Below are 54,306 nucleotides of genomic sequence, written 5' to 3' on the forward strand. Positions count from 1 at the left end.
CCCGAGAGCCGCGCCCCGGAACCGGCCAGGGCCGACTGAGCCATGCCCCTGCCCCGGCACGAGGCCGCGCCCGCCAAGCTGAACCTGTGCCTGCATGTGACCGGCCGCCGCCCGGACGGCTATCACCTGCTCGATTCGCTGGTGGTGTTCCTGGACCTGGGCGACCGGGTCACGGTGGCGCCCGGTCCCCTGTCGCTCAGCCTGACCGGCCCCTTCGCGCAGGGTCTCGCGGCCGAGCCGGACAACCTTTGCCTGCGCGCAGCGCGGCTGGCCGGGCGCGAGGCGCGGATCACCCTGGAAAAGAACCTGCCGCTGGCCTCGGGCATCGGCGGCGGCTCGGCCGATGCGGCGGCAGTGCTGCGCGCGCTCGACGCCCGCCCCGAGCGGCCGGAGGTGCTGGGCGCCGACCTGCCCGCCTGCCTCGCCAGCCTGCCGGTGCGGATGCAGGGGCTGGGCGAGATCCTGACGCCGCTGCCGCCCCTGCCGGATCTGCATGTGCTGCTGGTCAATCCCGGCCGCGGCCTGGCCACGCCCGCGGTATTCAAGGCCCTGGCGCAGCGCGAGAACCCGCCCCTGCCCGAGCCGCTGCCGGATTTTCCCGACGCCGGCACCCTGATCGCCTTCCTGCACGGCTGCCGCAACGACCTCGAGACGCCGGCCATCGCCCTGATGCCCGAGATCGCCCATTGCCTCGCCGCGATCCGTGCCGAGGGCGCGGCACTTGCCCGCATGTCGGGCTCGGGCGCGACCTGCTTCGGACTTTTCGCCAGCGCCGCCGCGGCCCAGGCCGCCCGCGCCCGCATCGCCGGCGCCAATCCCGGCTGGTGGGTGGCGGCATCTGGACTTGCGCCGGCAAAACTCTAACCTGCCTCAAAATCCACAAGGGGAAAACCATGCTGCGCCTCGGCGTCAACATCGACCACGTCGCCACCATCCGCAACGCCCGCGGCACGCCCTGGCCCGACCCGGTACGCGCGGCAAAACTGGCCGAGGAGGCCGGCGCCGACGGCATCACCGCCCATCTGCGCGAGGATCGCCGCCATATCTCGGACGCGGATATCGACCGGCTGATGGCGGCGCTGAAATCGCCGCTGAACCTGGAAATGGCCGCGACGGCGGAAATGCAGGCCATCGCGCTGCGCCACCGCCCGCATGCCGTCTGCATCGTCCCCGAAAAGCGCGAGGAGCGCACGACCGAGGGCGGGCTCGACGTGGCCGGCAACGAGGCTTTCCTCGCCGATTTCATCGCGCCCCTGCGCGAGGCGGGCTGCCGGATCTCGCTCTTCATCGGCCACGAACAGAAACAGATCGAGGCCGCCGCCCGCATCGGCGCCGCGGTGGTGGAACTGCATACCGGCGCCTATTGCGACCTCGACACCGAAAGACGGCTGTCCGAACGCGACCTGGAACTGGAAGCCCTGCGCAAGGCGGCGGCCCAGGCGCATCTGCTGGGGCTCGAAGTCCATGCCGGCCATGGCCTGACCTTCGACACCGTCGGCCCCATCGCCGCCATCCCGGAACTGCGCGAGTTGAACATCGGCCATTTCCTGATCGCCGAATCGGTCTTTCTCGGCCTTGGCCCGGCGATCCGCGAGATGCGCCGGCGCATGGACGCGGCCCGCGGCTGATTTCACCGTTTTCCAAATACCCATGTCACTACAGGACCAACCAGGCGCATGATTCTCGGCATAGGCTCGGACCTTTGCAACATCGACCGCATCGCCGGGGTGCTGGAGCGCCACGGCGACCGCTTCCGCCGGCGGGTCTTTACCGAACGCGAACTGGCGCTCGCCGCGCGGCGCCGGCAGGAGGCGGCGACGCTGGCCAAGCGTTGGGCGGCCAAGGAGGCCTGCTCCAAGGCGCTGGGGACCGGGCTCGCCATGGGCATCAGCTGGAAGGACATGGCGGTCAGGAACCTGGCGACCGGCCAGCCGGCCATGGAACTGACCGGCTGGGCGGCCGAAAGGCTGGCGGCGATGACGCCGCCCGGCCACCGCGCGCAGGTGCATGTGACGCTGACCGACGATCATCCCTGGGCCCAGGCCTTCGTGGTGATCGAGGCGCTTCCAGATGGCGGCGGAGCCGGCACGGCTTGACTTTGCCGCCCGCCGCGTCCCATGAACGCGCGACTTGCCGATGAAGGGAATGGCATCAATGGCCGAAAGCGAAGCCCGCAAGGATGGCGGCATCTGGGAAACCGTCAAGACCATCTTCTGGGCGCTGGTGATCGCGGGCGTGTTCCGCACCCTGTTCTTCCAGCCGTTCTGGATTCCCTCGGGCAGCATGAAGGACACGCTGCTGATCGGCGATTTCCTGTTCGTGAACAAGATGGCCTATGGCTATTCGCAGGTCTCCTGCCCCTTCGCGCTCTGCCCGATCTCGGGCCGTATCCTCGGCTCGGAACCCGAGCGCGGCGATGTCGTGGTCTTCCGCCACCCGACGCGGGGCGACGATTTCATCAAGCGGGTGATCGGTCTGCCCGGCGACCGCATCCAGATGAGGGATGGCGTGCTGTGGATCAACGGGCAGGAGGTGCCGCAAGAGCCCGCCGGCACCTTCACCGAACCCTATGCCCCGCAGGGCCCGCAGCAAAGCCTGCCGAAATGCCGCAACGAGCCGGTGCCCGAGGGCGGCGCCTGCGAAAAGGACCGCCATACCGAGACGCTGCCGAACGGCGTCACCCATGATGTGCTGAACATCTTCGACAACGGGCCGGGCGACAATACGGCCGAGTTCACCGTGCCCGAGGGGAACTACTTCTTCCTGGGCGACAACCGCGACAATTCCGGCGACTCGCGCTGGCCGGCGGCGGTGGGCGGCGTCGGCATGGTGCCGGCGGAATACCTGATCGGGCGCGCCGACCGGATCATGTTCTCCTCGGCCGGCAAGTCGCTGCTGTATTTCTGGACCTGGCGGCCGGACCGGTTCCTGAAGGCCGTGGACTAAGGGAAGAATTGCCGCGGCGCCCCGCGCCGTGGCAGGATCGCGACATGAAGATTTCCGCAGACCTGCGCGCATTCTCGGAACGGCTGGGGCACGAATTCTCGCGCCCCGACCTGCTGCGCCGCGCCCTGACCCACGGCTCGATCGCCAGCGCCACCCGGCCCGACAACCAGCGGCTGGAATTCCTGGGCGACCGCGTGCTGGGCCTGACCATCGCCGAGGCGCTGTTCGCCGCCGACCACGCCGCGACCGAGGGCCAGCTTGCCCCGCGCTACAACGCGCTCGTCAAGGGCGAGACCTGCGCCGCGGTCGCCCGCGAGATCGGGCTGGGCGAGGTGCTGAAGCTCGGCCGCTCCGAGATGCTGTCGGGCGGACGGCGCAAGGAGGCGCTGCTAGCCGATGCGATGGAGGCGGTGATCGCCGCCGTCTATCTCGACGCCGGCTTCGAGGCGGCGCGCGGGGTCGTCCTGGCCCTTTGGGCCGGGCGGCTGGCCAATGTCCAGACCGACGCCCGCGACGCCAAGACCGCGCTTCAGGAATGGGCACAGGCGCAGGGCATGAGCCCGCCGCGCTATGTCCAGACCGCGCGCAGCGGCCCCGACCATGCGCCGGAATTCCAGATCACCGTCCGGCTGGACGACGGCCGCGAGGCCGCTGCCAGCGGCAGGGGCACCAAGCGCAGCATCGAACAGGCCGCCGCCGCGGCAATGCTGGAACAGATCGAAAGAACGCCATGACCCAGACACGCGCGGGCTTCGTCGCCCTGATCGGCGAGCCGAATGCCGGCAAATCCACCCTGCTGAACCGCATGGTCGGGGCCAAGGTCTCGATCGTGACCCACAAGGTGCAGACCACCCGCGCCCGCATCCGCGGCATCGCCATGCAGGGCGACAGCCAGATCGTGTTCGTCGATACGCCCGGCATCTTTCGCCCGCGCCGGCGGCTGGATCGCAGCATGGTCAAGGCAGCCTGGGGGGGCGCGGCCGATGCCGATGTGATCCTGCTCTTGATCGAGGCGCATCGCGGGCTGACCGACGGCGCGCAGGCGATCATCGACAACCTGCGCCAGCATGCCGGCCAGACCCCGGTGGCGCTGGTCATCAACAAGATCGACCGGGTGAAATCCGAAGCGCTGCTGGCGCTGTCGCAACAGCTGAATGCGGGTTTCGACTTTACCCGCACCTTCATGATCTCGGCCGAAAAAGGCCATGGCTGCGACGACCTGCTGGAATGGCTGGCCGGGCAGGTGCCCGAGGGCCCCTGGCTTTACCCCGAGGACCAGGTGGCCGACCTGCCGATGCGCATGATCGCCGCCGAGATCACCCGCGAAAAGCTGACCCTGCGCCTGCACGAGGAAATTCCCTATCAGCTGACGGTCGAGACCGAGAAATGGGAGGAGCGCAAGGACGGTTCTGCCCGCGTCGACCAGATCGTCTATGTCGCCCGCCCCGGCCACAAGGGCATCGTGCTGGGCAAGGGCGGCGAGACGATCAAGGCCGTCGGCCAGGCGGCACGGGCCGAGCTGGCCGAGTTCATGGGCCGCCCCGTCCACCTGTTCCTGCAGGTGAAGGTGCGCGAGAACTGGCTGGACGAGGCCGAGCGCTACAACGAGATGGGCCTCGACTTCCGCGACGGCGATGCCTGAGCCGCGGCTGGCCGCCGGCATCTGGGTCGCGGCCTATCTGCGCCGGCTGGGTCTGGCCGGCATCCCGGCCTATGTCACCCGGCATGGCGACGACACCGCCGGCAGCGTCATGGTGAAATGCGCCACGCTGGACCGCCGCGCCAGCCTCTGGGTCCGGGAATGGGATTTCGAGACCGACCGGCGGCTCTGGCTGCGGCTGAACGAGGCCGGGGAGCCCGAGATCGACGCCGAGATCGCCCGCAACATCGCCCGCGACCCCGACCTGTGGGTGATCGAGATCGAGAGCCCCGACACCCGCACCCTGCTGGACGAGGACGGGCTGGCTTGAGCCGCCGGCATGAGTACCTGGAAAACGGCGAAAGCCGGGAGAGATCGGCCCGGCATGGGCCTGGCCGCGCCGCCGGCATGGGTATTTGGGGAACGAAGAAGCCGGGGGTTTCCCGCGGGACGGCCGGGCGTGCGGCGTGGCGGGCATGGCGGGGCGCCGGCAGGTGGGAAGCCGCTAAATCTTGTGGCTTTCCCGTGACATTCCCTGCCGCGCACACTATAAGATGCGGGTCCAAGGCAGGATAAGAAGACAATGACCGAACCCGCCCCCCAGACCTCCGATTACGGCGCCGATTCCATCAAGGTTCTCAAGGGCCTGGAAGCGGTGCGCAAGCGTCCCGGCATGTATATCGGCGATACCGACGACGGCTCGGGCCTGCATCACATGGTCTATGAGGTCGTGGACAACGGCATCGACGAGGCGCTGGCCGGTCATGCCGATTTCGTGCGGGTCAAGATCCACGCCGACAGCAGCGTCTCGGTGCGCGACAACGGCCGCGGCATTCCGGTGGACATGCACCCGACCGAGGGCGTCTCGGCGGCCGAGGTCATCATGACCCAGCTGCATGCCGGCGGCAAGTTCGACCAGAACAGCTACAAGGTCTCGGGCGGGTTGCACGGGGTCGGCGTCTCGGTCGTCAATGCGTTGTCGGACTGGCTGGAGCTGCGCATCTGGCGCAACGGCAAAGAACATTACGCCCGCTTCGAGAACGGCGACACCGTCGAGCACCTGCGCGTGGTCGGCGATGCCGAGCCGGGCGAAAAGGGCACCGAGGTGCGCTTCCTGGCCTCGTCGAGGGAGGACCGGGCGGACGGCACCTTCTCGAATCGCGACTTCAGCTACAAGGTACTGGAGAACCGGCTGCGGGAACTGGCCTTCCTGAACTCGGGCGTGCGCATCATCCTGGAGGATGAGCGCCATGCCGAACCGCTGCGGACCGAGCTTTACTACGAAGGCGGCGTGCGGGAATTCGTGAAGTTCATCGACCGCTCGAAGACCCCGGTCATGCCCGAGCCGATCTTCATCACCGGCGAGCGCGGCGGCATCGGCATCGAGGTGGCGATGTGGTGGAACGACAGCTATCACGAGACCGTGCTGCCATTCACCAACAACATCCCGCAGCGCGACGGCGGCACGCATCTGGCCGGCTTCCGCGGCGCGCTGACCCGCGTCATCAACAATTACGCGCAGACCAATGCCCAGGCGCGCAAGGAAAAGGTCGATTTCACCGGCGACGACGCGCGCGAGGGGCTGACCTGCGTGTTGTCGGTCAAGGTGCCGGACCCGAAATTCTCCAGCCAGACCAAGGACAAGCTGGTCTCATCCGAGGTGCGTCCGGCGGTCGAGGGGCTGGTGGGCGAGAAGCTGGCCGAATGGTTCGAGGAAAACCCCGCCGAGGCCAAGTCGATCCTGGGCAAGATCATCGAAGCCGCGCTGGCCCGCGAGGCGGCGCGCAAGGCGCGCGAGCTGACCCGGCGCAAGACGGCGATGGACGTGGCCAGCCTGCCCGGCAAGCTGGCGGATTGCCAGGAAAAGGATCCGGCGCTGTCCGAGTTGTTCATCGTCGAGGGCGACTCGGCCGGCGGCTCGGCCAAGCAGGGCCGCTCGCGCCAGAACCAGGCGGTGCTGCCCCTGCGCGGCAAGATCCTGAACGTGGAACGGGCGCGCTTCGACCGGATGCTCAGCAGCGACCAGATCGGCACGCTGATCACCGCGCTGGGGACCGGAATCGGGCGCGACGAGTTCAACCTGGACAAGCTGCGCTATCACAAGATCGTCATCATGACCGATGCCGACGTGGACGGCGCGCATATTCGCACGCTTCTGCTGACCTTCTTCTTCCGGCAGATGCCGGATCTGATCGAGGCCGGGCATCTCTATATCGCCCAGCCGCCGCTCTACAAGGTCAGCCGCGGCCGCTCCGAGGTCTATCTGAAGGACGAGGCGGCGCTTGAGGATTACCTGATCGAACAGGGCATCGACGGCGCCAGCCTGCGGCTTGGCCATGGCGAGACCCTGACCGGCGCCGACCTGGCCCGCGTGGTCGAGGAGGCGCGCACCGTGCGCCGCATCCTGCGCGCCTATCCGACGCATTACCCGCCCCATATCACCGAGCAGGCCGCCATCGCCGGCGCGCTGGTGCAGGGCCGGGTCGATGCCGATGCGCAGGGCGTGGCCAATGCCGTGGCCCAGCGGCTGGACCTGATCGCCGAGGAATACGAGCGCGGCTGGACCGGCCGCCCGACCCAGGATGCCGGCATCCGCCTGACCCGGCTGCTACGGGGCGTCGAGGAAAGCCGCACCCTGGACGGCCCGATGCTGCGCAGCGCCGAAAGCCGGCGGCTGGGCGCCATGACCGATGCGCTGCACGAGGTCTATGGCCAGACCGCGCAGCTGATCCGCAAGGATCGCGGCATCCCGATCCACGGCCCGATGAGCCTGCTGCAGGCCATCTTCCTGGAGGGCGAAAAGGGCCTGTCGCTGCAACGCTACAAGGGCCTGGGCGAGATGAACCCCGAGCAGCTGTGGGAAACCACGCTGGACCCGGCGGCGCGGACCATGCTGCAGGTGCGTATCGAGGATCTGTCCGAGGCCGACGACATCTTCACCAAGCTGATGGGCGATGTGGTCGAACCGCGCCGCGATTTCATCCAGCAGAACGCCCTGAGCGTGGAGAACCTGGACATATGAGGCTTAACGACATTCCATGATGTCGCAGAATCACCAGATTTGACACGATCTTTGGTTTTATTGTTGCTATCATGTCGCGAGCTGCGCCATAAAGCGGCGGCGCTTTCAGGCGCCGCTTGCGGCCCTCCGACCGCAAGCCTAGTTGTTGAACGATTTTGATGCCGGGGATTTTGGACTTCCCGGGCGTCACGCATAGGAGATTTGGACATGTGCGCTGTTTCTGTAAAAGCTCCCCTCACCGTTGCGGTCGCGGCGTCGCTGACCCTTGGCACAACCTTGGCCGCGAATGCGGGAGGTTTTACACCGCCGATCGTTGACAGCGACGTCACTGCCCCGGTCGTCGAAGCCCCCGCCGGTGAATGGGCGGGCGGCTATGCCGGCCTGACGCTGGGCTATGCTTTCGCAGGCGACGATGCTGTCGGCGTCAACGGCACCACCGTCGACAAGCTGGAGCTGGGCGGCGCCAATGCCGGCGTCCGCCTGGGCTATCGCTGGCAGCGCGACCGCTGGGTCATCGGCCCGGAACTGGGCTTCGAAGCCGGCAACGTGAAGGACAGCTTCTCGACCGCCGGCTATGACGCCGAATCCAAGGTCAAGAACCTGCTCGCCCTGCGGCTGAAGACCGGCTATGTGCTGAACAGCGACGTCCTGCTTTACGGGATCGCCGGCGTGGCCCGCGCCAAGGTCGAGTATTCGATCACCGGCAATGGCGCCGCCATCCGCGACGATTACTCGAAAACCGGCTATGTCGTCGGCCTGGGTGCCGAAAAGAAGCTTACCGACCGCATGTCGCTGACCGGCGAATACGAATATGCAAATTTCGGCACGGAAAACCTATCGGACGGCACTTTCGACACCAATGCCACTCCCGACTATCACAACCTGAAGCTGGGTCTGAACTTCAAGTTCTGACCCGGACGCTTGATCCGGCTCCGCGGACGGGAAAGGGTCGCCCTGGGGCGGCTCTTTTTCGTTTCTCACGACCGCCGGCGGCCCAGCGGCAGCGGGATGGCGCGGGCGCCGCAGGCTATGGCCAGCCCCTGCGGCACCAGCGCCGCCAGCGCCGGATCGTCCTGTAAAAGCCCGCCGGTATAGGCGCCGAAGGCCGGCAGCAACAGGTGATCACCGCCCAGCAGGAAGGCGCGCCGCCGCTCTCCGGCCAGCCGCACGGCGGGGTGGAAATGGCCCGATATGTCCGGCCCCTGCCCCGCCTGGTGCCGCAACGCGACCCGGCCCAGCCGCAGGCTGTCCGCCGCCCGGCCCGGCAGGCCCGCCGGCGCGCCGGGGTCATGGTTGCCGCCGATCCAGACCCAGTCCCGCCCCTGCGCCAGCCGCGACAGGGCGGCCGCGACCAGCGGGTCCAGCGCCTCGGCCGCCGCCAGGTCGTCGAAACCGTCGCCCAGGCTGATCACCGCCCGCGGGTCCAGCGCCGCAACCTCATCCGCCAGCCGCTCCAGCGTCGCCAACCCCTCATAGGGCGGCAACAGCGGGCCGCCGCGCCGGGCCATGCGCTCGGACTTGCCCAGGTGCAGGTCGGCCACGACCAGCACCGCGCCTTCCGGCCACCACAGCGCGCCAGAGGCCCGCGCCTCCAGACGCAGCCCATGGAAATCAAAGGCGTATCCGCTCATGCGATCCCTTCCAGCCCGGCCTCGGCCATCAGCGCCTCGGCCTCGATCTGCGCCAGCCGCTCGCGGCCCTCGCCGCGGATCGGCACCCGGCCGACCTCCAGCAGCAAGGGCGCGGCCATGGGCGAGACGCGGTCCAGCATCCGATGCTCGCGCCGGGGCGAGCGGTCCAGCATCTCCTCGATCCGGCCGAAATCGACAAGGCCCCGCCCCGCCTCCTCGGCGGTGATGCGCAGCATCAGGTGGCCGGGGTCGTATTTGCGCAAGGTGTCGTAAAGGATGTCGCTGGAGAATGTCGCCTGCCGCCCGCTCTTGCGTTGGCCGGGCATGTTGCGCTGGATCAGCCCGGCGACGGTGGCGACATTGCGAAAGCTGCGCTTCATCACCGCATTCCCGCCCAGCCAGTCGCCCAGGCCCGCCCGCAACCGCGCCCGGTCCAAGAGCGGCGCGGGATCGCGCACCGCGTCCAGCGACCAGACCAGCAGCGCGTAATCGGTGGACAGGAAGCCCAAGGGGCCCAGCCCCTCCTCCTCCATCTCGCGGGTCAGCAAGAGGCCCAGCGTCTGCAGGGCATTGCGCCCGGCAAAGCCGTAAAGCGCGAAATGCCACAGCCCGGCATGGGGAAAGCTTTCCGACAGCAGCAGCCCCGGCTCCGGCAGGGCCGAGACCGCGGCCTGCAAGCCCAGCCATTCCCGCGTCTGCGCCGGCAAGGCACCGTACCGCGCCGGATCGCCGATCAGCGCCAGCACGCGATGCGAAAGCTGCGTGGACATGGCCAGCTTGACGCCGGAATAGACCGCGATCTTGGGCTGCCGGGTGGGGTCTGGCGTGACCTCGATCACCATCTCGCGCATGGCGTCCATGCGCACCACCCGGCCGCCGATCAAGAAGCTGTCGCCTGGGGTCAGGCTGGCGGCGAAACCCTCCTCGACCTCGCCCAGCGGCACGCCGCCGCGGCCGCGCAGCCGGACCTTCACCATCTCGGCCTCGACGATGGTGCCGACATTCATGCGCAAGAGCTTCGCGGCCCGCGGATCGCGCAGCTGCCACAGCCCGCCCCGCAGCACCAACCGCTGCCAGCGGTCATAGGCACGCAAGGCATAGCCCCCGGTCGCGGCGAAATCCAGGCAGGCGTCGAAATCCGGCCGCGTCAGGCCGCGATAGGGGCCGGCCGTCACCACCTCGGCATAAAGCGTATCGGCGTCGAAGGGCGCAGCGCAGGCGGTAAGCCCGATATGCTGGCACAGCACGTCCAAGGGCCCCGGCCCGCGCGGATCGCCGTCCAGGTCGCGTTCGCGCACCGCCTCCAGCGCCGCGACGCATTCGATCTGCTCGAAGCGGTTCGCCGGCACGATCCGCGCCTTCGAGGGCGCATTGTAGCGATGGTTCGCTCTCCCGATGCGCTGCACCAGCCGCTTGACGTTCTTGGGCGCACCGACCTGGATCACCAGATCGACAGCGCCCCAGTCGATGCCCAGGTCCAGGCTGCCGGTCGCGACCACGGCGCGCAATGCGCCCGCCGCCATCGCCGCCTCGACCCGGGCCCGCTGCTCGCGCGCCAGGCTGCCATGGTGCAAGCCGATGGGCAGGTTCTCGTCATTCGCGGCCCAGAGCGCCTGGAAGAACAGCTCGGCCTGGGCGCGGGTGTTGATGAAGATGATGGTGGTGCGGGCCTCGCGGATCGCCGCCAGCACCTCGGGGATGGCATGATGCCCGCCGCCGCCCGACCAGGGCGCGGGCCGGGCGGTGGGCAGCATGGCGATGTCGGGATCGGGGCCGGGATCGGCCTCGACCACCGTCACCGGCGCGGCCCCGGCCATGAACCCCGCCAAAGCCTGCGGATCCTCGACCGTCGCCGACAGCCCCGTCACCCGCAACCCGGGCGCAAGCTGCCGCAGCCGGGCCAGCCCCAGCATCAGCTGGTCGCCGCGCTTGCTTTCCGCCAAGGCATGCAATTCGTCCAGCACCACCCGGCGCAAGCCGCCGAAGATCGCCGGCGCCTCGGGATAGCTCAGCATCAGCGCCAGGCTCTCGGGCGTGGTCAGCAGGATCTCGGGCGGATCGACGCGCTGGCGGCGGCGCTGGCTCTGCCCGGTATCGCCCGTCCGGTCCTCGACCCGCACCCCCAGCCCCAGCTCCGCCACCGGCCGCGCCAGGTTGCGGCCGATATCGGCGGTCAGCGCCTTCAGCGGCGAGACATAGAGCGTATGCAGACCCTTTCGGCCTTCTCTGTTTTCCAAATACCCATCCGGCCGCGCCGCCTGCGCCAGCTCCACCAGCGAGGGCAGAAACCCCGCCAGCGTCTTGCCGCCGCCGGTCGGCGCGATCAGCAGGCTGTCGCCGGTCGCCGCCAGCAGCGCCAGCTGATGCGGATGCGGCTGCCAGCCCTGGCGGGCGAACCAGTCCTGGAACTCGGGCGGCAGGATCACAGCATCGCCTCGAGCGTTTCCAAGTGGTCCGCCTCGGCCGCCGGCTTGTCCCAGCGGATGCGGCTGATGCGGGGAAAGCGCATCGCCACGCCCGAACGGTGCCGGGTCGAGCGGTTCAGCCCCTCGAAGGCCACCTCGACCACCAGTTTCGGCGCCAGCGCCCGGACGGGCCCGTAACGCTCGACGGTGTTCTGGCGCACGAAACGGTCCAGCTCGCGCAGCTCGGCATCGGTAAAGCCGAAATAGGCCTTGCCGACCGGCACCAGCTCGCCGCCATCCCACAGGCCGAAGGTGAAGTCGGAATGAAAGCCCGAGCGCTTGCCATGACCCCGCTGCGCGTAGATCAGCACCGCATCGACCACCATCGGGTCGCGCTTCCACTTGAACCAGGGTCCGCGCGGCCGGCCGGCGACATAGGCGCTGTCACGGCGCTTGATCATCACCCCCTCGATGACGGCGGCGGGCGGGTCGGCGCGCAGCGCGGCCAGATCCTCCCACGAGGCGAAATCCAGCAGCGGCGAAATGTCGATGCGGGTGCCGAAATCCACCGCCTCCAGCACCGCGCGGCGCATCTCCAGCGGCTCGGCGCGCAGGTCGCGGCCCTCCCACAGCAGCAGGTCGTAAAGCCGCAAGCCCGCCGGATGGCTGGCCAGCAACCCCTTGCCGACGGTCTTGCGGTTCAGCCGCTTCTGCAGCTCGCCGAAGGGCGCGACCGCGCCCTCGCGGCGCACGATCAGCTCGCCATCCGCGCTGCCCTCGAACTCCATCGCCTCGATGACGTCGGGAAAGGCATGCGAGATATCCTCGCCGGTGCGGGAATACAGCCGCCGCATGCCGCCTTCGCTGACCGCCTGCACGCGGATGCCGTCCCATTTCCATTCCGCGAAATACGCGCCGGGGTCCAGCGCGCGCAGCTCGTCCAGATCGGTCGGCGTGGACAGCATCACCGGGCGGAACGGCGCCAGCGCCGCGCTGTCCGGCCGCGCCCCGCCGCCCAGCCAGCCGAACAGGGCCGCATAGGGTGGCGCGAGCCCGTGCCAGATCTCCTCGATCTCGGGGACCGAGGGCGTGCCCATGCCCGCCAGCGCCATCCGCGCCATGCGGGCCGAGACGCCGACGCGCAGGTTGCCGGTGGCGAGCTTCAGGAAGGCCAGCCGCTCGGACGGGCCCAGCCGGTCCAGCATGCCGGCAATGGCGCCGGGCAGCGCCGCCTTGCCGGTGCCCTGCAACAATGCCACCGCCTGGGCCAGCGAGGGGTCGTCCTCGGCGCCCTCGGGCCAGATCAGCGCGATGGTTTCGGCCAGGTCGCCGACGAAATCATAGCTCAGCGCCAGAAGCTGGTCGTCGACCCGCTCGGCCGCCAGCCCGCGCAGAAGCGAGGGCGTAACCCGGCGCAATTCCAGGTCGCCGGTCAGCGCCGCCAGGGCCCAGCCGCGATCGGGGTCCGGGGTGCGTTCCAGATAATGCTGCAAAAGCTGCAGCTTGGCATTGCGCGCCGGCGTGAAGGCCAGCCGCTCCAGCAGGGCGGCAAAGGCTTTCATTCCGCCTCGTCCTCGTAACCCACCAGCCGCAGCGGCCGGGCCGGGATCTGCGCCAATTCGCACCAGCGGATCACGCCGTCCTCGGCGCCATGCGTGACCCAGACCTCGGCGGGCGCCAGTTCCGCCAGCGTGCCTGTCAGCGCGGGCCAGTCCACATGATCGCTGACGACCAGCGGCAGTTCCACCCCGCGCTGGCGGGCGCGGGCGCGCACCGCCATCCAGCCCGAGGCGAAGCCGATCACCGGGTCGCGGAACCGCTGCACCCAGGGGCTGGCGAATGCCGATGGCGGCGCGATCACCAGCTGCGCCGCCACATCCTCGGCGGTGGCCGGCACCAGCGCGCCCAGATCGACACCGCGGGCCGCATAGAAATCGCACAGCACCTTCAACGCGCCATGGATGGCGATGGGCGCGTCATAGCCGGCCTCTCGCATCAGGGCGATGACATGCTGCGCCTTGCCCAGCGCATAGGCGCCGACCAGATGCGGGCGGTCGGGAAACTCGGCCATGCTGGAGAGCAGCTTTTCCACCTGCACCGCCGGGTCGGGAAAGCGGAACACCGGCAGGCCGAAGGTCGCCTCGGTCACGAAGACATCGCAGGGCACCGGCTCGAAGGGCGCGCAGGTCGGGTTCGGCTGGCGCGCGTAATCGCCCGAGACGACGATACGGCAGCCCCCCGCCTCGACGGCGATCTGGCTTGAGCCCAGCACATGCCCGGCCGGGTGGAATCCCACGGTGACGCCGCCGATGCGGGTTTCCCCTTCAGCCACCTGGACCGAGCCCGCGAAGCCGTCGCCCATGCGCAGCCGCATGATCTCCAGCGTTTCGGCCGTGGCCATGACCGCGCCATGGCCGAAGCGGGCATGGTCGGAATGGCCGTGCGTGATCAGCGCGCGCTCGACCGGCTTCAGCGGGTCGATGTGAAAGCCGCCCTCGGGGCAGAAAAGGCCGGCTTCGGTCGGGAACAGGATGGAATCGGCGCGCATGACCCGAAGATGTAGAACATTTCGTGAAAATCAAGCCGGAGACAGCGGCCGGCCCTCGAAGATCGTCTCCATCGAGAAAACGCCGGTGACGCGTTCCAGATCCATGTCTGCGATCAGCTGCTTGTAAAGCGCGTCATAGCCCGCCATGCCGCCCACCACCGCCTTGGCCATGTAGTCCCATTCGCCGCCGATGCGGTGGAACTCGGTGATCTGCGGCAACGACTCGATCCGGGCGCGAAAGCGCCGCGCCCAGGCGTCGTCGTGATGGCGGGTGCGGATCATGATGAACACCGTCAGCCCCAGCCCCAGCGCCGTGGCGTCGATGACCGCGCGGCTGCCTTGCAGCACCCCGGCCTCGGTCAGCCGCTGCAAGCGCCGCCAGCAGGCGTTCTGCGACAGGCCCACCCGCTCGGCCAGCTCGCGCTGGGACAGGCTGGCATCGCGCTGCAGCAGCGCCAGCAGGCGGTTGTCGATTTCATCAATAATGAGAGTTTTATCGTTCATTTGACAACCAAAATCCGGCATATTGGCAGACATTCAGAATGATTCCTCGGCCGTTGCGGGTCAAGATTCGCGCATAAAGACGAGGAATCCGATGCCGCCTTTCGACAGCTACCTTGCCCGGCTGGGCGACGACCCGATGCAGGTAATCCATGACGGCGTGATCGGCCGCGACGCGGTGATCGACGGCCCCTTCGGGCCGCGGCGGATGATCTATGCCGATTACATTGCCTCGGGCCGGGCGCTGCGGCCCATCGAGGACTGGGTGATGGAGAATGTCCTGCCCTGGTATGCCAACAGCCATACCGAGGCCAGCCATTGCGGCGGCATCATGACCCGGATGCGCCGCGCCGCGCGCGAGGTGATCGGATTCTGCACCCATGCCGGCGCCGAACATGCGGTGATCTTTACCGGCTCGGGTGCGACGCAGGCCATCAACCGGCTGGTGTACCTGCTGGGCGCGGGGCCGGGGGCCACGGTGCTGATCGGGCCTTACGAGCATCACTCGAACATCCTGCCCTGGCGCGAAAGCGGCGCCGAGGTCGTGACCATCCCCGAAGCCGCCACCGGCGGGCCGGACCTCGCGGCGCTGCGCGCGGCGCTGGACCGCGCCGAAGGGCCGGTGATCGGCAGCTTCTCGGCCACCTCGAATGTCACCGGCACGCTGACTGACGTGGCCGAGGTCACGCGCATCCTGAAGGCGGCTGGGGCCAAGGTGGTTTGGGACCATGCCGGCGGCGCGCCCTATCTGCCGATCGACATGCGGCTGGGCATGGATGCGGTGGTGATCTCGCCGCACAAGTTCATCGGCGGGCCGGGCGCCTCGGGCGTCCTGATCCTGCGCCGCGACGCGGTGCTGGCGGACCGCCCCACCCTGCCCGGCGGCGGCACGGTGCGCTTCGTCTCGCCCGAGGGCCACGACTATGCCCTGTCGCTGGAGGCGCGCGAGGAAGGCGGCACCCCGAACGTGATCGGCGACATCCGCGCCGCGCTGGTCTTCCTGACCAAGGCCGCCGTGGGAGAGGAACGCATCGACGCGCGCCATGCCGAATGGCTGGCGCTGGGGATGGCGCGGCTGCGGAACCATCCGAGGATCGAGTTGCTGGGCAACCTGGACGCGCCGCGCCTGCCGTTTTTCAGCTTCCGCATCCGCGACGGGCGGGGCGGCTTTGTCCATCAGCAACTGGCGACGCGGATGCTGTCGGACCTTTACGGCGTGCAGGCGCGCGGCGGCTGCGCCTGCGCCGGGCCCTATGTCCATCACCTGCTGGGGCTGGGCCCCGAGGCCTCGGCCCGGCTGCGCGCCGCGATCCTGGCCGGGGACGAGATCGAGAAGCCGGGCTTCGTGCGGCTGAACCTGTGCTGGGCCGCCCCGCGTGCCGAAATCGAGGCGATCCTGGATGCCGTCTGCGAGTTGGCCGAACACGCCGCCGATCACCTGGCGCATTACCGCTGCGACCGGGCGACCGCGATCTTCACCCCGGTTGCAGCCGCGTAGCGCAGGGCCGCAAGACGTATTCCCGCACCAGGGCCACGCGGCGCGGCCGGAAGCTTTCGCCGCCCGGCCGCATGGCCTGGATGCGCGGGATGTGGAAGGTGCGGAAATCCTGCCGCAGCCGGCAATGCGCCAGCAACATCATGTGATTGTCGCTGTAGGACATGCCCAGCGGCCAGATCTCGCGCGTGCTGGCCCGGCCCTGCAGGTCCAGATAGTCGATGACCAGGCTGCGCTCCTCCCACAGGGCCTGGCGCAGCAGCGCCATGTCCACCTGCGGGCTGGGACGCTGCGCCGGCTCGCGAAACAGCCGCATGGTGGTGTGCATGGCATGGCGGCCCTGGCTTTCGGGCAGGGTGGCGATGATGCGGGCCAGCGCATCCTCGCCCGCGCGGGTCAGTTCGGGATCGCCCAAGCTGCGCAGGCCCGAGACGGCGAGCAGCAGCGCCTCGATCTCCAGCCGCGAAAAGCTTTGCGGCGGCAGGGCGGGGTCTTCGGTCAGCGCATAGCCCAGCCCCGCCTCGCCGTCGATCAACGCGCCGCCGGCGCGCAGCGTGGCGATGTCGCGGTAAAGCTGGCGGCGCGAGACGCCGGTCTCCTCGGCCAGCCGCGCGGCCGTCACCGGCGCGGGCAGGCGGCGCAGCGCGTCCATCAGGCGCATCAGCCGGTCGGTGCGGGACATGCTGTCACCTTCTGTCAGGGGGCCTGCGCCATTCTGCCCCCATCAATGCAGGAGGCCAAGATGCTGACCCTATACCACGCCCCGAAAAGCCGCTCCTCGACCATCCTCGTGCTGCTGGCGGAGCTGGGCATCCTCGACAAGGTCGAGATCCGCCAGGTGACGATCCCGCGTCAGGACGGCTCGGGCGGGCGCGACCCGGCGAACCCGCATCCCGAGGGCAAGGTGCCCTATCTGGTCAATGGCGCGGATCACGTGCGCGAACGGGGCGCCATCATGCTGTATCTGACCGATATGTTCCCCGAGGCGGGGCTGGGTCCGCTGCCGGGCGATCCGGGGCGCGGCCAGTATCTGAGCTGGCTCAGCTGGTATCAGGGGGTTCTGGAGCCGGTGGCGATCCTGAACTTCTTCAAGATCGAGCATCCGGCCCTGATGGCGACCTTCCGCGATTACGACACCGCGATCCGGCAGCTGGACGAAGTGCTGGGCCAGCAGCCCTGGCTGCTGGGCGACCGCTTCTCGGCCGCCGACCTGCTGATCGCCAGCCCCTTGCTGTTCTTTGGCACGGACATGCCGCGAACCCCCGCCATCGACGCATGGGCGCAGCGGATTCAGTCCCGCCCCTCGATGGCGCGGGCGGCAGGGATCGACGGCTGAGGCGCCGCCGCGGGCAGCTTGGCCAGCTGCACCATCAGGATGCCCGCCGCCACGATCAGCGCACCGACCACGTCCGAGGTGCCGAACCGCTCGCCCAGAAGCGCGGCGGCAATGGCGACGCCGAAGATCGGCGACAGGAAATGAAAGGTCGCCGCCCGAACCGCGCCGATGCGGTTGACCAGCCGGAACCACAGCCAGGTCGCGCCGATGCCGGGCGCGATCACCGTATAGGCAAAGGCCCAGAGCAGGCCGGCGCTCCATTCCACCGGGCGGCCCCATTCCATCAGCACCGCCGGGACCAGCAGCAGGGCGGCACCGACGGCCATTTGCAGGCCGACCAGCATCATCATGTTGCGGCTGCCCCCGGCCCCGCGCGCCGCCAGCGTGGCGAAGGTCAGCGCCACCATGCCGATCAGGCACAGGATCACCCCCGGCACGTCCAGCCCGTGCTGAAGCCGCACCCCCATGATCAGCGTGACGCCGGCCACGCCCGCGACCAGCCCGGCCACGGCGATGGAGCGCAGCCGTTCGCCGTAAAGCAGCCAGCCCAGGAAGGCGACGACCAGCGGCATCATCGAGGCGATGATGGCCGAGACCGACGCCTCGACATATTGCATGGCAACCCAGCTGAACCCCAGGTAAAGCGCGTTCTGGCACAGGCCGAACAGGATCACCGTGCGCCATTCGGCCCGGCTCAGGCGCCAGCTCTGGCCCATGGCGCGGGCCAGCGGGATCGCCACCATGGCAGAGAGGCCGAACCGGATCACCAGCGCGGTCAGCGGCGGGGCGGCCGTGACGATCATGCGCGTCGAGGTGAAGGCCGAGGCCCAAAGGACCGCAAAGCCGAAACCCATCAGAATGGCCCTGAAATCCATGTCGCCCCCCTGCCCTTGCCCCCATGGGCTAGCAGATGGGCCGGCGGGCGCAAGGGCCACGATCCAGGCAAGGCCCGGAAATGACAGAAGCCGCGCAGGTCATGCGCGGCCCCTTATGCGGCAAAAAGCCGGGATCAGGCGTTCACGCTGTCCTTCAGCGCCTTGGCGATGGTGACCTTGACCACCTTGTCGGCGGGCTTGGTCATCATTTCCTGGGTCTGCGGATTGCGGACCTGACGCTCGGGGCGGGTGCGGCAGGCAACCTTGCCGATGCCCGGCAGGGTGACGGCACCACCTTCGGCGACCGTGCGCGACACGACGGCCGAAAGCGCGTCCAGGGCCGCCGCGGCGGTCTTCTTGTCGCTGCCCATTTCATCGGCCAGCGTGGCGACGAGCTGGGTCTTGGTCATCGGTTTCGAAGCGGCCTGGGCCATATTCTGTCTCCTCGTTGTTCCCCGTTCGGGAAATTTTCGGACGCCACCTTGGCGGCACGCTTGCCGCTACACAAGCTTTTTAAGCGCAGATCAAGCTTTTTCGGCGACTTTCCCCAGCAAACGCTGCGAAATTCGCCACCCAGGGACCATTCTAGAGAAAGGCGGTCTCGTTGAACGAGCGCAACTTGCGCGAGTGGATGCGTTCCAGGGGCGTCTCGCGCAGCTTTTCCATGGCCCGGATGCCGATCAGCAAGTGGTTCGCGACCTGGGTGCGATAGAAATCCGTGGCCATGCCGGGCAGCTTCAACTCGCCATGCAGCGGCTTGTCCGAGACGCACAAGAGCGTGCCATAGGGCACGCGGAAGCGGAACCCGTTCGCGGCGATGGTGGCGCTTTCCATATCCAGCGCGATGGCGCGCGATTGCGACAGCCGCTGCACCGGACCGGACTGGTCGCGCAGTTCCCAGTTGCGGTTGTCGATGGTGGCCACCGTGCCGGTGCGCATGATGCGCTTGAGCTCATAGCCTTCCAGCTGCGTGACCTCGGCCACCGCCTCTTGCAGGGCGACCTGCACCTCGGCCAGGGCCGGGATCGGCACCCAGACCGGCAGGTCGTCGTCAAGCACGTGATCCTCGCGCAGATAGGCATGGGCCAGCACGAAATCACCCAGGGACTGGCTGTTGCGAAGGCCCGCGCAATGGCCGACCATCAGCCAGGCATGCGGGCGCAGCACGGCGATATGGTCGGTCGCGGTCTTGGCGTTCGAGGGGCCAACACCGATATTGACCAGCGTGATGCCGTCGCCATCCGGGCGCTTGAGGTGATAGGCCGGCATCTGCGGCATCTTGGCGCCGGTGGCGATGATGTCCTCGGGCCGTTCCAGAACCTGGTTGCCGGGCGCGACGAACTCGGTATAGCCCGAATGCGGATCGGCCAGCGCGCGGCGGGCGAAAAGCTCGAACTCGTCCACGTAGAACTGGTAGTTCGTGAACATCACGAAATTCTGGAAATGCTCGGGCAGGGTCGCGGTGTAATGCGCCAGCCGCGCCAGCGAGTAATCGACGCGCTGCGCGGTAAAGGGTGACAGCGGGTGGCTGCCGTCCGGGTTCGGCCCGGCGGTGCCGTTGACGATGTCGTCGTCCATCGTGTTCAGGTCCGGCACGTCGAAGACGTCGCGCAGCGAATAGTCCAGCACGCCTTCCTGCGGCACGTTCAGGTCGCTTTGCGTCGCCACGGCGAAATGCACCGGCATCGGCGTGCCGCTGTCGCCGATCGCCACCGGCACGCCGTGGTTCTTCATCAAGAGCCCGATCTGCTCGGTCAGGTAGCCGCGGAACAGGTCCGGCCGGGTGATCGAGGTCGAATAGGTGCCCGGCAGCGCGACATGGCCGAAGGACAGGCGCGAATCCGTCTTGGAATGGATCGGCACGGTCATGCGCAATTCGGGGTAGAAGGCGCGATAGCGCGCCGCCGGCCGGCCGCCCTTCAGCGTGGCCAGGAAATGGTCCAGCAGGAAATGCGAGGCACGCTCGTAAAGCGCGATCAGCCGGGCCACGGCGGCGGCCGGGTCGTCGAAATAGACGCGCTCGGCGGGCTCGGGCGTCTCGATGGGAAGTCTCCGGCTGTCGGTCATCATGCGCGCTCTCCAGTTTCGGCGGAGAGTGCCAGCGCGGCGGCGGGCTGGCAAGCCGGCACCGGACGCCTTATCTGGGATGGGCAAAGGAGTGATGCGCATGGAATTTTCCATTCTCGATCTGGCCGGGGTGGCCGAGGGTTCGGACGCGCGCCAGGCCATCGCCAATTCCGTGGCATTGGCGCAGGCCGCCGAGGGCTGGGGCTACAGCCGCTTCTGGCTGGCGGAACATCACAACATGCCGGGCATCGCCAGCGCCGCCACCTCGGTGCTGATCGGCCATGTGGCGGATCATACCAGGACGATCCGCATCGGCGCCGGCGGCGTCATGCTGCCCAACCACGCGCCGCTGGCCATCGCCGAGCAGTTCGGCACCCTGGCGACGATCCACGGGCCGCGCATCGACCTGGGCCTGGGCCGCGCGCCGGGCGGCGACGGGGCGGTGATGCATGCGCTGCGCCGGTCCCTGCAGGGCAACCAGGATTTCCCGAACGACGTGGTCGAGCTCATGCACTATCTCGGCCCGCCGCGTCCCGGCGCCCCGGTCGCGGCCCATCCGGGCCAGGGCACGAATGTCCCGGTCTGGATCCTCGGCTCGTCGCTTTACGGCGCCAGCCTCGCCTCGGCGCTTGGCCTGCCCTATGCCTTCGCCAGCCATTTCGCCCCCGGCGACCTCGAGGAGGCGCTGCGGCTTTACCGCGAGCGGTTCCAGCCCACCGAGTTCGGCCAGGCGCCACGCTTCATGCTGGCGGTGAACGTCATCGTCGCCGACAGCGATGCCGAGGCGCAGCACCTGCGCAGCAGCCAGCAGATCAGCTTCGCCCGGCTGCGGCTGGGCATGCCGGGCCTGCTGCCGCCGCCGGTCGACGACGTGCTGGAAGCGATCCCGGTGCGCATCCTGCCCACGGTCAACGCCGCGCTGGCCATCAGCGCCGTCGGCAGCCCCGAAACTGTCGCGGCCGAGCTGGACCGGCTGATCGCCCGCCACCAGCCCGACGAGTTGATCCTGGTCGGCAATATCTACGACCAGGCCGCGCGGCACCGCTCCTTCGCCATGGCGGCCGAGATCCTGCGGGGGCGTGCATGACGAGGATGCTGGTTTTCGGCCACGGCTATTCCGCCGGCTTCCTGACCCCCCTGCTGCTGGCCGAGGGCTGGCAGGTCACCGGCACCACCCGCAGCGACACCGATCGCGTGGCGCAGGCCGGGGCCCAGCCGCTGCGCTGGCCGGGGCAAGAGGATGCCGTGCGCAAGACCATCGCCCAGGCCGACGCGATCCTGGTCTCGGTCGGGCCGGACCGGGGCGCGGACCCGGTGCTGGCAGCCTTCGGCGCCGAGATCGCCGCCGGCCGCCCACGCTGGCTGGGCTATCTCTCGACCACCGGCGTCTATGGCGACCGCGACGGCGGCTGGGTGGACGAGGACACGCCCTGCACCCCCTCGACCCGGCGCGGGCGCGAGCGGGTCGCGGCCGAGCAGGACTGGCAGCAGCTCGCCGCCGAACACGGCCTGCCGCTGCACATCTTCCGCCTGGCCGGCATCTATGGGCCGGGGCGCGGCCCCTTTGCCAAGGTGCGCGAGGGCACGGCGCGGCGCATCGTCAAGCCCGGCCAGGTCTTCTCGCGCATCCATGCCGAGGACATCGCCCAGGTGTTGCTGGCCTCGATCCGCGCGCCGCGGCCGGGCGCGATCTACAATGTCTGCGACGACGACCCGGCCCCGCCCGAGGCAGTGATCGGCCACGCCGCCAAACTGCTGGGCCTGCCCCTGCCGCCCGCCGAGGATTACGCGAACGCCGAGATGACGCCCATGGCGCGCAGCTTCTATGCCGAGAACAAGCGCGTCTCGAACGACCGCATCAAGCGCGAGTTGGGCGTGACCTTGCGCTATCCCGACTATTGCGCCGGGTTGGCCGCGCTGGCCCGCGCCGAGGGAACCGAGGCTTAGGGCGCAATCGAGCAGCAGCCCGTCAGCATGCGCGACGGCTGCTCCTGCCCGTCCAGAATCACCGCGACGGCCAAGGCATAGCCGCGGTCCGACATGCCGTCCGAGCATTGTTCGGGCCGCAGGAAGGCCGTAAGCCGGCCCTTGCCGTCGCCGGCGATGATGCCGCGCGTGGGTTCGCCCTCGATGCCGCGATCCATGACCTTGCGCAGCGAAAGCTGGCGCTCGGGCGCATCGGGTTCGCTGAAGACCAACCCCTTCTGCACCGTCTTGACCGACCAGAAGGGCTCGGTTCCGCTGCAATGCAGCGCCAGCGGCAGTTCGGCGGGCTTCCAGACCGTCGCCTGCGGCTTGAGAAAGCGCAACGCCACCCAGCCCGTCGTCTCGCCCACGTTTACGAGGCCCCACTTGCCCGAGGCGTCGCGGTCCAGCAGCTCGACCCCCTTGGCGGTCGAGGCGAGCCGGCCGATGATCTTGGCCTGCCCGTGCGGTGCCTCGCGCACGTTCAGCTTGTCCCAGGTCTCGACGACGGTGACGTCGAACAGGTGCGGCAGATAATCCTGCGCCTGCACCGCAAGAGGCGCGGCAAGGGCGAGGCCGGTCAGAAGGATACGCAGCATTGTCACCTCTCAGGCACGTTTCGCCAGCGCCACGCCCAGGACGTCCAGCACCTTGGCCTCGATGTCGGGGGCGGACATGCGGGCGCAGCGATACATGGCCTCGGGGCTGGCATGGTCGATGAATGTATCGGGCAACACCATCTGGCGGAAACGCAGCCCGCCGTCGAAGACGCCCTCGTCCGACAGAAGCTGCGCGACCAGGCTGCCGAAGCCGCCGACCGCGCCCTCCTCGATGGTGATCAGCGCCTCATGCGTGCGGGCCAGGCGCAGGATCAGGTTGCGGTCCAGCGGCTTGGCAAAGCGGGCATCGACCACCGTGGGCGTGATCCCGCGCGCCAGCAGCGCCTCGCGCGCCCGCATGACCTCGGCCAGCCGGGTGCCGAAGGACAGGATGGCGACGCGCTTGCCCTCGGCCACGACCCGGCCCTTGCCGATTTCCAGCACCTCGCCGCGTTCGGGCATCTCGACGCCGGTGCCCTCGCCGCGCGGATAGCGGAAGGCGATGGGGCCTTCGTCATGAGCCGCCGCGGTGGCGACCATATGGACCAGTTCCGCCTCATCCGCGGCGGCCATGACCACCATGCCGGGCAGGTTCGCGAGGAAGGCGATGTCATAGGCGCCGGCATGGGTGGCGCCATCGGCACCGACCAGACCGGCGCGGTCGATGGCAAAGCGCACCGGCAGGCGCTGGATCGCCACGTCATGCACCACCTGGTCGTAGCCGCGCTGCAGGAAGGTCGAATAAAGCGCGCAGAACGGCTTCATCCCCCCCGCCGCCAGCCCCGCCGAGAAGGTCACGGCATGCTGCTCGGCAATGCCCACGTCGAAGCAGCGGCGCGGAAAACGCTCGGCGAACAGATTCAGCCCGGTGCCGTCCGGCATGGCGGCGGTGACGGCGACAATGCGGGCGTCGCGGCTGGCCTGATCGACCAGCGCACGGGCAAAGACCGAGGTATAGCTGGGTGCGTTCGATTTCGCCTTGGCCTGCGCGCCGGTGTGAACGTCGAATTTCGCCGTGGCATGGCCCTTGTCGGCGGCGCGCTCGGCCGGGCCGTAGCCCTTGCCCTTGCGGGTCACGACATGCAGCAGCACCGGCCCCGTCGCCCGCGCCTTGACCGTGCGCAGAAGCGGCAGAAGCTGGTCGAGGTCGTGGCCATCGACCGGGCCGATATAGGAAAACCCCAGTTCCTCGAACAGCGTGCCGCCGACGGTCATGCCCTTGAGCATCTCCTTGGCCCGCCGCGCCCCCTCTTGCAGGCTGGGCGGCAGGAAGCCGACCGCGCCCTTGGCGACGGCCTTGAGATCCTGGAACGGCCCCTCGGCGTAAAGCCGGGTCAGATAGCGCGACAGCGCCCCGGTGGGCGGCGCGATGGACATCTCGTTGTCGTTCAAGACCACGAACAGCCGCTTGCCCAGGTCGCCGGCATTGTTCAGCGCCTCGAAGGCCATGCCCGCGCTCATCGCGCCGTCGCCGATCACCGCGACGGCATCGCCCGGATCGCCGCCCAGTTCGCGCGCCATGGCAAAGCCCAGCGCCGCGCTGATCGAGGTCGAGCTGTGCCCGGCGCCGAACGGGTCATAGGCACTTTCCGAACGCTTGGTGAAACCGGAAAGCCCGCCCTCCATCCGCAGGGTGCGGATGCGGTCGCGGCGCCCGGTCAGGATCTTGTGCGGATAGCATTGATGGCCCACGTCCCAGATGATCTTGTCGCGCGGTGCGTCAAAGACCGCGTGCAGCGCCACGGTCAGTTCGACCACGCCCAGCCCGGCGCCCAGATGGCCGCCGGTGACGGAAACGGCGCTGACCGTCTCGGCCCGCAGCTCGTCGGCAAGCTGCCGCAGCTCGCGATCGGTCAGATCCTTGAGGTCGGACGGCAGGTGAACCCGGTCCAGGATCGGCGTCGCGGGGCGGTGGGAAGTTTCATCGGTCATGGCTTGCCCCTCTCCGGGCGGGCTGTCAGGCGTCGCGTTCGATAACGAAACGCGCGAGCTGCCGCAAGTTTCCTGCGCCCTCGCCATAGGCATCAAGGGCGGCTTCGGCATCTCGGACCAGCGCGCGCGCCTTGTCCCGCGCGCCCTCCAGCCCCAGCAGCGAGACGAAGGTCGCCTTGTTGGCGGCGCCGTCCTTGCCGGTGCGCTTGCCCGTCTCGGCCTCGGTGCCGGTCACGTCGAGAATGTCGTCCTGGATCTGGAAGGCCAGGCCCAGGTTGCGGGCATATTCCGCCAGCGGGCCGGGATCCTCGCCCGCCATGACCGCGCCGGCGGTGGCGGCGAACTGGATCAGCGCCCCGGTCTTGGCCTGCTGCAGCCGGGTGATGGCGGCAAGGTCCAAGGGCTCGGCGGCGGTCTCGGCGGCGATGTCCAGCGCCTGGCCCCAGACCATGCCGCGCCCGCCCGCCGCATCGGACAGGCCGCACACCAACGCCAGCCGCGCCTCGGGCGGGCCGACCAGCGGCTCGGTCAAAAGGCCAAAAGCCAGGCTTTGCAGCGCGTCGCCGGCCAGGATGGCGGTGGCCTCGGACCATTGCACATGCACGGTGGGCAGGCCGCGGCGCAGGTCGTCGTCGTCCATCGAGGGCAGATCGTCATGGACCAGGCTATAGGCATGCAGCGCCTCGACCGCCGCCGCGACCGGCAGCGATGCTGCGTCGGGCAAGCCGAACAGCCGCGCCGATTCCATGACCAGGAAGGCGCGGATGCGCTTGCCGCCGGTGCAGGCATAGCGCATGGCATCGGTCAGCTCGCCCTCGGGCAGGCCGGCCATGACCTCGTCCAGCGCGGCCTGGACCTGCGCCTTCACCTCGGCAAGGCGGTCCCGCATCACAGCCCCTCGGCCGGAACGGTCCCGTCGGGCTGGCCGTTGGCCGCCAAAGTGATCTTTTCCACCCGCTCCTCGGCCTCGCGCAGGCGCTTGTCGCAATGCGCCCGCAGGGCCGCACCGCGCTCGTAGAGCTTGATCGATTCCTCCAGCGTGGCCTCGCCATGCTCCAGACGGCCGACCGTCGCCTCCAGCTCTTTCATCGCCTCCTCGAAGGACATGTTCTCGATCTCGGTCCCGGTCACGCGGCAGTCTCCCTCAGCACATCGACATGGGCGCGCGCCGAGCGGCCCAGAGCGGCCAGATCATAACCGCCTTCCAGCGCCGATACCACCGGGGCCGAACACCCCGCCGCCGTGTCGCAGATCATCCGGGTGATGGCGGTGAAATCCGCCTCGCGCCACATCAGCGCGGCAAGGGGGTCGTCGGCATGGGCGTCGAACCCGGCCGAGACCAGCACCAGCTGCGGCCGCCAGGCCGCGACCCGGTCGCAGATCGCCCGCCAGGCCGCGCGCGCCTCGTCCCCGCCGCTGCCCGGCGCCAGCGGCATGTTGACGATCTGGCCATGCGCACCCCGCTCCGAGGCCGCGCCGGTGCCGGGATAAAGCGGCACCTGGTGGGTCGAGGCGAAGAACGCCCGCTTCTCGTCCCACAGCACGTCCTGGGTGCCGTTGCCGTGATGCACGTCGAAATCCAGCACCGCCACCCGGTCCAGCCCGTGATGGTCCAGCGCCCGCAGGGCGGCGATGGCGACCGAGGACAGGATGCAGAACCCCATGGCCTTCATGCGCTCGGCATGATGGCCCGGCGGGCGCATGGCGACGAAGGCATTGGGCGCCTCGCCCGCCAGCACCGCATCCACGGCGGCGCAGGCCCCGCCGGCGGCATGGCGCGCCGCCTCCAGGCTGCCCGGCGCCAGATAAGTGTCCGAATCGAGCATGCTCCAGCCCTCGGCCGGCAGCTTCCGCCGCAAAAGCGCCAGGTACCCGGCCGGATGGGCGCGCAGGATGTCCCTCTCCGCCGCCTCGGGCGCCTCGCGCCGCTCCAGGTCCATCCCCTCCAGCGCGGCCAACACGGCATCCAGCCGGGCCACCTGCTCGGGATGGCTGGGCGGCGTCACATGCGAAAAGCCCGAGGGATGCGTATAAAGCAAGGTCATCGGCCCAAGGATTATGGACAGCCGCCCCGCCCGGCAAGGAAATGTTCCGCAGCTTGCCGAAAATCCCGCCCCCGAACAGGGCAAATGCCCGCCAGGCCCGCACCCGCAATGGCGGCACCCCGCCCCGGCTTCTTTCTTGGTCAAATATCCTCGGGGGGAGTCCGGCGGCCGCAGGCCGGTGGACGGGGGGCAGACAGCCCCCGCGGCCACGCTGAAACGGCCGCCCTCAGGCCCTCAGCCGCTGCCCGTCATGGCCGGCGATGCGCAGCTCCACCAGCGTGCCCTCGGGCATGTCGCGGTCGAAGGCGACCTCGGTGAAATGCTCCGTCCGGCCCAGCCGCGGCCCCTCGGTCAGCACCATGCGCAGCGCGCCGAGCTCGGCCTCAAGATGCCGGGCCAGCGCCGCATCGCCCGCCGCCCGCAGCCGCGCCGCGCGCTCCCTGATCGCCGGGCCGGGCACGCGCGGCATCCGCGCCGCCGGCGTGCCCTTCCGCGCCGAATAGGGAAACACATGCAGGAAGGTCAGCCCGCAATCCTCGACCAGCTTCAGGCTGTTTTCAAACATCGCCTCGGTCTCGGTCGGGAAGCCGGCGATGATGTCGGCGCCGAAGACGATGCCGGGCCGCAGCTTGCGCGCCGCCTCGCAGAAACGGATGGCGTCGTCGCGCAGGTGGCGGCGCTTCATCCGCTTCAGGATCATGTCGTCGCCGGCCTGCAGCGACAGGTGCAGATGCGGCATCAGCCGCGGCTCGGTGGCGATGGCCAGCATCAGGTTTTCGTCCGCCTCGATCGAATCGATCGAGCTGATGCGCAGCCGCGGCAGATCCGGCACCAGCCGCAGGATACGCATGACCAGATCGCCCAGCCGCGGCTGCCCCGGCAGATCGGCGCCCCACGAGGTCAGGTCCACCCCGGTCAGCACCACCTCGTTGAAGCCGCGATCCCGCAGCCGCTTGATCTGGTCCACCACCACCCCCGCCGGCACCGAGCGCGAATTGCCCCTGCCGTAAGGAATGATGCAGAAGGTGCAGCGATGATCGCAGCCGTTCTGCACCTGCACATAGGCCCGATGCCGGCCGAAGCCGTCGATCAGGTGGCCCGCCGTCTCGCGCACCGACATGATGTCGTCGACCTGCACCCGCTCGGTCTCGCCGATCAGGTCGGGGGCCTGCATCGCGGCCCAGGTTGCCGGCTGCATCTTTTCGTGGTTGCCGATGACGCGGCTGACCTCGGCCATGGCGGCGAAGGTCTCGGGCTCGGTCTGGGCGGCGCAGCCGGTGACGATGACCGGGGCGCCGGGGTTCTCGCGCGCCAGCCGGCGGATCTCCTGCCGGGCCTTGCGCACCGCCTCGGCCGTCACCGCACAGGTGTTCACGATCACCGCGCCCTGCAGCCCGGCGGCCTCGGCCATCTCGCGCATGGCCTCGGTCTCATAGGCGTTCAGCCGGCAGCCGAGGGTGGCGAAAACCGGGGGCTTCAGATCCTTCATCCGCGCCAGACCCCGTCGAAGACATGCGCCGTCGGCCCGGTCATCCAGACCCCGTCCTCACGCCAGTCGATCTCCAGCTGCCCGCCCGGCACGTTGACCTTGACCCGCCGCCCGGTCAGCCCGCGCCGCGCCGCCGCCACCACCGCCGCGCATGAGCACGACCCCGAGGCCAGGGTGATGCCGGTGCCGCGTTCCCAGATGCGCAGCACGATCTCGTCCGGCGAGACGACCTGCACCAGCTCGACATTGGTCCGCTGCGGATAAAGCGGATGATGCTCATGCGCGGGCCCGAAGCGTTCCAGGTCCACCGCCGCCACATCGGGCACGAAGAAGGTCATGTGCGGATTGCCCATCCCCGTCGCCACCGGATCGCCTGGAATCGGCAGGTGCAGCGTATCGACATCCTCGGCCAGCGGGATCCCGGCCCAGCCCAGCACCGGCGCGCCCATGTTGACCCGCGTCAGCCGGTCCCCGGCATCCTCGGCCGCAAGCACCGCATGGTCGGTGGCGAGCCGCAGGGCCGAGGCGCCCGATTCGTCCATCAGGAAGCGCGCGACGCAGCGCGTGGCATTGCCGCAGGCGGCCGAGACCGAGCCGTCGGCGTTGAAGAACACCAGCCGCGCATCGGCATTCTCGCCGGGCAGGATGACGGCCATCTGGTCGAAACCGACACCGCGATGGCGGTCCGCGATCGCGGCCACGGTCGCGGCATCGGGCAGCGCGCCGGAGCGGCGGCTGTCGATCACCACGAAGTCGTTGCCGAGCCCGTGCATCTTCATGAAGGGCAGAGGGACGCTCTGGCCGGGGTTTTGCTGGTGTTCCATGGCGGTGACATACTCCTGCCGGAAAGATTCTGCCAGAGGCGGTGATTTTTCCGCTTGACCCTGTCAGCCGCCGACCGTAGTTAGCCCCCCGTGCGATGGGCCCGTAGCTCAGTTGGTAGAGCAACTGACTTTTAATCAGTGGGTCACAGGTTCGAATCCTGTCGGGCTCACCACTGAACTTCCTGTGTCAGGTGACATGCGAGTTGTCCATTTGTGACAGCTTTTTGTCCATTTTTGACAGATCTTCTGTCCATCGCAGCGGAATCTTATAGTTCGGTGCGGCAGTCGGCTGCGGCAAACGTGGCAGAGCCTTCGCAGCACCAGTCTGAGGTAGCCGTTCAACCGAGGTGCAGCAAGCTATCTCGCCCCGACGTCACAAAGGGCAACGAGTCGACACTCGCTGCGGATCACCCGCAGAGGGTTGACGTTTTCAGGAAAAAGAAGGATTCAGAAAGCAGTACTGGGTCTTTCTGAGATCCGTGACGGGGTTCGGCGGTGCAAACGTCTAGCCCCGTTTTCTTTTCCGAGCGGCGATGGCCACCTCGAAAGTTCCGTTGTTTTAATGGGAAGTCAGGTCACGCTCGGTCCTCCCCATTCGAATAGACGCCGGGCCAGAGCTCATCGACAGTCGAATCGAGTTCAGATGCCACATATTCGGCGACACGGCGTGAGCGGCGCTTGCCGGTCAGCACGATGGACACAATCGGTCCAGTAATGTGCAGATCATTTTGCCATTCAGCTTCTGAAGGGCCACACCAAAATGGACAGTACAGTTCGATACCTCGGCGTCGACTTTGACAATGCGTTGACACTGTCAGAGGGGATAGACCTGTAGTCCGGAAGCTGGCCGGTTGGAAATCTGTCGACTGGCCCATGGTCGCCGGTCGGGATCGCCCCAGTGCCGCAGTGCGGCTTTCCGGAAGCTACCGTTCGACTCATCACGAGGCACTATCGTACCGGTTTCCATCCGAGACCCGTTGGCCGGCTCCAGCACCACGCTCATTGCGGCGAAGAAGTTGGGCTGGCAGGCAATCGGCATCGAAAGCGATGCCGGTCGAGGAGGAAAGTAAGCGGCGGCTACGCCCCACACACTTTTAGCTTGCTGGCTTGAAGTTCCAAGGCAGCAGATCGTCGATTCTTGCCTGCGGGTGACCGGCGGCCACGGCCTGCAAGGTTGCCTTCAGATAGGCAAAGGGCTCGACGCCGTTGATCTTCGCGGTGGCGATCAGGGATGCGATGCATGCCCAGGATCTTCCGCCCTCGTCATGACCGGCGAAGAGTGCATTCTTGCGGGTCAGAGCGATCGGTCGAATTAGGTTCTCGACGCTGTTGGAGTCGATCTCGACACGGCCGTCGCGCAGGAAGGTCTGCAACCCGTCCCAGTGGCGGTGGATATAGGCCAGCTTCTCGCCGAGGCGCGACTTCATCGATATGCGCCGACACTGCGGCTGCAGCCACTCGCCGAAGGCGGCGACCAGCGGCGCACTGCGCGCTTGGCGGGCCGACAGGCGTTGGCCGGGGCCCATGCCGCGGATCTCGGCCTCGATCCGGTAAAGCTCGGCGATCCGGCGCAGCCCCTCGGCTGCGATCTGGGAGCCGTCGCGATCAACGATTTCCTTCAGCTTGCGCCGGGCATGCGCCCAGCAATGGGCGACGGTGATCGGCGCGCCGCCTGTCCGGGATGGGCGCGTCAGGCGGTTGTAGCCGGTATAGCCATCCAGCTGCAGGATGCCGTCAAAGCCCTGCAGAATGCGCTCTGCATTCTCGCCCCCACGGTCCGGCGCATAGGTGAAGACCACACCAGGCGGATCTCCCCCGCCCCATGAGCGGTCATCGCGCGCCAGGGCCCAGAGATAGCCCGTCTTCGTCCGCCCCCGGCCGGGGTCGAGCACAGGGGCCGGTGTCTCGTCCATGAACAGCTTGGTCGACGTCTTCAGGTGCTCGGCCAGTCGATCGACCACCGGACCGAGGTGGAAGGCGGCGCTGCCGACCCAATCGGCCAGCGTGCTGCGATGCAGCTCGACCCCGGCCCGGGCGAGGATCTGGCTCTGGCGATACAATGGCAGATGGTCCGCGTATTTGCTGACCAGGACATATGCGAGGGCGCCCTCGGTGGGCAGGCCGCCCTCGATCAGGTGTGCGGGCGCCGGTGCCTGAGACACCCCCTCGCCACATCGGCGGCACGCATATTTGGGCCGGACGGTGACGATGACCCGCAGCTGTGCCGGCACGATGTCCAGCCGCTCGGTCCGGTCTTCGCCGATGTGGTGCATCTCACCGCAGCCAGCCGGTCGGCGCGCTTCGAGCGGAACACGAAGATCGTGCCGGTGAAGGGGTCTTCCGCCAGCATCGACTGCGCCAGCGCCGCTAACCCGTCATGCCCCTTGCGGTTATGTGGTGCACCACATAATCGTAACTATGCGGCGATCATGATTATGCGGAGTCGCGGACGCTGACGGGCGCATTTCCGGGCCTCACGACATCTGTCGACTCCACATAACAATACGCTATCGCGCAGCGAGCATCGCGATCAATTTGTCCGGCGGGCGGAATTTGCCTGGCTTGATGCCGAGCGGCGCCAAAGCGTCGATCATCTCGAGTTTTTCGGCCGGGTCAGCGCGCAAGTAGATCTCGGTGCTCTGGAGAGTGGCATGACCGAGCCACAGCGCTACCTTGCGGATATCCCGGGTGGCCTGAAGCATGTGCATCGCGCAGCTATGACGCAGAACATGAGGCGATATTGGCTTGGCGGCAAGCGAGGGCACGACCTTCGCCGCAACCGCGGCGTGCTTTGTCAGGATATATTCGAAGCCGGCGCGCGTCATCGCCCGGCCGGCCTTGTTGAGGAAGAGCGCGGTGTCGCCATCCTTGGGTCTGACCGCGACCCAGGCCCGGATCGCGGCGGCGGTCTCCTGCCAGAGCGGCAGCACGCGCTCCCGCCGTCCCTTCCCGATAATATGGATGCTGGCCGGCGACCGTCCGTCGAACTGGTCGAGGGCGAGACCAACAAGTTCGGAAACGCGCAGCCCGCCGGCGAAGGCGAGATGCAGCATGGCCCGATCGCGAATGCCCGATGGTGTCCGCCGGTCCGGTGCGTCGAGCAGCGCTTGAACTTCGGCGCGCGAAAGGGAAGCGACCAGCGCCTCGTCGACCTTCTTCATGGGAATGGCGTGCACCCGAAGGGCCTGATCGAGAACCGCGGGGACGCGGTGCTCGAGATAGCGGAAGAAGGACTTCACGGCCGCCAGCCTTGCGTTGCGCGAACGGGCCTTGTTGCCGCGCGCCTCCTCGACATGTTCGAGGAAGGCAAGGATCATCGGCACGTCGAGATCCTCGATCTGCAGCAGGCAAGGCCTCTTGCGCAATCGTCGCGCGGCGAACGTCACCAGCAGCTGGAAGCTATAGGCATAGGCATCGCAGGTATGCACGCTGGCGCGTCGTTCGCGGGGAAGGTGTTCGCGAAGGAACGCGGTGAGATGCGGGGCGAGTTGGGTCATGCCGGCACTTCCCGATGCAAGGCCTCGCCGGCTGCCGCCATGTGCGCCATCAGCTCGGGCGTCGCCTCAAGATACCAGTAAGTATCGGTCACATGGGCGTGCCCCAGATAGGTGCTCAGGGCGGTGATATGCCGTGCTACCGCCTGGGCATCGTGCGCACAGCGTTCGAGAGCGAACGGCGAATGTGTGGCGAAGATCGTGGAGACGTGGTCCTTGCGATCCTGGAGCGCCGCGCAAGCCGATCGATCGAATGATTTGCAGGAAGACAGTTATCACTGTCGGATAGGCGGGCGGCGTTCCCTGATGCGAAATGAAGAGTGCATCGCTCTGGCTCGAGGCCTTCAGGCGAGTGGCGAAGTATCCGTCCAATGCGCGCCGGGTCGTTGAATGGAGCGGCAGCAACCGGCTCTTTTTGAACTTGGTCTGGGCAATGATTAGCCCATCGTCGATCACGTCCGGCAGCCGAATGGCAAGCGCCTCCGAAACGCGCATGCCGGTCGCCGCGATCAGCCCGAACATCGTGGCGTAGGTGATCGGTCGGATCGAACCGTCGGGACCAAGGCGATGCGCGGCATCGATCAACCGTCGGATATCCCTGGGATCGTAGATATAGGGTGTGCGGCGCCGGTGACTGGCGCGGCCGAAGAGGTCAGCCGAGGGCACCTCGTGGCGCGGATCTTCGGCATGCAGCGCGATCGCGAAGCGGCGCACTGTCAGCAGACGGTTGCGTCGTTGCTCGGGCGATGGTGCCTGCAGTGCCCACTCGCGCACGGTCGCCGTCGTGACGACACGCTCCCCGCGATGCTCGGCGAAGGCGACAAAGTTGCGCAGGAGGATGCCCGGGGTCCGGAACTTGAATCCCAGTGCACGGTGCAGCGCTGCATGATCGGTGAGGAGCTGACTCAGCATGCCAGCTCTCCCGGCCAGGGCTGGGCAATCTGCTCCAGCATCGCAATGTCGACCTTGGCGTAATGCGCGGTCATATCGAGCGAACGGTGACGCAGCACCGTGCCGACAGCCTCGAGCGTGGCGCCCGAGCGCAGCATCGAGGTCGCCGCGGAGTGGCGCAGCAGGCTGGCTCCGGTCGACGGAGCATCGGAAATGCCCGCCCGCTTCAGCGCCAGTGCTACGATCGTGGAGACGTGGCTGGACTGCGAGAATGATCGGTAGGGTGCGACCATCATGAGAAAGACCGCCTCCTGATCCACGCGCGGCCGTTCCAGCTCGATGTAGGCGAGGATCGCATCGCCGACGTCCTGCGGGAGCGGCAACCGAACCTGCCGGCGCGCTTTGCCACTCAAGCGCAGCATGCCAGACGTCCAATCGAGATCGCTGAGTCTGAGTCCAGCGACATCCCCGGCCCGCAGCCCCAGGCGTGCGAGCAGGAGCAGGATCGCACGGTCCCGTAGGCGCCCCCTGGTAAGTTGATCGCAGGATGCAACGACGCGTTCGAGATCGGCGGCAGCAAGATACCGCGGCAAAGACGAAAGGCGCCATTGCACGACCGGCGGGATGGCGTGATCGAGGTTGGGGCGACAGAGGCCGGCACCCGCGAGGAAACGGAGATAGCTGCGCAAGGTGCTCGTTATGGTCCGCAGGTCCGCCGGTCCGGTTCGCTCGCGCCACTCGCGGACAACATTGCGGACGAGGGCGGCATCATAGTCGTGGGTCGCCGTGCCGAGTTCCGGCAACAACTTATGCAGGTGGCGAAGATGGCGGGCGATCGTCCGTTCCGACAGTCCCCGGTGGATGCGCAACCAGTTCCGATAATCGTCAAGCAGGGGATATGACGAGGCGACCTTCACGGATGGTCGCGCGACACCTTTCCTTTGCAGGAAAACAACGAACCGCCCGGCGCGGCGCGAATACTTTGGTGAAACACGCAGCCATCGCCGCCCACCAGGACATCGACACCGATGTTCGGCAAAGCGACGAACGACATCGTCACCAATATCATCGATCGCGATACCTGCGCTACCAAGCCAAGCCGCAAAATGACGCGCCGAGGCCGTGTAGCCTTCAATCGTCAGCGGCGTATATCTCTGAGCGGCAAGGTCGGCCGCGAACTGATCGATCCACGACGACAACGGTCCCGGATCGAGGAACCAGTGATTACGATTATTGGCATCCATCTTTGCTCTCCTCACGATATTGAACCATCGCGAGGGAGCATAGTTATGCGGAGCGAAAGCCTGCTCTCGGGCTACTTAGGTATCTGTAAAAAAGCCCTAATCTATCGATCGGCAACGCCAACTCCGCATAATCATGGTCGCCGCATAGTTCCTGAAGTCCACCGGCTTGGTCGCCACCAGGATCCGCATGCCCTGAGACGGCATCAGCATCCGGCGGCTCCAAGAGCACGAACGATCTCGGCCAGCCGAACCGCAGGCGTGTCCGCGGCCAGCTCGAGCCTCACCTCGCCGATTACGATCCGGATCTGCTCTTCAGCCGGCCGCCTGTCGCAGGAAGGGGGTGCTGGCGCCGGATCGCAAACCACCAGCGGTGCAAAAACCGGCGCGTCAGGTGCTATAGCTGGCAGCACCAGCTTGCCCTGCTTGGCCAACCGCCGCCACGCAGACAGCTGGTTCGGCTGAGGGGCAGCATGGATCGCGCTGGCAGGCGGTCCTGTCGATTTCCGCGAAGATCGGTTGCGCGCCCCAGACCCTGAACGAGTGGGTCAAGAAGGCCGAGGTCGACAGCGGCAAGCGCGCGGGCATTCCGACCGATATGGCCGAGAAGATGAAGGCGCTGGAGCGGGAGAACCGCGAGTTGCGTCAGGCGAATGAGATCCTTCGTAAGGCGAGCGCGTATTTTGCGATGGCGGAGCTCGACCGCCGGTCGAAGTGATGGTCGGGTTCATCGACGATCAGCGTGGTGAACATGGGGTCGATAGCCGGGCCCCTCGTTGATACGCATCTCGCTCACGCCAGCGCCAACCGGCTTCACGTCTCAGGGGTTTCCGAACCGCAGCCGCTGGATGCGGCTGGCAATCTTCTGCTTGGCCCGTGTATCGCGAAGGGCAAGCAGCCATTCCCGGAAGGTGTCTGTCTGGCGGATCTCGATCATGATTGTATGTAGCTTACAGGCTACACGAAATTAAGGGCAGCAGGATGGTGCCTTGGCTGCCGCTTTCGAGGGGGCCAGCGCCAATGCATGGTAGCGGGGATGGATCGCGGCAGTGTCACCCATGGAGCAAGCGGTCAGCGGCCTCGCGAAGAACGCGCGCCACCTCGGGGTGCGAGACGGCCGCCTTGTCCTGGTAGGATCGGGCAGTCTCATGCTCGCGCCCCGGCCGCAGCAACGGCGAACTCAGGAGCAAGTCCATCACGAACGCCCGGAGCGCCTCACCACGTTTGTCGTTGCTTTCCATCGTTTCATCCCTCTCCGAACTCTGCCCGATCCTGCCCCACGGCTGGTGTGATGTGCAGGCAGCGGAAGGGCGAGACATTTTCAACGGATCTGGGGGATTTCGAAGCTTCGGTGTCGGGGAATACCTTGCTTTCAGTGTTCGCCTTCCCGCCGCTGACGCCCGTCGCGTTGGCGGTCATCACCGCGGGCGTGGTCTGAACGCTCCACTGACAGGGGTTGCTGCGGCCTGGTTGATCCCGCCTTGGGTTATGGCGTTGCGCCCCCAGCGCGTCTAATCGCGCCGGAGACGGGATGCTTCAGCAGAGCTTCTCAGCGGCCCGTGATCCGGTCTATGGACAGCGCCCCGGCACCGGTGGTCACGAGCAACAGGAAAACGAAGCAGAACAGGATGGCTGCATCGCCGCCGTTGGCCACGGGGAATACGCTCTTCGGGGCATGCGCCATCCAATAGGCGAAGGCCATGTGCCCGGACAGGACGAATGCCACCGGCCGGGTGAACAGGCCGAGGATGATCAGTGCGCCGCCGATAACCTCCAGCAGCCCGGAGACGAGCGACAGCATGCCGAGGGTCTCGGGGCCGGGGATGGGGATGCCGAACAGCTTCTGGGTTCCATGCTCGAAATAGAGCAGTCCGGCGACGATGCGCAGGGCCCCGATTGCATAGGGCTGTAGCGCCGAAAGCTTGTCAGTCATTACCGTCCCTCATCTTTGGGTTGATGCTGCGGACAGTGGATGGCCGCCTTCGTCAGAATGCAAGCAGGATGAAAGGCGGAGCGCAAAGCAATCGCATTGATCTTCGAGGGGCGCTGCGAGGCAAAGCCGCACGGTTTCAAGCCGTATCGGGCTCATCAGCCCTCATGGCCACCCCAGGCCCCGCCGCGACCTGCCCGCTTTCGAGGAACTGCACGCCCTGGGCCTCAAGGGCCTTGCGGATGGCTTCCTCGTTCTCCCGGCTTAGAGCTTTTGTGCGACCACTCTCGAAGGAGCGCAGCGTGTCATGTGATACGGCAGCCGCAGCCGCAAGGTCAGCAGCCTTCCAATCAATGAGCATGCGGGCGGCCTTGCAGACCTTCCTGTCAAGAACGGGCATAAACACTCCTTGTGTATATTAATACACGCATGTGTTGACATGCCGTGTGTCATGCTGTACATACCATGTGTAGCGGGGCGGTAAATAGATCCGCCGTCCAGAGTGCTCTCGCGCATTCGCGACAACGGTCAGCCTCAGCATCGGCACGGGGCAATGCTCTTGATCCATGCCGGATCGACGCCCCTGCGACATTCGCGACACCTGCGACAAACACGCCCTTTGTCGCGGGTGTCGCAATGTCGCAGCTTCCGTTTCCCGGCAGCCTCACACGGAAAAATCGCAACCGAATAGCAGCACGTTGCGATTCCTGGCCGTCGCAAAGACCCAGCCAGAGAGCCCTTTCTGACGACCCGAGGGCCGAGAACTGCGGAATAGCGAAAATCGCAGGAGGGCGCATGTCGGTCGCTACCGCTTTTTTTGTCACCCTACCAGTGTCCAAGATGAGCGTTCTGGATGGCGACCTTGGCTTGGTTATGGTCGCGCCCCATCTCTAATCCATCCCAGGGCGTGGCCTATCCGCATCACTCACGGCCGCAATCGGTAGCAGCCAACCGCAAATATAAAGGCGGGCGTGATGGCGGTTGTATCGCTTGAATGGAAATTTTTCTTATAAATATCAATGGAGTGTGGCGGAGACGAAGGGATTCGAACCCTCGAGACGGTTTCCCGCCTGCACCCTTAGCAGGGGTGTGCCTTCGACCACTCGGCCACGTCTCCGCCGCCCCGTATATGGGTCAAGCGCCAAGGAAACAAGGGGTTTTTAGATTGATCGTGCAGCAATGGCGGCAAGCTGCGTTTTCCCGGATTTTCGCGGAACTTCCCGAGAACTGCACGTGATTCTCGTGCAAAATCCGTGCAAGGCGTTCTGGGGTTGTTCACTGCGGCGGGCGGCCCGCTCAGTCGCTCGGCCGAGACCGCTGCCACGGGTCCAGCGGTTTGGGATACCGTGTCACATGCGGATGGTGGGCCGCGCAGCCCTTGCACACCGCTCGACCGCAGAACGCCCAGTAATCGATGCCCTCGGGCAAGTCCTGGGGATAGAACGTCTGATCGCGTTTGCACCGCCAGCATGTGACGACGACGTGTGTGGTGCCGGGCTCGAATAGCAGTTCTGTCATGGCGATTCCCTTCCGCCGCCATGAGAACAGAAAGTGAACGATGGAGTCCAGATGGCAGGGAACAAATCCGCCCTGGTCCGGGTTTCCCTGCGCCGCCGCCGCGAAGGTGGCGCCGACCGCAAGGCCGGCGACCGGGGACGCGGCCAGCGCGGTGTCATAAGGCGTTCGGTACGTCATTAAAGCCCTTTCGCATTGCAGAATCTGACCAAATCGACAGGTTGCAGCAATTCGCCTGATGGACGATATGCACGCCGTGGTTAAACGGTTATGATGTTACTCTCCTTGATCGGGCGGGCCCTCGGGTCCGCCCGCTGTGGTTTCAGCTCCCTGCCCGCTTGCACGGTCCAACCGGCACCCCCATCGCCTGCGCGGTGATCAGCGCGGCCGCCGCGAAGGCGGCGCCGACCGCAAGGCCGGCGACCAGAGACGCGGCCAGCGCGGCCTCATAGGGCGAGCGCACCTACCTGCCCCCTGCCCGCTTGATCGCCTCGCCGATCTGCTTGCCCGCGTCGAACGCCGTCCTCCCGTCCTCGATGGCCTGCACCACCTGCGCCTCCTTGGAGAGGTTGATGGTATAGGGCCGCGCCAGCCCAGAACGCTGCTGTGCGACGATCAGCGCATAGATGGGCGCCAGCGCCACCATGGCGCTGTGGATCTGATCGGGCGTCCAGCCGAAGATTTGGCCCAGCACAGCCGAGATGGCGGCCGCGACCGGCTCCTGGCCGGCATCGGTGAATGCGCGCACGATCACGTCGATCAGCGTCAGCACAGCCGGGACGATGCCCAGCCAGAAGCTGCGCGTCTTGGCGATGAAAATCGGGGCGATGGTTTTGACATCCATGGATGATGCTCCTCAGTAGGTGGAAAGCTCGCGCGCGACCAGATCGCGCAGACGGTCGCCGACGGTGATCGGATCGGCCGGCGCCGACATGCCGGGCAACACGGTGATGTCCCACTTGCTGCGCTGCACCACGCCGAGCGTGGGCTGCACCTCGGCATGCGACAGCGTGGACCATCGCGAGACCGGGATGTCATAGGTCCGGCACAGCCGCGCGGTTTCGCGCGCGAGGGCCGAGACCTGCGCCGGCGTGATCGGCGCCTTGCCCCAGGCAAACGGCCGCTCCTGGGCCCCGGCCATGGCGCAGATCGACAGCCCGATGGCGCCGCCATTGGCGTTGAGCGTGTGCGAGCGCGAGGTGGTCGGATCGACCGGCCAGCGGATCTTGCCGTCACCGCTGATCAGCGCGTGATAGGACCGCAGGTCCACGGCGTTCGGGTTGTAGCCGCCCGCGGTCCAGTGCCAGTGGATGCGCGTGATCCCCGTCGGATGCTGGAACGGCAAGCCCCGCGCCCGCTGCGCCTCGATGGCGTCGGCATAGGCGGCGCGGGTGCGCGGCCCGTCGATTCCGTCGATCGGTCCGGGCCAAAAGCCCAGGGCGGCGCAGCGCGCCTGCCGCGCGCGCACCGCGTTCATGACTGCTGTCATGTCGGTTCTCCAATGAAAAAGCCCCGCGCGAGGCGGGGCGATGTGGTAGACTTGAGTGTCCGCATATCGTGACGGCTGCGGGCGGGGCCTCCGCCGCGTGCGCAACACTGGGCGGAGGCCTTGCAGGCGCAGCCGCGGTCGCGCACATAGGCCGCCATGAAAGCGACGCATGACGAATCCACCTTCACGCTGACCGGCGAGATCTGGTCGGCCACCTATCCCCTGGACGAGCTGCCGAAATGGCTGCGGTGGTATCGCAGCCGCAAGGCGCGGTTCCCGAAGGCCGGGAACAGCTACGACGCGACCATCGCCGCGCTGGAGGGACTGGCGGCAGAGCTGGGCGTTACTGTTGACGAAGGTTGACCTAGCGCATCACGGATGCACACCGCGCTCGATCCGCGATTCGATCTTCCGCAGGCTGTCGAGGATCAGCACCATCCGCTCATCCTGTCGGGCGGTGGCCGTCTCCAAAGCCCGGATGCGCGCCTCATTGGCAGCCGCCATTGCCCTGACCGACGAAAGCTCAGCCGCCATATTGTCGGATCGCCCGGACAGATTGCCCCAAGCAACCGCGACGCTGACAATCATCCCGAGCGCGACAAGCATGTTGCCCGCGCTGATCCTGTTATCTACCGACGGCACGATGCCCATCTCCCATCCTCATATATTTCGCGCCGCCGGCGCATAAAAAAACCCGCCGAAGCGGGAACTCTCGAGCGAGCATATTTTTTTAGGCAATCAACTATTGCGCCCAAGAACCCTCGCAAGAAAAGGGACCGATGCGAGCTTATCCAATGCTCGACGCCAAATAGACTTCTTCGACACCACCCCATTCCATCGTTTCCCAAAAGATATCCAAATAGTGCGCTCTGATTTGTAATCGTCTTTCTTGGGAAGTGGCCCCACTATAATACCATTCTGGAACTGCTGTATTTTCACCCCACGGCGCAGTTTCCCGGCGAAACCGCCATCCGGTATCCTTTGCCCTATCCATTCCCACTGTCCTGGATTTCGCAGCCACGCTTCTGCAACGCCACTATAAGGCGGGCAATAATTATCAGGCAAATTTAGCTTTTTCCTTACCTCGTTCGCGTCACGAAAGACTTTTGGGGCAATAAGATCAGTGATAGCCAAAACCTGTCGGTTATTTTGATCCGATGGAAGCTGAAAAATTTCATCGAGGTCCTCCAGCCACATCACATTAGCGTTCTCATGGCGGAACAAGGATACCCGCCCAGCAGAACGGGCGGGACCGCGAGGCTCTCCTATCCCATGATTTTGGGCTACCTCATACGCCCTTTCGAATGGAGGATATACTCGATTCTTCCCGCGCAGAAACTGATCAATCCGCCTAAGCAGAAAGCACATAAGAAACCCAACCCAAAAACTCGTTATTGCCACATCAACGATTTGGGGAGTTGTCCCCAAAATGGTTGCAACTTTGCTATTCAGCAGGTCCATGAACTTTCCAATCCACTGAGAAAAACGCGCCAAGATATCGATGACCCCCAAAAGGGCCGCGACCTTCTCAACCGTAAGTTGGTTCCAGCGGATATGCATACATCCGCATATGCTACCAAGCCGGTGATTCTGCGAGTCTTATTTTCCTCGCCGGTCGCCGAACACGGAAACCACCATCTGCCTTCAGACATGCCGTTACTCCATCCCCACGATCACACCGTTGAGCACGGTGATGGTCTGATCGCCAACGATAAACGTCCCCGACGCCCCGAGCTGGCCCTCCATCGAGATCGGCCCCAAGTCGGTGGGGAACAGCCGCTTCGCCGCCGGCGTCCGAATACGGTCCGATCCGCTCGCCACCACCATGCCCGCGTCACCGTTCGGCCCAAGCCGCAGGGCCGCCTGCGATGCCTGAGGGTAGAGCGGCGACGGCGAAACCATGCCCCAATAAATCCTGACCTCGGACTGCCCCAGCGGGCGGAGCGGGTCGAGATAGACCAGGGCGCTGTGGGTGTTGTCCGGCCAGGCCGTCGCGTCGCCATCGAGCGACGCCAGCACCTTGCTGCCGCGGCACACCATGGCGCCCCAGCGCGGCGAATTGAACGACTGCGACAGGGCGCCATCGAACCGCATCCCGTCCGCGTGGCCCAGCACCATATGCGTCGCCGACCCGCCGAAATTGTTTTCGGCCTGGCCGCAGCCATGCAGCTTCGGATTGGCAAAATCGAGCAGGGATGCGCTGTCCACGACCATCTGCACGCTGGCGTTGAGGTGCCACTTGGTGCTTTCGCAGCGCAGGTTGGCAAATCCCACATTATCCGTCCGCTCCGTGATCTCGGGATAGTTGCCGATCAGGAGTTGCGGCGAGAACACCAGCAGCGCATCCGTCACGTCCTGGGCGGGCGCATGCGCCACGGTGATCGTATCGCCGCTATGGGCGGTGATCACCGTGGTCAGGGTGCCGTTGGTCGCGGGCATGTTGGCGGCCCGCGCCCCGACCAGCGTCACGGGACGGCCAACCAGACTGTCCGAGATGGCCGCTCGCATCGTCCAGGTGGTGCCCGCCGTCGAGACGCGCATCGACTCGAAGCTGGCCACGACGTCATCCACATTGGCCGCCGGGGAGGTCTCCAGCGTGATCTGCGTCGGGCTGTCCACGCTGGCGATGATCGACCAGTGGCCCATGCGGACCCCCTGATCCACCGGGCCGGCGCCGGCCAGGCAGAAGAACTTCCCGACATGGCTGGCATCGAACACCGGTTGCGTCGCCAACACCACGGGGCCGTCATTCGAGAACCGCACTGCGGCGGGCATATGGCCCGTCGCACCGCCGAACTCCGTCGGCTGATAGCCGCCCCAGAACAGGTCGAGGTTGTCGAGATCCCCGTTCTGGACGGACTCGACGTGAACCTCGGTGTTATAGAGCTGCGTGACCCTGAACGCGCGGAGGCTGGGCTTGGACACCTTCGAGACATAGAGCCCGACAGGATCGGTGGCCATGTTGCCCTCGCCCCGGATGCGCACCGAGCCCTCGATCTTCGGGAACCACCCCAGATGGCTGCGCTGCATCCAGCGGAATACCGCCTTTGGCACCGGATAGGTGATGCTGTGGGCGGCATAGTGACCGCTGGTCCGCACCGCGGCGCGGGCGATCCAGTTCTTCAGCGCGAACTCGGTGTTGTCGAACCGCATCGTCGCGCTGCCGGCGCTGGCGGCATCATAGAGCGTGTCCGCGAACGCCTCGCTGAACAGTTCGTCGTTGATCGCGAGCCGCGCCGGCGGATAGTCCAGCAGCGCCTGCCTGATGCCGCCGGCGGTCCAGTATGTGATCCAGTCGTCATGCATCTGCTGGATGGCGGCAGTGACCCGCGTCTCGTTTTGCGCGTCGATGCTCCCGGCCAGCGCCGCCCCGCGGTCGTCGGCGTGCAGGTAGTCCATCAGATCCCACCGGCCGGCATCCCGGCGGATGGCGCGGGCCTCGATCTGGGTCAGCGCGGTCTGGACGCTGCGTCCCGGCGTGGTGGTGCCGACCTGATCGGCCTGCGTCGCCGTGCCGGCCCGCCGCGACCAGTTGCCGGCATAGGTCGCGCCGCCGCCGTCGACCAGGGCGGTCAGCAGGTCGCCGGGTGCGAAGATCACGCCATCGACGGTGCCGGGGGCGGTCACATTCCACTGGTCGCCACCCGCGACCGGGCTGGCATCGGGACGCGTGGCCGGGAATGAGGCTGTGCCAGCATCCCAGTCGCCGACGACACGCGTGCCGGAAAGCAGTCCCTCGACCACCTCGGCCAGATCATCGAGGTCGGCCTGTGCTGCCTTGGTCGCCAGGCCGGCATTGGTCGCATCGATGGCGTCGTAGACCGGGTCCAGATCGACGTTTCCGAGATCCGAGAACCCAGGGCCGGTCACCAGGCGGCCAGCGCTCAGGCTGTTGATCGAGACGATATATTTCTTGCCTTGCCGAATGGTGCCGGCGGGCAAAACCGATCCGTCAACATCGTAGAGCGTCCGGGTCACGCCATCGAGGGTGATCGTCGGGTTCGGCTGGGTATTCGTTCCCGGCGCGATGAAGGTGATGGTCCCGACATTCGAAAGCGCGACCTGCGGCATGCCGGACGGCCATGCGAGGTTGATGGCATTGCCGCTGCCGGAGGCGGAGAACCTGAACAGCACGGCGTCGCGCGCTTTCTGGCGGTCGATGATGTCGGCCGAGGCGCGCCACGCCATGTCGCCCAGATCGCGCTTTGCGACATCCGCCCCGACGATCCGCCAGTGATCGCCCCAATCGCGGAAGTGATACGGCCGCCCCAGCCGCAGCGCCTGGGCTTGCAGCTCATCCCCCACCTGGTCGCGCACCGGCCGTGCGGGGCCGCCGTCGATGGAAAGGGTGACCGGCCCGGTATTGGTCCCGACAGCCGTGAGCACCACCTCGTCGAACGGCTCGACCGTCAGGCCAAGCGCGGCCAGGGCGCTGTCGACCTGTGCCGTGATCTGATCCGCACCCGACACCGACCCCAGACGGATCGCCCCTGCCCTGTGGGCAGCGGTGCGGATATCGCGCACCGACGATCCGCCAAATTCCAGCACCCAGTTGGGGCCGCTGCGGCGGGCGGCATAGGACCAGTTGTTGCGGATGTCCGCAGCCGTGAGGGCGCCGCCCGCCGCGCTGAGCAGCGGGCGCGGTTCGTCGCCGGCGACATGCAGCGTGACAGGTCCGGTATTGGTCGCCACCGCCCTGAACTTGACCGTGGACAGGGTGCCGACGCTGACCCCCATGTTGACGGCGGACAGCGCGATATTGGCCGTGATGTCGTTCGGGGTGCCCGCGACATCCACCAGCTGGATGATGCCGGAATCGCGGGTCAGGCTGGCGACAGGGGCCCGGTCCGGTATGCGCAGCACGGCGCCCCAGCGCGGGCCGGAGGGGAATTCGGCCTCGGGGAACAGCGGATCATCCGCCGTCGCCGAGGCGCCGCGCACCACCAGGTAGCTGTCCTCGCGGGTGCTGATCAGGCCCAACGCCGAAGGCAGCGCGGCCTGACCGGCGGAAACGGCTGCGGCACGGCTGGCGAACTGCTTGCCGGCGCCCGGAAGGTCGGCCTTGCCGGCCAGTTCGGCGCGGGTCGCGTCGCCCGTCGCCACACGCCAGATCGCCCCGCGGCGGTCGATGGTATAGGCGCGACCCACGACGAAGAAGCCCGCGGGCAGGCGGGCGCCGTCGGCGGTGCGCACGATCCGCGGCTCGTCTCCAGCGACATGCAGCGTCACGTCCGTTTCGGCATCGTTGGTATTGGTCGCGGCAGGGATGTAGCGAACCGACAGGCTGCCCGTGACCGTGACGCCGGCGGCGACGGCTGGGGCCGCAAGGTCGGCGGTGATCGCATTGCCGGTGCCGCCGATATTGACCAGCGGGATGATCGAGCCAGCCTCCAGCGAGCCCCGCAGGCCGTTGATGTCGGAAGCACCAACCGATTCCGACAGCCGGATGATCGCGGGATCGTTGGTGTAGATGTAGCCCGTATAGCGGAAACCGCCCACCAGGTCGCTGGGCTGGAGGTCGCCGCCATTCCTGCGACGAATCGTGTAAGGGGTGCCGCCGATGCTGATAACGGGGTCGCCTTCGGTGTTGGAGAACGGCCAGCGGAAGCGCAGCAGCTGACCCGCATTGAGCGAGATGTGGGCCTGCGCGGCCGGGACGGTCGCCACCACCAGCTGCGCCGTGCTCGCCTCGGTATCGGTCTGCAGGGCAAGGACGTCGCCAAGGTTGCTGGCGGCCACGATCCCATCGACAGACGCCCATAGGTTGCGAACGTCTGCCTTATCGACGGGCTGGCCGTTCACATAGGTCGTGTTCGCATCGCTCGCGTATGACATGCATGCCTCACATGGAAAAGCGGCCCCAGAGGACCGCTACTGTTTGCTGGATTTGCGCTTGATCAGGCGGGATAGTTGCCGACTTCGACCGGGTCGGACGCGACCTGGGATTGGTTTTCGGAGCGCAGCCAGAACCGCGCACCGGAAGGCGGAATGGAGGCCGTCATCGTCACCTGCGAAGACTGGTCGAAGGACCATTTGACCAGCGTTGCGGAGCCGAAGGGCGCCCCGGACGCGGCGCGATAAAGCCCGGTGCGGTGGTAGTTCGCGCCGAGGTCTACCCTGAAGGTGACGATCAGGTTGTCTCCCGCGCTGCCGCTGGCGGATATGACGACAGGCTCATCCGGCGGGTTACCGTTGGCCACGACGTCAACCCCGGTCACGACAACCGGGACGGACAGCATCTGCAGCTCGCGGCCACTGGACCCGTTGCTGTAGCGGCCGAAGAAGACCCGGAAATCGTATTCGGACAGGTCGCCCAGTGGCATCGTCCTGAACGAAAACCCGTTTCCGGACGTGCCCTCGCTGATCATGTCGGTCCAGGACACCAGGCTCCCCGTCCGACGATATTGCGCGATCAGCCGATCACCGCGTTGCGCCGCAAGCGTTCCCTCGATCCGGATATAAACCGGCCCGTCGTCGGTAATCAGGGTCACGCCGGAAATCGCCACATCTCGCGTCGCGACGCCCCGGTCTATATCGGTGAGGATGGCCGGCGGTTCCCCCTCCTCGCTCGCCGTCCAATCGAATGACGCTGGCTCGGCCTCGATCAGATCGACCGTGATATTGCTCCCGTCGAAGGCCAGGCCGTCGATCCAGAACGGCACCGATGCCAGGCCCAGCCGCGGCAGGTTGACGGCCACCACGCGCTCTCCGATCAGCCGCAGGCCAAAAGCCCTCAACTTGATGGACATGCGACGATCCGGGTTCATCCGTGCCAGCATTTGCTTGCAGACATGAGCGGCCTGACCGTGATGTTGCACCGCCAGCAGATCCACGCTTTTTGGCTGTCCCTCGCCCCAACGCGCGATCGCATCGGCATCGTCGACGGGATCGGCCGAGGTTTCCCGCCACCGCACCTGCGGCGCGACATAGGTCGGCACCAGGGTCGTCACCCGGTTGATGCGCTCGGTCCCGGCTCCATATTCCATTTCGACTATATGGCGCTCCTCGATGGTGATGCTCGGCGCCCGCCAGACGCCCGCTTCGACGGCGAGCTTGCCTTCCGGCGTGATCCAAGCCCGGCCGCCCATGGCATCCAGGAGCTTCTGCGCCGTATCCTTGATCGGATCGGACAGCGCGTAGCTGATGCCGGACTGGTAGCGGCTGCGCGTGCCGCCATCCGTCGGGACCAAGGCACTGCAATCGGTTCGGGCGATGGCGAGCAGACTCACATCGATGTCGGCTGGAGCCAAAGCGCCATAGACCGGGTTGGTCAGGATATCGGACAGGTGCACTGCTGGATTGCGGCCATTGACGGTCGAGCCATCCAGAACCCAATAGGCACCTGCCCCATCGATCAGCGCCGAGACCTCTGGCTCGCCGCCGGAATAAACCTCGGCGATATCCTCGCCGCCCACCGCATCGAAGGTGGCCAGGATCGTGCCGACGCCGCGCAGGCGATGCGCCTCGGTCCATTGCGAGGGGAAGGCTGCGCGAAGGTCGGCATAGTCGCCGCCGTCCCATTGATCGCCCTGGATGCCTTTCCGCCAGCGGAGACGGATATTGCCCTTGTTCCACGGTGCCGTGGTGACATAGCCGTTGGCATCGACCTCGACGGGCTCGCCGTCCAGATACCATTGCTGGACATTGCTCATCCCGCCTTGGGCTACCGCGAGCAGCTTGAACAGGCGGCGTTCACCGCCGACATAGGCCCAGTCCCAGAACATGACCGCGCCGCTGGACCGGACGCGGCCGAGATGCCGGATGCGCTGCGCATTGCTGGACCGCAACTCGGTTTGCAACTCTTGCGGTCGAGGCCCTTTCGGAGCCATGATCTTGGCGACGGCCATGTTGATCGCGACGCCAACCGCGAACTTCAGCAGGGCCGCACCCACGGCGCCGGCCGCGCTGGCTCCCGTCCAGACGGCAGCGAGCCATCCTCCTACTGCTGGCATTCAATCACCCCAGATTGCGATTGCCCTGGCGCGCACCATGGCAACGCCGCGGGGCGTCCTGATCAGCCAATGGCTGCCGGACCAGATGGCAGAGACCTGACGGCCCCGGAATTCGATGACGCCGATATCGCCCTCGGCCGGGGCATCCTTGCGCGGCAGCGGGATTTCCGGGCTGACCAGCGCGACCAGATCACCACCCACCAGCGCGTCGGCATCCTCCTCGCTGCGGCACCTGCCGCGATACCGGGCGGCGAAATCCACGCCCCAGCGCACCAGCCCCCAATCCGCGACCCAGAAGGTGCAGTTCTCGGCGGCCCAGTCCCAGGGCCGCGCGGCGGTGGCCCCGACAAAGGCCGCTAGCCGATCAGCCATCCCTTGATCTTCTTGCCGACCAGAGAAGCCGCATACTGGCAACCGAGGTCGCCAGGGTGGCGGCGCTGCTGGTCGCGGTCGGTATATTCGCCGAGGGGCGTGTAATTCCGGGTGGCGGCGATGGTCTCGGCACGGATGCGGATTTCGGCCAGGCCGACATTCTCGCGCGGCTTCACATCGACGATCCGGCCGACATGCATCACGATGGCATCGTCAGGGAAACCCCGCACCGCCCAGAGCTGGCGCACCAGCTTGTCCGACCATGAGGCCGGGTTGTTCAGCGCCTCATAGGCCAGGTCAGCGCCTTCCTTGTTTCCCACGTTCCAGACCGTGTAATAGGCCGGGTTGGCGTCGAATGGATTGGCCGACAGGCTGAGCGGGTCGGCGCCGATCCAGCCCATCGAGGGCTGCCAGATCTGGCCGGCAAAGGTCAGCGGCACCTCGGTTTCGTTAAGGTAATACTGCACCGACCCGAAATTGAGATGGAACAGTCGGACCAGCGGCACCACCTCGGGGTCGCTTTCGAGGAAAGCGGCAAGCTCTGGGCTCATCTGTCGAACGCCTCGATGAAGGAAATGGTGATGCTCTGGCCCCATTTGAGCATCTCACGGGTGCGCTGGCCCTGCATGTCGTCGACAAAGCGGCCGAAGAAGCGCGGCGGATTGGTGGTCAGGGCGGTTCCCGCAGCAATGGGGCGCCGGGCGGACGGCTCGAACTTTACCCATCCGGCAGAATTGCGTCGCACAACCCGGTAGAGGAAGCCATTGACCGAGAACATGTCGCCGATGCGCAGGGAGGGCCGCACCGGGTTGGTCAGGTCCACATAAAGCTCATTGTCCCCGGCCGCGACCACAGCCGAGGTCAGCAGCGGTTGCGTGCCCGCTGCCGGGTCGGTGAAGCCGGTTCCGTCGCTGAACCATGTTCCATCGCTGAACGGGGTCTGCACGGGGCTCACGCGCGGGCCATATTTGTAGGGATCGCAGATGCAGAGGTTCGCCACGTTGTAGCGGCCGCGCATTTCCGAGACCAAGGCCTCCAGCTCCTTGACCCTGGTCCCGTCGAAATCCCGCGGGATCGTGATATCCACCCGCCAGGCGCCCATGCTCGGCGCGAGAACCTGCGCGACGCCCGCGAGATTGGCGCCGGCGTCGCGCGAGGTCCACTGGATGAAATAGCTGACATCCATCGGCCGGGTCAGGCTGCACGGCCAGGCGATCACTTCGGGCATCAGGTATACCGTTCGTTATAGCTGGGCATGTGCTTTTGCAGCATGGGCAGGAAATTCCTCTCGTATTCCTGCCGGGCTGCGGCCATGGTCGTCGCCAGCTCGGCCTGCGTCACACCGGGCGCGATGCTGATGTTCGGAGCGAAGGTGGCGTTGACTGATCCCCCCCTTTCGTAGCGCCCCGCAACGCCGCCTGCGCCTGCGCGACGTTCAGAACAGCGCCGTTGACCGACGGCACGAACAGCTCCGGGCCCTTCTCGCCTACGCCATAGACGCTGCCAGCCTGAACGCCGCCGCCATTGGCGCGGAAGCCGCTGATGCCGCGTAGCGCGCTGGAAAGCGCATCGCTGCCGACGACCTGCTGCCCGCCGCCGAAAAAGGACTGGACAAGACCGCCCCAAAACCCACCACCGCCGCCGAACTGCCCCATCAGCGCATTGCGGATGCCGCTGTTGATGATGTCCGCCGCGATCTGCTTGAAAACCTGCGCCAGACCGTCGCGAAGGCTTTCGCCAGCCACCAGCGCGCCTGCGAAGGCGTCGGCGATGCCGTCAACGGCCTGGTCGAACTGTTCCTGCGCAAGCTCCGCCTTTTCTAGCTCGGCCGTCAGATGCCCGACCTGCGCCGCCTGCGCCTCGATGCGCGCGTTCATCTCGTCGTTGACCGGGATGCCCGCTTTCTTCGCGGCGTCCAGCATCGCCCAGCGGGCCTCGGCCGTCGCGACCTCCCGATTGGATTTGCCCAGCAGTTCGATCTGGCGCTCAAGCTGCTGAATGTCGCGGGCCGCCGATTCGAAGATATCGACCGGCTCTTTGCCGCGGCCACCGCCTCCGCGCTTGCGACCGCCGCCACTGCGCCGGGCCGCTGCCCGCTCTGCGGCCTTAGCGGCTTCTTCCTGGGCTTTTACCTGTGCCTGCCATTGACGGTCAAAATCCGTCTGCTGCGGAATGTTCATGCCGCCAGCAGTCGCCGTCAGCACCCGCCCCGACGACGCAGAGAACGGGTCCAGCGCGCCGACGCCACCAAGCCCGGCCGCTTTGTTTTGCGCCGCAATCGCTGCCCCGACCGCCGCCGCCGCCCGGCCAGCCGCAGCCGCCGCACCGTCCATATTCGCTGCAAGGTTCGCCGCCGCTGCCGCCCATGTATCGGTTGCAACCGCGCCAGCCTCTGCCGCGCCCGTGGCATCAGCGGCGGCCTTGTGCGCGTCACCATAACCAGCTGCCAGGTCGTTCGTCTGTCGGATCAAGTCGTCAACCGCCACGCCCTGCTCGAGCAGGGATGCGCGGTTAGCCTCCAGCCAGTCATGCACTGCCAGCCAGGCCTGCGCCTGCTGCTCCGGCCCCTGCGCGCTGGAAACCCCATCCATCAGGTTCTGGTATTGCAGGGCCTGCGCTGCCGTGAACCCGAATTGCTGCTCAAGATCACGCAACAGGCGGATATATTCATCGTGGCTGATGACCCCGGCATCAACCGCCTGTTTCAGGCTATCAAACCGGGTCACCATGTCAGTGAGGTCAGCCGTGGCGCCGATAGCCTTCTCAATCGAGGCGCCCATAGCCTCCAGCTCCTGCCGAGCAATCGCCAGCTGGTTCTGGAACACGCGCCCCATCTCATCCGCGAGGGCGCCATACTTTTCGATCAGCTGATCTATTGGCATGGCCGCGTTTTGCTGGGCCTCTCGAAGTATTTCCAAGCCCTCGACCAGCCCCTTGACGGCCTTGTCCAGATCGACGGCTTCTTCCTCCATGTTGATCAGCGAGGCGACGAATGGGATGCCCAAGCCGGCCACCAAGCCAAGAGCCGCTCCAAGCGCACCGAAGCCGCCGAGAAGCTGCGGCATCTGCTGGGCCAGCGCGCGGGATGCTGACGTGCCGCCCTGGATTTGCACGATCACGTCTTGCAGCTGGAACGAGACGTTCTGCAACTGACCTCGGACCTGATTCGACATTCCAGAGGTCGATCTGGCGATGCCCGAGTTGGATTTCACAAACGCTTGCTCTGCGGTCTTTGCCGACTTGATCGCGCGCGCCTCGATCCGGGCCAGTTGCTGCAAGAACTTCTGTTCGGTCAACCCGATAGGAAGTTCAAGACCCGCCTCAGCTTCTGCCATCGTTCCACCTCTCACCTAGAGCGCAGAGCGCGTCGTATTCATCGTCGGTCAGCGGATCTCCGCTGTGGGTATGTCCGCTGCCCTGCGCCCGGTTCCAGCCATCCACGCAAGCCGAGAACTCCCAGAAGGTCATTTCCTTGACTTGGGACGGCGTGAAGTTGAGCGCGGCGCCGGTGCCGTAGATGCGGGAGAAGCGGATTCTTCCATCGCCGCCCCCGCCTCGCCCTCCCCCACCGGGTCGTGCTCCTTACCGGCGAAAGCACGTGAAAGGATCGTGAACGCCAGCAGGTTGAGTTCCGAAATATCCGAGTCCTCGACGGCCTGCTTGATCTTCCGGTCGGCTTTCTGCCGGTCCATGCCCGCGCCGATCAGGCCGAGGCGCAAGCACGCCATCACCTCGCGAACCTTGACCGGGGAATAGGCCAAGCTGCCGCGCTGAACTCCCTGCGACAGCCGATAGCGCAGGTCCAGCGCCCCGGCCTCGGTCAGATCGTCCAATGCCTCAAGCTCGCCGATGCGGAGAAGGAATTCGTCCTCCCCGCTTGACCAGTTCGCCACGAACGGCTCTGCCATCAGGAAGCCCCTGCCTCATGGAAGGTCAGTTCGCCGTCAGAGACGACGGAAACCGTGGTCTGCGCCTTGTTGCCACGCTCTCCGGTCACTTCGAACCCGGTCACATGAACCTTGCCCTGCCAGTAGCGGCCATTGGTCGCGTCGTCAGGTTTGCCGATGTAGATGCGGGCGTTGACGCTCTCGGCCGTGTTGAACGCTGTCCACCATTCGTCCACCGCCTCCGCAGCGAGAATGCCCGAACCGTTGCCGCTGAAATCGAGACTTTCGACGCCGCGTTCGATCCAGGACGGCAGTTCGGGATCATCACAATCGGGCACGTTGACCTCGGTCGTGTTCTTCGTGAACGAAACCGTGTGATTGGTCAGGCCGCAGGGGCGCAGATAGGTGCCGGGAACAGTTGCGCTCTCAAGGAAGATTGCAACCGTGCTGCCAACATAAGTCGTTGGTTTTGCCATGATAGGCTCCATTTGATGATTGCCCTGCCCACGGGCGCGTGATGGGCGGCCGGGATCAATCCCGGATTTCCTCGATGCGGTCGCCCGCCCTCTCGCGGCAGGATCGCGTCAGACCAGCATGAACCTCACCGGCACGAAACGTCATGATGACGTTGGATTTTGGCATCCACTCGAAGTCCCGAAGGACGCGCCATTTTCTTTGTTTCGGCATCGCGGTATCCTGCGGCACCCATGGAGGATGCCTTGCATAAGTCCGTTCAAATTCTGATTGCCGCTGCCTGCGTCGTAATCATTGCCGCTGGATCAATCTGGCTAATAGATCGAAAGAAGCAGGCCGATGCCGAGACGGCCAAAGTCGAAGCGATGTTCTCTGCCCTTGAGCGGAAGAATGAAGCCCGGCGCAAAGCCGAGGCTGACGCATGCCGAGCCGATCTGGACGCCTATGACAACGGCAGCATCATCGCTTTTGTCCAACGCGCCAAAGGCGGCGACATGCTCGCCGAAGTGAAAAAATGCCGGGATCTGGTTAACCGCTGACCCATGCTTTGCGAACGGCCCGGGTGATTGCCGAACGGACACGGGTCCGGTTCGCTCGCCAAGCCGGATTGAAATACGGGCTGGCTGGCATGTTCTTGGTGCCGTGTTCTTGCAATTTCGCGTTCTGGAACCGACCGCCGCTTTCATTCGTGACGATAGTCGTCTCGTCCCCCGCCTTAACCACCACGCCCAGAAAACCTCTTTCGCCGCGACTGGTCGTAACTGAACTGGCATCCTCAACGCGAATGGACCGGATCAGCGCGCCATCCTCACGCGGCGCCAGGTATCGCATGGCAGAAGCCACCTGCTCACCGCCGACGCGGGCTTGGGCCTTGGCCGCCGCCGCCACCTTTGCAGCCTTGCGCCTGAACATAGCCTGAACTTCGGGAATGCCGTTAACCATCGCTTTCTACCATCGCCTCGACCTGCACCACGCCATGCACCGACACGCCGTCGGGATCGTCCATGACGCGAACCAGCGTCACGCGCAGCGGGTGCATGGTCAGCGCATCGGTGTCGGCCCAGCCATGCAGGGCGGCTTTCACCTGGCCAACGATCTTCCCGACCTCGGCCTTGCTGGTCATGCTGTGATAGATGCCGATCTGGACGGTCCAGTCCTCGGCCTCGATGCATTCCGCATCCGCCGCCACGCCATAGAAGGTGTCGAAAGCGGCATAGGGCGTCTCATCGCCCTCGGTGGCGCGATCGAAAACGCGACCTCCCAAGGCTGGCACCTGGACGATCAGCCGGGCGCGGATCGCCTGGATCAATGGCTCGATATCGATCATCCGACGCACTCCGCCAGCATTTCGAGGAAAGCCCGATCCTGCGTTTCCCGCGGATCTTCCTTCACGTCATAAGTCCGGCCGTCGATGACGACCCGCCATTCCGACGTGATCCGCCGTGATCCGGCAAAGGCCCGCACGGTAACGATGGCTGGGCTTTTCGAGACCAGCCGCGCCTGCATGACGCTCTCTCCGCCCCGCAAATGCCGGACGGTCGCCCAGATCGTGAACTGATGATCATAGCGCTGGATGCGCTTGCCGTTGGCGTCGGTCTCCTTGAACGGCGCGCTGAACGCGGCCCGCTTGGTCAGAGCACCCGCGCGGATCATGGGGTGCCGACCTGCGGCTCCGGCACCGGGTGAAACACCCGATACCCGGAAAGCAACGCGCGAACGGTCACCGGCGGCACGGCATCATC

At 66.6% G+C, this 54,306-nt stretch carries 58 protein-coding genes, 2 tRNA genes, 3 pseudogenes and 1 other annotated feature (2 of these 64 running past the window's edge); of the genes and pseudogenes, 20 read left to right on the forward strand and 43 right to left on the reverse strand.

The annotated features are described in order from the left end of the window. From ESD82_RS19680 to ESD82_RS19725, 10 genes are all read left to right on the forward strand, one after another. Window positions 1–39: the end of a tetratricopeptide repeat protein gene (locus tag ESD82_RS19680; RefSeq protein WP_147427555.1), read on the forward strand. Its footprint begins 1,800 nt before the window's first position; only the last 39 of its 1,839 coding nucleotides appear in the window; its start codon lies off the left edge, out of view; the stop codon is at window positions 37–39. A 3-nt stretch (window positions 40–42) separates the two neighbouring features. Further along, entirely contained in the window at window positions 43–864 is an 822-nt protein-coding gene (locus ESD82_RS19685) for a 4-(cytidine 5'-diphospho)-2-C-methyl-D-erythritol kinase (RefSeq protein WP_147427554.1), read from the forward strand. Between the two features lie 29 nt (window positions 865–893). Beyond that, a complete protein-coding gene (locus ESD82_RS19690; RefSeq protein WP_024845388.1) occupies window positions 894–1,628 on the forward strand; it encodes a pyridoxine 5'-phosphate synthase in 735 nt (244 codons plus the stop codon). 48 nt (window positions 1,629–1,676) lie between these two features. Further along, window positions 1,677–2,096 (forward strand): holo-ACP synthase, encoded by a 420-nt coding sequence (acpS, locus tag ESD82_RS19695; protein WP_024845387.1) that lies wholly within the window; start codon window positions 1,677–1,679, stop codon window positions 2,094–2,096. Window positions 2,097–2,154: 58 nt separating this feature from the next. After that, window positions 2,155–2,946, forward strand: a complete 792-nt coding sequence (gene lepB, locus ESD82_RS19700; RefSeq protein WP_407672818.1) for a signal peptidase I — start codon at window positions 2,155–2,157, stop codon at window positions 2,944–2,946. 44 nt (window positions 2,947–2,990) lie between these two features. Then, window positions 2,991–3,680, forward strand: coding sequence for a ribonuclease III (gene rnc, locus ESD82_RS19705; protein ID WP_147427552.1), 690 nt, complete (start codon window positions 2,991–2,993; stop codon window positions 3,678–3,680). Continuing rightward, window positions 3,677–4,588, forward strand: coding sequence for a GTPase Era (gene era, locus ESD82_RS19710; RefSeq protein WP_147427551.1), 912 nt, complete (start codon window positions 3,677–3,679; stop codon window positions 4,586–4,588). The genes rnc and era overlap by 4 nt, the downstream gene beginning before the upstream one ends. Then, on the forward strand, window positions 4,581–4,916 hold the full coding sequence (locus tag ESD82_RS19715; RefSeq protein ID WP_024845383.1) for a DUF1491 family protein: 336 nt from the start codon (window positions 4,581–4,583) through the stop codon (window positions 4,914–4,916). Before era ends, ESD82_RS19715 begins: the two co-directional genes overlap by 8 nt. Window positions 4,917–5,168: 252 nt before the next feature. After that, window positions 5,169–7,607: a DNA topoisomerase (ATP-hydrolyzing) subunit B gene (gene gyrB, locus ESD82_RS19720; protein ID WP_147427550.1), complete on the forward strand. Its 2,439-nt coding sequence runs from the start codon at window positions 5,169–5,171 to the stop codon at window positions 7,605–7,607. A gap of 276 nt (window positions 7,608–7,883) precedes the next feature. Continuing rightward, on the forward strand, window positions 7,884–8,519 hold the full coding sequence (locus tag ESD82_RS19725; protein ID WP_244314556.1) for an outer membrane protein: 636 nt from the start codon (window positions 7,884–7,886) through the stop codon (window positions 8,517–8,519). Window positions 8,520–8,584: 65 nt separating this feature from the next. On the opposite strand, the gene pdeM is transcribed toward ESD82_RS19725, so the two are convergent. The 5 genes from pdeM to ESD82_RS19750 are packed head-to-tail and all read right to left on the reverse strand — an operon-like array spanning window position 8,585 to window position 14,695. Beyond that, window positions 8,585–9,238 carry a ligase-associated DNA damage response endonuclease PdeM gene (pdeM, locus tag ESD82_RS19730; protein ID WP_024845380.1) on the reverse strand — a complete coding sequence of 218 codons (654 nt, stop codon included), beginning with the start codon at window positions 9,236–9,238 and terminating at the stop codon, window positions 8,585–8,587. Beyond that, window positions 9,235–11,664, reverse strand: a complete 2,430-nt coding sequence (locus tag ESD82_RS19735; RefSeq protein ID WP_147427548.1) for a ligase-associated DNA damage response DEXH box helicase — start codon at window positions 11,662–11,664, stop codon at window positions 9,235–9,237. The genes pdeM and ESD82_RS19735 overlap by 4 nt, the downstream gene beginning before the upstream one ends. Then, the gene (locus ESD82_RS19740; RefSeq protein WP_147427547.1) at window positions 11,661–13,205 is read right to left on the reverse strand and encodes a cisplatin damage response ATP-dependent DNA ligase; all 1,545 of its coding nucleotides are present in this window, start codon (window positions 13,203–13,205) and stop codon (window positions 11,661–11,663) included. The genes ESD82_RS19735 and ESD82_RS19740 overlap by 4 nt, the downstream gene beginning before the upstream one ends. Next, complete coding sequence (locus ESD82_RS19745; RefSeq protein ID WP_147427546.1) at window positions 13,202–14,191, reverse strand: ligase-associated DNA damage response exonuclease; 990 nt, start codon at window positions 14,189–14,191, stop codon at window positions 13,202–13,204. Before ESD82_RS19745 ends, ESD82_RS19740 begins: the two co-directional genes overlap by 4 nt. Before the next feature lie 30 nt (window positions 14,192–14,221). After that, complete coding sequence (locus ESD82_RS19750; RefSeq protein ID WP_147427545.1) at window positions 14,222–14,695, reverse strand: Lrp/AsnC family transcriptional regulator; 474 nt, start codon at window positions 14,693–14,695, stop codon at window positions 14,222–14,224. A gap of 91 nt (window positions 14,696–14,786) precedes the next feature. Between ESD82_RS19750 and ESD82_RS19755 the strand changes: the two genes are divergently transcribed. Further along, complete coding sequence (locus ESD82_RS19755) at window positions 14,787–16,190, forward strand: aminotransferase class V-fold PLP-dependent enzyme (protein WP_244314557.1); 1,404 nt, start codon at window positions 14,787–14,789, stop codon at window positions 16,188–16,190. On the opposite strand, the gene ESD82_RS19760 is transcribed toward ESD82_RS19755, so the two are convergent. Continuing rightward, the gene (locus ESD82_RS19760) at window positions 16,168–16,869 is read right to left on the reverse strand and encodes a helix-turn-helix transcriptional regulator (RefSeq protein WP_147427544.1); all 702 of its coding nucleotides are present in this window, start codon (window positions 16,867–16,869) and stop codon (window positions 16,168–16,170) included. The two genes, ESD82_RS19755 and ESD82_RS19760, sit on opposite strands and share 23 nt — an antisense overlap. Window positions 16,870–16,929: 60 nt before the next feature. On the opposite strand from ESD82_RS19760, the gene ESD82_RS19765 reads away from it, so the two are divergent. Continuing rightward, window positions 16,930–17,523: a glutathione S-transferase family protein gene (locus ESD82_RS19765; RefSeq protein ID WP_024845373.1), complete on the forward strand. Its 594-nt coding sequence runs from the start codon at window positions 16,930–16,932 to the stop codon at window positions 17,521–17,523. On the opposite strand, the gene ESD82_RS19770 is transcribed toward ESD82_RS19765, so the two are convergent. From ESD82_RS19770 to ESD82_RS19780, 3 genes are all read right to left on the reverse strand, one after another. Beyond that, on the reverse strand, window positions 17,478–18,398 hold the full coding sequence (locus ESD82_RS19770) for a DMT family transporter (protein WP_024845372.1): 921 nt from the start codon (window positions 18,396–18,398) through the stop codon (window positions 17,478–17,480). The genes ESD82_RS19765 and ESD82_RS19770 overlap by 46 nt on opposite strands. Window positions 18,399–18,532: 134 nt before the next feature. After that, window positions 18,533–18,832 carry an HU family DNA-binding protein gene (locus tag ESD82_RS19775; protein WP_024845371.1) on the reverse strand — a complete coding sequence of 100 codons (300 nt, stop codon included), beginning with the start codon at window positions 18,830–18,832 and terminating at the stop codon, window positions 18,533–18,535. A 151-nt stretch (window positions 18,833–18,983) separates the two neighbouring features. Continuing rightward, window positions 18,984–20,468 (reverse strand): AMP nucleosidase, encoded by a 1,485-nt coding sequence (locus ESD82_RS19780; RefSeq protein ID WP_024845370.1) that lies wholly within the window; start codon window positions 20,466–20,468, stop codon window positions 18,984–18,986. A 97-nt stretch (window positions 20,469–20,565) separates the two neighbouring features. On the opposite strand from ESD82_RS19780, the gene ESD82_RS19785 reads away from it, so the two are divergent. After that, on the forward strand, window positions 20,566–21,552 hold the full coding sequence (locus ESD82_RS19785; protein ID WP_024845369.1) for an LLM class flavin-dependent oxidoreductase: 987 nt from the start codon (window positions 20,566–20,568) through the stop codon (window positions 21,550–21,552). Then, window positions 21,549–22,412, forward strand: coding sequence for an SDR family oxidoreductase (locus ESD82_RS19790; protein ID WP_147427543.1), 864 nt, complete (start codon window positions 21,549–21,551; stop codon window positions 22,410–22,412). The genes ESD82_RS19785 and ESD82_RS19790 overlap by 4 nt, the downstream gene beginning before the upstream one ends. Here the strand turns inward: ESD82_RS19790 and ESD82_RS19795 are convergent. The 7 genes from ESD82_RS19795 to dapF form a co-directional block, all read right to left on the reverse strand. After that, window positions 22,409–23,029 (reverse strand): COG3650 family protein, encoded by a 621-nt coding sequence (locus ESD82_RS19795; protein ID WP_024845367.1) that lies wholly within the window; start codon window positions 23,027–23,029, stop codon window positions 22,409–22,411. The two genes, ESD82_RS19790 and ESD82_RS19795, sit on opposite strands and share 4 nt — an antisense overlap. Window positions 23,030–23,038: 9 nt before the next feature. Further along, window positions 23,039–24,961, reverse strand: a complete 1,923-nt coding sequence (gene dxs / locus ESD82_RS19800) for a 1-deoxy-D-xylulose-5-phosphate synthase (RefSeq protein ID WP_147427542.1) — start codon at window positions 24,959–24,961, stop codon at window positions 23,039–23,041. Between the two features lie 25 nt (window positions 24,962–24,986). Continuing rightward, entirely contained in the window at window positions 24,987–25,850 is an 864-nt protein-coding gene (locus ESD82_RS19805) for a polyprenyl synthetase family protein (protein ID WP_024845365.1), read from the reverse strand. Further along, window positions 25,850–26,092 carry an exodeoxyribonuclease VII small subunit gene (locus ESD82_RS19810; protein WP_024845364.1) on the reverse strand — a complete coding sequence of 81 codons (243 nt, stop codon included), beginning with the start codon at window positions 26,090–26,092 and terminating at the stop codon, window positions 25,850–25,852. Before ESD82_RS19810 ends, ESD82_RS19805 begins: the two co-directional genes overlap by 1 nt. Beyond that, window positions 26,089–27,006 (reverse strand): histone deacetylase family protein, encoded by a 918-nt coding sequence (locus ESD82_RS19815; protein ID WP_147427541.1) that lies wholly within the window; start codon window positions 27,004–27,006, stop codon window positions 26,089–26,091. The genes ESD82_RS19810 and ESD82_RS19815 overlap by 4 nt, the downstream gene beginning before the upstream one ends. A gap of 226 nt (window positions 27,007–27,232) precedes the next feature. After that, on the reverse strand, window positions 27,233–28,486 hold the full coding sequence (gene mtaB / locus ESD82_RS19820; protein ID WP_147428263.1) for a tRNA (N(6)-L-threonylcarbamoyladenosine(37)-C(2))-methylthiotransferase MtaB: 1,254 nt from the start codon (window positions 28,484–28,486) through the stop codon (window positions 27,233–27,235). Between the two features lie 5 nt (window positions 28,487–28,491). Beyond that, window positions 28,492–29,319, reverse strand: coding sequence for a diaminopimelate epimerase (dapF, locus tag ESD82_RS19825; protein WP_024845361.1), 828 nt, complete (start codon window positions 29,317–29,319; stop codon window positions 28,492–28,494). 97 nt (window positions 29,320–29,416) lie between these two features. On the opposite strand from dapF, the gene ESD82_RS19830 reads away from it, so the two are divergent. Then, a tRNA-Lys gene (locus ESD82_RS19830) sits at window positions 29,417–29,492 on the forward strand. 557 nt (window positions 29,493–30,049) lie between these two features. Beyond that, window positions 30,050–30,154: pseudogene (locus tag ESD82_RS22360) on the forward strand (integrase); the annotation flags it as partial. Window positions 30,155–30,413: 259 nt separating this feature from the next. Here ESD82_RS22360 and tnpC read toward each other — a convergent pair. The 4 genes and pseudogenes from tnpC to ESD82_RS19860 all read right to left on the reverse strand — a co-directional run. Next, a pseudogene (gene tnpC / locus ESD82_RS19840) lies at window positions 30,414–31,598 on the reverse strand (IS66 family transposase); the annotation flags it as partial. 228 nt (window positions 31,599–31,826) lie between these two features. Further along, complete coding sequence (locus ESD82_RS19850) at window positions 31,827–32,816, reverse strand: tyrosine-type recombinase/integrase (protein ID WP_024846203.1); 990 nt, start codon at window positions 32,814–32,816, stop codon at window positions 31,827–31,829. A 66-nt stretch (window positions 32,817–32,882) separates the two neighbouring features. Continuing rightward, window positions 32,883–33,725, reverse strand: coding sequence for a tyrosine-type recombinase/integrase (locus tag ESD82_RS19855; protein WP_208852044.1), 843 nt, complete (start codon window positions 33,723–33,725; stop codon window positions 32,883–32,885). Next, window positions 33,719–34,948, reverse strand: coding sequence for a tyrosine-type recombinase/integrase (locus tag ESD82_RS19860; RefSeq protein WP_028710450.1), 1,230 nt, complete (start codon window positions 34,946–34,948; stop codon window positions 33,719–33,721). Before ESD82_RS19860 ends, ESD82_RS19855 begins: the two co-directional genes overlap by 7 nt. Before the next feature lie 460 nt (window positions 34,949–35,408). Between ESD82_RS19860 and ESD82_RS19865 the strand changes: the two are divergent. After that, window positions 35,409–35,707: pseudogene (locus ESD82_RS19865) on the forward strand (transposase); the annotation flags it as partial. After that, window positions 35,621–35,719 (forward strand) — a sequence feature (AL1L pseudoknot). It overlaps the preceding pseudogene by 87 nt. A gap of 278 nt (window positions 35,720–35,997) precedes the next feature. On the opposite strand, the gene ESD82_RS19870 reads toward ESD82_RS19865, so the two are convergent. After that, window positions 35,998–36,186, reverse strand: a complete 189-nt coding sequence (locus tag ESD82_RS19870) for a hypothetical protein (RefSeq protein WP_024845426.1) — start codon at window positions 36,184–36,186, stop codon at window positions 35,998–36,000. A 50-nt stretch (window positions 36,187–36,236) separates the two neighbouring features. On the opposite strand from ESD82_RS19870, the gene ESD82_RS21900 reads away from it, so the two are divergent. Beyond that, window positions 36,237–36,383: a hypothetical protein gene (locus tag ESD82_RS21900; protein ID WP_167521793.1), complete on the forward strand. Its 147-nt coding sequence runs from the start codon at window positions 36,237–36,239 to the stop codon at window positions 36,381–36,383. A 111-nt stretch (window positions 36,384–36,494) separates the two neighbouring features. Here the strand turns inward: ESD82_RS21900 and ESD82_RS19875 are convergent, their stop codons facing one another. The 7 genes from ESD82_RS19875 to ESD82_RS19900 all read right to left on the reverse strand — a co-directional run bounded on the left by ESD82_RS19875 (window position 36,495) and on the right by ESD82_RS19900 (window position 39,879). Next, on the reverse strand, window positions 36,495–36,878 hold the full coding sequence (locus tag ESD82_RS19875) for a DoxX family protein (RefSeq protein ID WP_024845427.1): 384 nt from the start codon (window positions 36,876–36,878) through the stop codon (window positions 36,495–36,497). A gap of 136 nt (window positions 36,879–37,014) precedes the next feature. Further along, window positions 37,015–37,275, reverse strand: coding sequence for a hypothetical protein (locus ESD82_RS19880; protein WP_024845428.1), 261 nt, complete (start codon window positions 37,273–37,275; stop codon window positions 37,015–37,017). Window positions 37,276–37,902: 627 nt separating this feature from the next. Beyond that, window positions 37,903–37,992: transfer RNA gene (locus ESD82_RS19885), tRNA-Ser, on the reverse strand. A 179-nt stretch (window positions 37,993–38,171) separates the two neighbouring features. Continuing rightward, window positions 38,172–38,570 carry a hypothetical protein gene (locus tag ESD82_RS19890; protein WP_147427540.1) on the reverse strand — a complete coding sequence of 133 codons (399 nt, stop codon included), beginning with the start codon at window positions 38,568–38,570 and terminating at the stop codon, window positions 38,172–38,174. A gap of 142 nt (window positions 38,571–38,712) precedes the next feature. Beyond that, window positions 38,713–38,853, reverse strand: coding sequence for a hypothetical protein (locus ESD82_RS21905; protein ID WP_167521794.1), 141 nt, complete (start codon window positions 38,851–38,853; stop codon window positions 38,713–38,715). Continuing rightward, window positions 38,854–39,234 (reverse strand): hypothetical protein, encoded by a 381-nt coding sequence (locus ESD82_RS19895; RefSeq protein WP_147427539.1) that lies wholly within the window; start codon window positions 39,232–39,234, stop codon window positions 38,854–38,856. It abuts the gene before it with no gap. Window positions 39,235–39,246: 12 nt separating this feature from the next. Continuing rightward, a complete protein-coding gene (locus ESD82_RS19900) occupies window positions 39,247–39,879 on the reverse strand; it encodes a peptidoglycan recognition protein family protein (RefSeq protein ID WP_244314558.1) in 633 nt (210 codons plus the stop codon). A 156-nt stretch (window positions 39,880–40,035) separates the two neighbouring features. Here ESD82_RS19900 and ESD82_RS19905 point away from each other — a divergent pair, with 156 nt between their 5' ends. Then, window positions 40,036–40,242: a hypothetical protein gene (locus ESD82_RS19905; protein WP_147427538.1), complete on the forward strand. Its 207-nt coding sequence runs from the start codon at window positions 40,036–40,038 to the stop codon at window positions 40,240–40,242. Window positions 40,243–40,251: 9 nt separating this feature from the next. Here the strand turns inward: ESD82_RS19905 and ESD82_RS19910 are convergent, their stop codons facing one another. The 11 genes from ESD82_RS19910 to ESD82_RS21910 form a co-directional block, all read right to left on the reverse strand. Then, a complete protein-coding gene (locus tag ESD82_RS19910) occupies window positions 40,252–40,530 on the reverse strand; it encodes a hypothetical protein (protein ID WP_147427537.1) in 279 nt (92 codons plus the stop codon). A gap of 87 nt (window positions 40,531–40,617) precedes the next feature. Then, window positions 40,618–41,340 (reverse strand): hypothetical protein, encoded by a 723-nt coding sequence (locus tag ESD82_RS19915; RefSeq protein ID WP_147427536.1) that lies wholly within the window; start codon window positions 41,338–41,340, stop codon window positions 40,618–40,620. Window positions 41,341–41,535: 195 nt separating this feature from the next. After that, window positions 41,536–45,714 (reverse strand): hypothetical protein, encoded by a 4,179-nt coding sequence (locus ESD82_RS19920; protein WP_147427535.1) that lies wholly within the window; start codon window positions 45,712–45,714, stop codon window positions 41,536–41,538. A 62-nt stretch (window positions 45,715–45,776) separates the two neighbouring features. Further along, window positions 45,777–47,831, reverse strand: coding sequence for a phage tail protein (locus ESD82_RS19925; protein ID WP_147427534.1), 2,055 nt, complete (start codon window positions 47,829–47,831; stop codon window positions 45,777–45,779). Beyond that, window positions 47,832–48,203: a DUF6950 family protein gene (locus ESD82_RS19930; RefSeq protein ID WP_147427533.1), complete on the reverse strand. Its 372-nt coding sequence runs from the start codon at window positions 48,201–48,203 to the stop codon at window positions 47,832–47,834. Next, window positions 48,188–48,754: a hypothetical protein gene (locus ESD82_RS19935; RefSeq protein WP_147427532.1), complete on the reverse strand. Its 567-nt coding sequence runs from the start codon at window positions 48,752–48,754 to the stop codon at window positions 48,188–48,190. The genes ESD82_RS19930 and ESD82_RS19935 overlap by 16 nt, the downstream gene beginning before the upstream one ends. After that, window positions 48,751–49,431, reverse strand: coding sequence for a hypothetical protein (locus tag ESD82_RS19940; RefSeq protein ID WP_028710585.1), 681 nt, complete (start codon window positions 49,429–49,431; stop codon window positions 48,751–48,753). Before ESD82_RS19940 ends, ESD82_RS19935 begins: the two co-directional genes overlap by 4 nt. 109 nt (window positions 49,432–49,540) lie before the next feature. Further along, window positions 49,541–51,538, reverse strand: coding sequence for a hypothetical protein (locus ESD82_RS19945; RefSeq protein ID WP_151208822.1), 1,998 nt, complete (start codon window positions 51,536–51,538; stop codon window positions 49,541–49,543). 129 nt (window positions 51,539–51,667) lie between these two features. Further along, on the reverse strand, window positions 51,668–52,111 hold the full coding sequence (locus ESD82_RS19950; RefSeq protein ID WP_147427530.1) for a GTA-gp10 family protein: 444 nt from the start codon (window positions 52,109–52,111) through the stop codon (window positions 51,668–51,670). Then, complete coding sequence (locus ESD82_RS19955) at window positions 52,111–52,566, reverse strand: phage tail tube protein (protein ID WP_167521795.1); 456 nt, start codon at window positions 52,564–52,566, stop codon at window positions 52,111–52,113. The genes ESD82_RS19950 and ESD82_RS19955 overlap by 1 nt, the downstream gene beginning before the upstream one ends. A gap of 55 nt (window positions 52,567–52,621) precedes the next feature. Next, window positions 52,622–52,777, reverse strand: coding sequence for a hypothetical protein (locus tag ESD82_RS21910; RefSeq protein ID WP_167521796.1), 156 nt, complete (start codon window positions 52,775–52,777; stop codon window positions 52,622–52,624). Between the two features lie 32 nt (window positions 52,778–52,809). On the opposite strand from ESD82_RS21910, the gene ESD82_RS19960 reads away from it, so the two are divergent. Next, a complete protein-coding gene (locus tag ESD82_RS19960; RefSeq protein ID WP_147427528.1) occupies window positions 52,810–53,103 on the forward strand; it encodes a hypothetical protein in 294 nt (97 codons plus the stop codon). Here the strand turns inward: ESD82_RS19960 and ESD82_RS19965 are convergent. The 4 genes in view from ESD82_RS19965 to ESD82_RS19980 are tightly spaced (each overlapping or abutting the next) and all read right to left on the reverse strand, a layout consistent with a single transcriptional unit that may run on beyond the window. After that, a complete protein-coding gene (locus tag ESD82_RS19965; protein ID WP_147427527.1) occupies window positions 53,093–53,506 on the reverse strand; it encodes an HK97-gp10 family putative phage morphogenesis protein in 414 nt (137 codons plus the stop codon). The two genes, ESD82_RS19960 and ESD82_RS19965, sit on opposite strands and share 11 nt — an antisense overlap. Continuing rightward, entirely contained in the window at window positions 53,499–53,891 is a 393-nt protein-coding gene (locus ESD82_RS19970) for a DUF3168 domain-containing protein (RefSeq protein WP_147427526.1), read from the reverse strand. Before ESD82_RS19970 ends, ESD82_RS19965 begins: the two co-directional genes overlap by 8 nt. Further along, a complete protein-coding gene (locus ESD82_RS19975) occupies window positions 53,888–54,217 on the reverse strand; it encodes a phage head closure protein (RefSeq protein WP_147427525.1) in 330 nt (109 codons plus the stop codon). Before ESD82_RS19975 ends, ESD82_RS19970 begins: the two co-directional genes overlap by 4 nt. Further along, window positions 54,214–54,306, reverse strand: the final stretch of a protein-coding gene (locus tag ESD82_RS19980) for a head-tail connector protein (RefSeq protein WP_028710580.1). The gene runs 276 nt beyond the window's last position; the window shows 93 of its 369 coding nt (coding positions 277–369); its start codon lies off the right edge, out of view — the gene reads right to left on this strand; the stop codon is at window positions 54,214–54,216. The genes ESD82_RS19975 and ESD82_RS19980 overlap by 4 nt, the downstream gene beginning before the upstream one ends.

The organism is Paracoccus pantotrophus, assembly GCF_008824185.1.
Taxonomy (GTDB): Bacteria; Pseudomonadota; Alphaproteobacteria; order Rhodobacterales; family Rhodobacteraceae; genus Paracoccus; species Paracoccus pantotrophus.

Bases quoted from the DNA above. Each gene is read 5' to 3' on its own strand.
- ESD82_RS19975 (WP_147427525.1), bottom strand. From the start codon at position 54,217: ATGATCCGCGCGGGTGCTCTGACCAAGCGGGCCGCGTTCAGCGCGCCG.
- lepB (WP_407672818.1), top strand. From the start codon at position 2,155: ATGGCCGAAAGCGAAGCCCGCAAGGATGGCGGCATCTGGGAAACCGTC.
- ESD82_RS19905 (WP_147427538.1), top strand. From the start codon at position 40,036: ATGAAAGCGACGCATGACGAATCCACCTTCACGCTGACCGGCGAGATC.
- ESD82_RS19815 (WP_147427541.1), bottom strand. From the start codon at position 27,006: ATGACCTTGCTTTATACGCATCCCTCGGGCTTTTCGCATGTGACGCCG.
- ESD82_RS19950 (WP_147427530.1), bottom strand. From the start codon at position 52,111: ATGGCAGAGCCGTTCGTGGCGAACTGGTCAAGCGGGGAGGACGAATTC.
- ESD82_RS19970 (WP_147427526.1), bottom strand. From the start codon at position 53,891: ATGATCGATATCGAGCCATTGATCCAGGCGATCCGCGCCCGGCTGATC.
- ESD82_RS19900 (WP_244314558.1), bottom strand. From the start codon at position 39,879: ATGACAGCAGTCATGAACGCGGTGCGCGCGCGGCAGGCGCGCTGCGCC.
- ESD82_RS19880 (WP_024845428.1), bottom strand. From the start codon at position 37,275: ATGCCCGTTCTTGACAGGAAGGTCTGCAAGGCCGCCCGCATGCTCATT.
- ESD82_RS19775 (WP_024845371.1), bottom strand. From the start codon at position 18,832: ATGGCCCAGGCCGCTTCGAAACCGATGACCAAGACCCAGCTCGTCGCC.
- ESD82_RS19690 (WP_024845388.1), top strand. From the start codon at position 894: ATGCTGCGCCTCGGCGTCAACATCGACCACGTCGCCACCATCCGCAAC.
- ESD82_RS19940 (WP_028710585.1), bottom strand. From the start codon at position 49,431: ATGCCCGAAGTGATCGCCTGGCCGTGCAGCCTGACCCGGCCGATGGAT.
- ESD82_RS19770 (WP_024845372.1), bottom strand. From the start codon at position 18,398: ATGGATTTCAGGGCCATTCTGATGGGTTTCGGCTTTGCGGTCCTTTGG.
- ESD82_RS19955 (WP_167521795.1), bottom strand. From the start codon at position 52,566: ATGGCAAAACCAACGACTTATGTTGGCAGCACGGTTGCAATCTTCCTT.
- ESD82_RS19890 (WP_147427540.1), bottom strand. From the start codon at position 38,570: ATGACGTACCGAACGCCTTATGACACCGCGCTGGCCGCGTCCCCGGTC.
- ESD82_RS19850 (WP_024846203.1), bottom strand. From the start codon at position 32,816: ATGACCCAACTCGCCCCGCATCTCACCGCGTTCCTTCGCGAACACCTT.
- pdeM (WP_024845380.1), bottom strand. From the start codon at position 9,238: ATGAGCGGATACGCCTTTGATTTCCATGGGCTGCGTCTGGAGGCGCGG.
- ESD82_RS19875 (WP_024845427.1), bottom strand. From the start codon at position 36,878: ATGACTGACAAGCTTTCGGCGCTACAGCCCTATGCAATCGGGGCCCTG.
- ESD82_RS19895 (WP_147427539.1), bottom strand. From the start codon at position 39,234: ATGGATGTCAAAACCATCGCCCCGATTTTCATCGCCAAGACGCGCAGC.
- ESD82_RS19715 (WP_024845383.1), top strand. From the start codon at position 4,581: ATGCCTGAGCCGCGGCTGGCCGCCGGCATCTGGGTCGCGGCCTATCTG.
- ESD82_RS19765 (WP_024845373.1), top strand. From the start codon at position 16,930: ATGCTGACCCTATACCACGCCCCGAAAAGCCGCTCCTCGACCATCCTC.
- ESD82_RS19685 (WP_147427554.1), top strand. From the start codon at position 43: ATGCCCCTGCCCCGGCACGAGGCCGCGCCCGCCAAGCTGAACCTGTGC.
- gyrB (WP_147427550.1), top strand. From the start codon at position 5,169: ATGACCGAACCCGCCCCCCAGACCTCCGATTACGGCGCCGATTCCATC.
- ESD82_RS19805 (WP_024845365.1), bottom strand. From the start codon at position 25,850: ATGCGGGACCGCCTTGCCGAGGTGAAGGCGCAGGTCCAGGCCGCGCTG.
- ESD82_RS19925 (WP_147427534.1), bottom strand. From the start codon at position 47,831: ATGCCAGCAGTAGGAGGATGGCTCGCTGCCGTCTGGACGGGAGCCAGC.
- ESD82_RS19945 (WP_151208822.1), bottom strand. From the start codon at position 51,538: ATGGCAGAAGCTGAGGCGGGTCTTGAACTTCCTATCGGGTTGACCGAA.
- ESD82_RS19755 (WP_244314557.1), top strand. From the start codon at position 14,787: ATGCCGCCTTTCGACAGCTACCTTGCCCGGCTGGGCGACGACCCGATG.
- ESD82_RS19795 (WP_024845367.1), bottom strand. From the start codon at position 23,029: ATGCTGCGTATCCTTCTGACCGGCCTCGCCCTTGCCGCGCCTCTTGCG.
- ESD82_RS19750 (WP_147427545.1), bottom strand. From the start codon at position 14,695: ATGAACGATAAAACTCTCATTATTGATGAAATCGACAACCGCCTGCTG.
- dxs (WP_147427542.1), bottom strand. From the start codon at position 24,961: ATGACCGATGAAACTTCCCACCGCCCCGCGACGCCGATCCTGGACCGG.
- ESD82_RS19855 (WP_208852044.1), bottom strand. From the start codon at position 33,725: ATGCTGAGTCAGCTCCTCACCGATCATGCAGCGCTGCACCGTGCACTG.
- ESD82_RS19965 (WP_147427527.1), bottom strand. From the start codon at position 53,506: ATGGTTAACGGCATTCCCGAAGTTCAGGCTATGTTCAGGCGCAAGGCT.
- ESD82_RS19760 (WP_147427544.1), bottom strand. From the start codon at position 16,869: ATGTCCCGCACCGACCGGCTGATGCGCCTGATGGACGCGCTGCGCCGC.
- ESD82_RS21910 (WP_167521796.1), bottom strand. From the start codon at position 52,777: ATGCCGAAACAAAGAAAATGGCGCGTCCTTCGGGACTTCGAGTGGATG.
- ESD82_RS19915 (WP_147427536.1), bottom strand. From the start codon at position 41,340: ATGGACCTGCTGAATAGCAAAGTTGCAACCATTTTGGGGACAACTCCC.
- acpS (WP_024845387.1), top strand. From the start codon at position 1,677: ATGATTCTCGGCATAGGCTCGGACCTTTGCAACATCGACCGCATCGCC.
- ESD82_RS19790 (WP_147427543.1), top strand. From the start codon at position 21,549: ATGACGAGGATGCTGGTTTTCGGCCACGGCTATTCCGCCGGCTTCCTG.
- ESD82_RS19930 (WP_147427533.1), bottom strand. From the start codon at position 48,203: ATGGCTGATCGGCTAGCGGCCTTTGTCGGGGCCACCGCCGCGCGGCCC.
- ESD82_RS19870 (WP_024845426.1), bottom strand. From the start codon at position 36,186: ATGGAAAGCAACGACAAACGTGGTGAGGCGCTCCGGGCGTTCGTGATG.
- ESD82_RS19785 (WP_024845369.1), top strand. From the start codon at position 20,566: ATGGAATTTTCCATTCTCGATCTGGCCGGGGTGGCCGAGGGTTCGGAC.
- ESD82_RS19935 (WP_147427532.1), bottom strand. From the start codon at position 48,754: ATGAGCCCAGAGCTTGCCGCTTTCCTCGAAAGCGACCCCGAGGTGGTG.
- rnc (WP_147427552.1), top strand. From the start codon at position 2,991: ATGAAGATTTCCGCAGACCTGCGCGCATTCTCGGAACGGCTGGGGCAC.
- ESD82_RS19745 (WP_147427546.1), bottom strand. From the start codon at position 14,191: ATGCGCGCCGATTCCATCCTGTTCCCGACCGAAGCCGGCCTTTTCTGC.
- ESD82_RS19740 (WP_147427547.1), bottom strand. From the start codon at position 13,205: ATGAAAGCCTTTGCCGCCCTGCTGGAGCGGCTGGCCTTCACGCCGGCG.
- ESD82_RS21900 (WP_167521793.1), top strand. From the start codon at position 36,237: ATGTGCAGGCAGCGGAAGGGCGAGACATTTTCAACGGATCTGGGGGAT.
- ESD82_RS19780 (WP_024845370.1), bottom strand. From the start codon at position 20,468: ATGATGACCGACAGCCGGAGACTTCCCATCGAGACGCCCGAGCCCGCC.
- era (WP_147427551.1), top strand. From the start codon at position 3,677: ATGACCCAGACACGCGCGGGCTTCGTCGCCCTGATCGGCGAGCCGAAT.
- ESD82_RS19860 (WP_028710450.1), bottom strand. From the start codon at position 34,948: ATGGATGCCAATAATCGTAATCACTGGTTCCTCGATCCGGGACCGTTG.
- ESD82_RS19910 (WP_147427537.1), bottom strand. From the start codon at position 40,530: ATGGGCATCGTGCCGTCGGTAGATAACAGGATCAGCGCGGGCAACATG.
- ESD82_RS19920 (WP_147427535.1), bottom strand. From the start codon at position 45,714: ATGTCATACGCGAGCGATGCGAACACGACCTATGTGAACGGCCAGCCC.
- dapF (WP_024845361.1), bottom strand. From the start codon at position 29,319: ATGGAACACCAGCAAAACCCCGGCCAGAGCGTCCCTCTGCCCTTCATG.